The organism is Streptomyces daliensis (assembly GCF_054782395.1).
In genome coordinates, this window is record NZ_BAAGSO010000108.1 from 1 (window position 1) to 53,349 (window position 53,349).

Sequence of the window (53,349 nt, forward strand, 5' to 3'; positions counted from 1 at the left end):
CAGGAGGAGGAATAATCCCCCCGGTCCACAGCATCCTCGCTGTGTATTTCTTCAAAGGAACCCTGCCCCAACCGAACCCGGCCGGAGACGGGGTATCAACATATCTGGCGTTGACTTTTGGCACGCTGTTGAGTTCTCAAGGAACGGACGCTTCCTTTGTACTCACCCTCTCGGGCTTTCCTCCGGGCGCTTCCCTTTCGGTGTCTCCAACCTTACCAGATTCTTTTTCCGGTCCCTTCCGGGCCGATTTCCGAATTCCGGTCAAGGGCTCCCTTCGAAGCGCAGGACGCTCCGGGTTCCCCTTGCGGTGGAGCCGTAAACGTACTGGAGCGGGGCGCCGGGATGCAAATCGAGGCGCCCCGCTCCCTGTTGGTCCCTGCTGGACCTCAGACCTCGACGACCACAGGGAGGATCATCGGGCGCCGGCGGTAGTTGTCGGAGACCCACTTGCCCACCGTGCGACGGACGAGCTGCTGGAGCTGGTGGGTCTCGGCGACGCCGTCCTGGGCCGACTTGGCCAGGGCCTCGTCGATCTTCGGCATCACGTGCGCGAAGTCCGCGTCGTCGATCCCGGAGCCGCGGGACTGGATGTGGGGGCCGCCCGTGATCTTGCCCGTCGTGCTGTCGACCACCACGAAGACGGAGATGATCCCCTCGTCCCCGAGGATGCGGCGGTCCTTGAGGGAGGACTCCGTGACGTCGCCGACCGAGAGGCCGTCCACGTACACGTATCCCGCCTGGACCTTGCCGGTGATCTTGGCCTTGCCGTCGACCAGGTCCACGACGACGCCGTCCTCCGCGATGACCACGCGGTCCCTGGGGACACCCGTCTGGGCGCCCAGCTCCGCGTTGGCGCGCAGGTGGCGCCACTCGCCGTGCACGGGCATCAGGTTCTTCGGCTGGCAGATGTTGTAGAAGTACAGCAGCTCGCCCGCCGAGGCGTGGCCCGAGACGTGGACCTTCGCGTTGCCCTTGTGGATGACGTTGGCGCCCCACCGGGTCAGGCCGTTGATCACGCGGTAGACCGCGTTCTCGTTGCCCGGGATCAGGGACGACGCCAGGATCACGGTGTCACCGGCGACGATGCGGATCTGGTGGTCGCGGTTGGCCATGCGGGACAGGGCCGCCATCGGCTCGCCCTGGGAACCGGTGCAGACGAGGACCACCTCGTCGTCCGGGAGGTCGTCCAGCGCCTTGACGTCGACGACGAGACCCGCGGGGATCTTGAGGTAGCCGAGGTCGCGGGCGATCCCCATGTTGCGGACCATCGAGCGGCCGACGAAGGCCACCCGGCGTCCGTACTCGTGCGCGGCGTCCAGGATCTGCTGGATGCGGTGCACGTGGCTGGCGAAGCTCGCGACGATGATGCGTTTCTGCGCGCTCGCGAAGACCTGGCGCAGCACGTTGGAGATGTCGCGCTCGGGCGGGACGAAGCCGGGGACCTCGGCGTTCGTGGAGTCCACGAGGAGCATGTCGATGCCCTCTTCACCGAGGCGGGAGAAGGCCCGCAGGTCGGTGAGGCGCCCGTCGAGGGGAAGCTGGTCCATCTTGAAGTCGCCGGTGTGCACGACCATGCCCGCCGGGGTGCGGATGGCGACGGCCAGCGCGTCCGGGATGGAGTGGTTGACGGCGACGAACTCGCAGTCGAAGGGGCCGATGCGCTCGGTGTGCCCCTCCTCCACCTCAAGGGTGTAGGGCCTGATCCGGTGCTCCTGGAGCTTGGCCTCGATCAGGGCGAGGGTCAGCTTGGAGCCGATCAGCGGGATGTCGGGCTTTTCGCGCAGCAGGTACGGGACGCCGCCGATGTGGTCCTCGTGCCCGTGCGTCAGGACGATGCCGTCGATGTCGTCGAGGCGGTCCCGGATGGAGCTGAAGTCGGGAAGGATGAGGTCGATGCCGGGCTGCTCCTCCTCTGGGAAGAGGACGCCGCAGTCGACGATCAGCAGCCGGCCGCCGTATTCGAAGACCGTCATGTTGCGGCCGATCTCGCCCAGGCCGCCCAGCGGGGTGACCCGCAGGCCGCCTTCGGGGAGCTTGGGCGGCGGGCCCAGCTCGGGATGCGGATGACTCAAAAGACTCTCCTTTAGCACGCGCGCCACGCGCCCCTGGCCTCCGGCGTGGGGGACCGCGTGGGACACGTGGCGCGCGCGATGTTCGTGTGGCGATTCGTCTTGTCTCGAAAGTGCGTGACGCGTGAGGTCATGCACGAGCGGTGGTTCTCGGTATTCAGTTGTGAAGTCTGTGGGCTAGAGCTGTACCCCGCCGTGCGAGAGATCGTGCTTGAGCTGTTCGGTCTCCTCCGGGGACAGCTCCACCAGCGGCAGGCGCAGCGGCCCGGCGGGGAGCCCCTTCAGGGCGAGGGCTGCCTTGGTGGTGATGACGCCCTGGGTACGGAACATACCCGTGAAGACGGGGAGCAGCTTCTGGTGGATCTCGGTCGCCTTGCTGACGTCGCCCGAGACGTGCGCCTCCAGCAGGGAACGCAGCTCGGGGGTGACGAGGTGGCCGACCACCGAGACGTAGCCGACCGCGCCGACGGACAGTAGGGGGAGGTTCAGCATGTCGTCGCCGCTGTACCAGGCCAGTCCGCTGGTCGCGATGGCCCAGCTCGCGCGGCCGAGGTCGCCCTTGGCGTCCTTGTTCGCGACGATGCGGGGGTGTTCCGCCAACCGGACGATGGTCTCGGTGTTGATCGGGACGCCGGAGCGGCCGGGGATGTCGTAGAGCATGACCGGCAGGTCCGTGGAGTCCGCGATGGCGGTGAAGTGCCGCAGGAGACCCTCCTGCGGGGGCTTGCTGTAGTACGGCGTCACGGCGAGGAGGCCGTGCGCGCCCGCCTTGGCGGCGTCGCGGGCCAGTTCGAGGCTGTGTGCCGTGTCGTTCGTGCCGGCTCCGGCCACGACGTGGGCACGGTCGCCGACCGCTTCCACCACTGCCCTGACCAGTCGCGCTTTCTCCGCGTTGCTGGTCGTCGGGGACTCTCCGGTCGTGCCGTTGACGACGAGGCCGTCGTTGCCGGAGTCCACCAGATGGGCGGCGAGCCGCTGCGCGCCGTCGAGGTCGAGTGCGCCGTCCGCTGTGAACGGCGTGACCATCGCGGTCAGGACCCGCCCGAAGGGCGTCTGCGGTGTGGAGGTCGGAGCCATGGGGTCCACGCTACTCGCAGCTCACCTTCGTGTGCTCCCTCGGGGCGCTTGTGGCCCGCTGATCAGGCCAAAGGAGGCGGGGAGGGAGGGCCCGGCACTGCCTGCTCGGGGGTTCAAGCAGTGCCGGACCCGTTTGTTCAGGCTAGATGAACTTCTTGAAATGGCGCAATACGGACACTACGGAGCGACACGGCCGTTGGCGTTGAACGCGGCGTACGTGAGCGGCATCAGCCGGGCCCACTGCTCCTCCATCAGCTCGCCCACCATCTCGATCTCGCGCTGCGGGAAGGAGGGCACCTTCGCCTGCTCGTGCTGGGTGCGCAGGCCGAGGAAATGCATCAGGGAGCGGGCGTTGCATGTGGCGTACATCGAGGAGTAGAGGCCGACGGGGAGGACGGCGCGGGCGACCTCGCGGGCCACTCCGGCGCCGAGCATCTCCTCGTACGTCTCGTAGGCCCTGCGGTAGGACTCGCGCATGGCCTCGCTCGTCAGCTTGTGCTGTTCGGGTGTGCCCTCGACGAACTCGTACTTCCCCGGACGGCCCTGCTGGACGAGCTTGCGATCGGCCTCCGGGACGTAGAAGACCGGCTGGAGCTGGCGGTAGCGGCCCGACTCCTCGTTGTACGACCAGCCGACGCGGTGGCGGTGGAACTCGCGGAAGACGAAGAGGGGGGCGCTGATGAAGAAGGTCATCGAGTTGTGCTCGAAGGGGCTGCCGTGGCGGTCCCGCATCAGGTAGTTGATCAAGCCCTTGGAGCGCTCGGGGTCCTTGTGCAGTTCGTCCAGTGACTGCTCACCTGAGGTCGAGACCCGCGCCGCCCACAGCACGTCCGTGTCAGCGGCGCTGTGCTTGATCAGCTCGACGGTCATGTCACCGCGGAAGCTGGGCGCGCTCTGGTCGGGGTTGTCGGTCACTGGCGGTCCTCCACATACGTACGTCTGCCAGGGCGCGCCCAGCCTACGGCGCGCCACTGACACTCCCCCGCGACGCGCAGATGGCGCCCGCACTGGCCCAGTTGGTCCACTCTTGTTGCGACAAAAGGGACTCTCCTTGGCCATAAGTGACCCCCGGTGCCAAAGGTCGCCTTGCCACTTGATATTTTTCACACACGTCCGGTGAGCATGGGCACTGTGCCGCAGGCCCGGACGTTCCCCCCATGAGACACATCCAGATCGATTCCCTCAGGAGCCCCTGCCATGTTGCGCCGCGGAGAGACAGTCCCGTTCACCTTCCTCGCGGAGGCGGAACGGTTCCGCAGCAATGTCACCCCGCCTCCCCGGCCCCGCCGCAGCTTCGCCGAGCGAGCGGGCAGCGCCCTGTTCGGCCTCACCGTCATCGCGGGGCTGGTCGGGTCGCTGATGCTGGGAGTGCCGGCGCTCGATCCCGAGCAGCAGAACCCGCAGCGCGTGCCCGCGGCGGCCGAGGGCCGCTGACGCCGCTGACAACCGAAGGACCGGGCCGCCCGGGGTGATCACCTACCCGGGGGTGGCCCGGTCCCCGGGGCCTCGCTAACCTCACCGCTCACAGAACCAGTCGCGAGCGAGGACAAGCCGTGCCCCTGCCCTTCCTGACCGCCGACCGTGAGTCGAGCGCTCCCGCAGCCGCCGCGGACGAGACCCCGCTGCCCTACGAGGACCGTGACCACTGGCGGCGCCCCTACCGGCCTGGACCCTGGCGGGTCGCCGGAGGGGCGTTGCTGCTTCTGCTGGCCTCGTACGTGCTGATATCCGCCGTGCTCATCGGCGTCGCGGGGAACGTGTCGGGGGCCGCGGTCTGCCTGGGCATCGCCGCCCTGGTCATCGCCTTCGCGCTGCGGCTGCTGCGGATCGGCGTATGGGTCAGCGCCCACGGGCTGCGCCAGGTCGGCCTCTTCTACACGGTCACCCTCCCCTGGGCCTCGATCGCCGCCGTACGGACGGCTCAGCAGCCCGTGAAGTGGCTCGGCCTCCCGCGTACGCTCCAGGGCCAGGCCCTCAGCGTCGTGCGGACCCGCGAGGGCGCAGGCGAGGGCAAGGATGACGGCGAGGGCGAGCCCCTGCGCACGCTGCTGACCGACCACAACGCGGACTTCCTCGGCCGCCGCGAGGCGTTCGACCAGGCAGCGGACGTCATAGAGGCGTGGGCCGCCGAACCCCGCTGAGACGGCGCCCGCACGGGACGCCGCCCGTACGACGCACCGGAGGGCCGGGCCATGTCACGTGGCCCGGCCCTCCGTCGTCCAGTCGTCGTCCAGTCGTCGTCCGTCCCCTCAGCCCTCCCGGCGCCGCAGCGCGATCGCGCGCTGCATCGCCTTGCGGGCCCGCGGGGTGTCGCGGGCGTCGTGGTAGGCGACGGCCAGCCGGAACCAGGAGCGCCAGTCCTCGGGGGAGCGCTCCGTCTCGGCGCGGCGCCTGGCGAAGACCTCGTCGGCCGAGTCCCTGTCGATGCGGCCAGCGGGGGTGCGGCGCAGCTCGTCGACGGGCAGGCCGCCCTCGGCCTCCAGCTCGCGGGCCAGCCTGCCCGCGTCCCGCGCGAAGCGCGTGGTGTGCCACAGGAACCAGATCCCGATGACGGGCAGCACGAGCACGGCGGCGCCCAGGACGACCGTGACCGCCGTGCCCTGCTTGATGAGCAGCACGCCGCGGCTGCCGACCAGGACGAAGTAGACGACCAGGACGGCGGCCAGCGTGAAGTAGGTGAGTCTCGCGCGCACGTCAGTCCAGGTCGAGGAAGTGTTCGAGGCCGAACGTCAGCCCCGGTTCGGAGACGACGCGGCGCACGCCCAGCAGCACGCCCGGCATGAAGGAGCCTCGGTGCAGCGAGTCGTGCCGCACGGTCAGCGTCTCGCCCTCGTCCCCGAACAGCACCTCCTGGTGGGCGACGAGGCCGCGCAGCCGCACGGAGTGCACCGGCACCCCGTCGACGTCGGCGCCGCGCGCGCCCTCCAGTGCCGTGCTGGTCGCGTCGGGCTGCGCGCCCAGGCCAGCGGCCTCGCGGGCGCCCGCGATGAGCTGGGCCGTGCGGGCCGCGGTGCCGCTGGGCGCGTCTGCCTTGTTCGGGTGGTGCAGCTCTACGACCTCGACGGACTCGTAGAAGCGCGCGGCCTGCTGCGCGAACCGCATCATCAGGACGGCGCCGATGCCGAAGTTCGGGGCGATCAGCACACCCGTGTCCGGCGAGTCGGCGAGCCAGCCGCGCAGTGCCGTCAGGCGCTCGTCGGACCAGCCCGTGGTGCCGACGACGCCGTGGATGCCGTGGGAGACGCAGAACTCCAGGTTCTCCATCACCGAGTCGGGGGTGGTGAGGTCCACCGCGACCTGGGCGCCCGCCTCGGTCAGCGCGGTCAGCGAGTCGCCGCGGCCCAGGGCCGCCACCAGCTCCAGGTCGTCGGCGGCCTCCACGGCCCGTACGGCCTCGGAGCCCATCCGGCCCCTGGCGCCGAGGACGGCTACGCGCAGCTTGCTCATGGAATCGTTCCTTCGGGGAGGTGCGGGAAAGGTGGGGCGGCGAGGGCGCGCTGCGGCCCGCGCGCTCAGGCGACCGCCTCGTGCAGATGGGCCGCCTGGCGGTCGCTGAGCGCTCCGATCGCGGCGACGGAGGGGCGCTGGCCCAGGACGTCGGCCGCGACGGAGCGGATGTCGTCCGGGGTGACGGCGGAGATCTTCGCCAGCATGTCGTCGACGCTCATCTGCTCGCCCCAGCACAGCTCGCTCTTGCCCAGCCGGTGCATCAGCGCGCCCGTGTCCTCCAGGCCGAGGACCGTCGAGCCCGAGAGCTGGCCGACGGCGCGCCGCAGCTCGTCGTCGGTGATGCCGTGCGCGGCGACCTGGTCCAGCTCCTCGCGGCAGATCTTCAGCACGTCGGGGACCTGGCTGGGGCGGCAGCCCGCGTACACGCCGAAGAGGCCGCAGTCGGCGAATCCGGAGGTGTAGGAGTACGTGCTGTAGGCCAGCCCGCGCTTCTCGCGGATCTCCTGGAAGAGGCGCGAGCTCATGCCGCCGCCGAGAGCCGCGCTCAGCACGCCGAGCGCCCAGCGGCGCTCGTCGTTGCGGGAGACGCCGGGCATGCCCAGGACGATGTGGGCCTGTTCGGTGCTCCGGTCGAGCAGTTCGACGCGGCCCGAAGCGCGTATCGCCCGGCTGCCGGAGCGGGGCCCGACGGGCTCGCCCTCCGTACGGTCCAGGGCTCCCGCGCGCTCGAAGGCCGCGCGGACCTGGCGCACCACGGTGGCGTGGTCCACGTTCCCGGCCGCGGCGACCACGAGGTGCGTCGGGTCGTAGTGCTTCTTGTAGAAGCGCGCGATGCGGTCGCGGGTGAGCGCGTTGACGGTGTCGACGGTGCCCAGGACGGGGCGGCCCAGCGGGGAGTCGCCGAGCATGGTGCTCGCGAACAGGTCGTGGACGCAGTCGCCCGGATCGTCCTCGGTCATCGCGATCTCTTCGAGGATGACGCCGCGCTCGGCGTCCACCTCGGAGGGGTCGATGACGGACCCGGTGAGCATGTCGCACACCACGTCGATGGCCAGCGGCAGATCGGTGTCCAGGACACGGGCGTAGTAGCAGGTGAACTCCTTCGCGGTGAAGGCGTTCATCTCGCCGCCGACGGCGTCCAGCGTCGCCGAGATGTCCAGGGCGCTGCGGCGCTCGGTGCCCTTGAAGAGCAGGTGCTCGAGGTAGTGCGTGGCGCCGTTCAGGGACGGGGACTCGTCGCGGGAGCCGACGTGCGCCCAGATGCCGAAGGTGGCCGAGCGCACCGTCGGCAGGGTCTCGGTGACCACGCGCAGGCCGCCGGGCAAGACGGTCTTGCGGACGGTTCCCACGCCGTTCTCGCCCTTCAGGAGCGTCTTGGTACGGGCGACGGCCCGCCCCTCCGTTGCGGTGGGGCGGGCCGTCGTACGGGGCGTGCGTGTCACTGGTCGGACTCGCCGCCGTCCTTCTCGGCGCTGTCGCCGCTCTCCTCGTCGTCCATGACGGGGATCAGGGAGAGCTTGCCGCGCTGGTCGATCTCGGCGATCTCGACCTGGACCTTCTGGCCGACGCCGAGGACGTCCTCGACGTTCTCGACGCGCTTGCCGCCCGCGAGCTTGCGGATCTGCGAGATGTGCAGCAGACCGTCCTTGCCGGGCAGCAGCGAGACGAAGGCACCGAAGGTGGTGGTCTTCACGACCGTGCCAAGGTAGCGCTCGCCGACCTCGGGCATCGTCGGGTTGGCGATGCCGTTGATCGTGGAGCGCGCTGCCTCGGCGGCCGGGCCGTCGGCGGCACCGATGTAGATGGTGCCGTCGTCCTCAATCGTGATGTCGGCGCCGGTGTCCTCCTGGATCTGGTTGATCATCTTGCCCTTGGGGCCGATGACCTCGCCGATCTTGTCCACGGGGATCTTGACGGTGATGATCCGCGGGGCGTTGGGGGACATCTCGTCCGGGACGTCGATGGCCTCGTTCATCACGTCCAGGATGTGCAGACGCGCGTCGCGGGCCTGCTTGAGGGCCGCGGCGAGAACGGAGGCCGGGATGCCGTCCAGCTTGGTGTCGAGCTGGAGGGCGGTCACGAACTGGCGCGTACCGGCGACCTTGAAGTCCATGTCGCCGTAGGCGTCCTCCGCACCGAGGATGTCGGTGAGGGTGACGTAGTGCGTCTCGCCCTCGATCTCCTTGGAGATGAGGCCCATGGCGATACCGGCGACGGGGGCCTTGAGCGGCACACCGGCGTTCAGCAGCGACATGGTGGAGGCGCAGACCGAGCCCATCGAGGTGGAGCCGTTGGAGCCCAGCGCCTCGGAGACCTGGCGGATGGCGTAGGGGAACTCCTCGCGCGTGGGCAGCACCGGCACGAGCGCGCGCTCGGCGAGTGCTCCGTGGCCGATCTCGCGGCGCTTCGGGGAGCCGACGCGGCCGGTCTCACCGGTGGAGTAGGGCGGGAAGTTGTAGTTGTGCATGTAGCGCTTGCGCGTCACCGGCGAGAGGGTGTCGAGCTGCTGCTCCATGCGGAGCATGTTCAGCGTGGTGACGCCCAGGATCTGGGTCTCGCCGCGCTCGAACAGGGCGGAGCCGTGCACCCGCGGGATCGCCTCGACCTCGGCGGCGAGCGTACGGATGTCCGTGACGCCGCGGCCGTCGATGCGCTTCTTCTCCTTGATGACGCGCTCACGGACCAGTTCCTTGGTCAGCGAGCGGTACGCCGCGGAGATCTCCTTCTCGCGCCCCTCGAACTGCGGGAGCAGCTTCTCGGCGGCCAGGCCCTTGACGCGGTCCAGCTCGGCCTCGCGCTCCTGCTTGCCCGCGATGGTGAGGGCCTGGGCCAGCTCGTCGCGGACGGCGGTGGTGAGCGCCTCCAGGACGTCGTCCTGGTGGTCCAGGAAGACGGGGAACTCACCGGTCGGCTTGGCGGCCTTCGCTGCGAGGTCGGCCTGGGCCTTGCACAGCACCTTGATGAAGGGCTTCGCGGCGTCCAGACCGGCGGCGACGACCTCCTCGGTCGGCGCCTCGGCGCCGCCCTTGACCAGCTCGATGGTCTTCTCGGTGGCCTCGGCCTCGACCATCATCACCGCGACGTCGCCGTCGGGCAGCACACGGCCTGCGACGACCATGTCGAAGACGGCGTCCTCCAGCTCGGTGTGGGTCGGGAAGGCGACCCACTGGCCCTTGATGAGGGCGACGCGGGTGCCGCCGATCGGGCCCGAGAAGGGCAGGCCAGCGAGCTGCGTGGAGCAGGACGCGGCGTTGATCGCGACGACGTCGTAGAGGTGCTCGGGGTTGAGCGCCATGATCGTCTCGACGATCTGGATCTCGTTGCGCAGGCCCTTCTTGAAGGACGGGCGCAGCGGGCGGTCGATGAGACGGCAGGTGAGGATCGCGTCCTCGGAGGGCCTGCCCTCACGGCGGAAGAAGGAGCCGGGGATCTTCCCGGCCGAGTACATCCGCTCCTCGACGTCGACGGTCAGCGGGAAGAAGTCGAGCTGATCCTTCGGCTGCTTGGAAGCGGTGGTGGCCGACAGCACCATGGTGTCGTCGTCCAGATACGCCACGGCGGAGCCTGCGGCCTGCTTGGCGAGGCGGCCCGTCTCGAAGCGGATGGTGCGGGTGCCGAAGGCGCCGTTGTCGATGACGGCCTCGGCGTAGTGGGTCTCGTTCTCCACCAGGAATATCTCCTCGTCTGCGTCCGTCGCCCGTGTGGCGGCGGACCGTCTTGGCGAGGCGCTCCCTGTGCGGGCCGGTCTTCGATCGAAGCACCCGGATCGATGTGTCGTCCGGGGGCCACTACCGAGGACCGGCGACGGGCGGGGCGCCCGGCCTCTCTTCTGTGTATGCCGTTGTATGGCGTTGTGGGACCCAGACTACAAACCTTCCGCGTCCCACGAGGTGTGCCGAGTACGGCGAAGGGAGCGGTCCCCGTCAGCGGGAACCGCTCCCTCCATCCTGTCTCAGCGGGCGCCGGCCGCGCCACGGCGGATGCCGAGGCGGTCGACCAGAGCGCGGAAGCGCTGGATGTCCTTCTTCGCCAGGTACTGCAGCAGGCGGCGGCGCTGGCCGACCAGGAGCAGCAGGCCACGGCGGGAGTGGTGGTCGTGCTTGTGGGTCTTGAGGTGCTCGGTCAGGTCCGAGATGCGACGCGAGAGCAGGGCGACCTGGACCTCGGGAGAGCCGGTGTCACCCTCCTTGGTGGCGAACTCGGACATGATCTGCTTCTTGGTCGCGGCATCGAGAGACGACACTGGTGCTCCTAGGGTTTCCTCGCCGCCGAGCGCCCCTGGTCTGCTTCACAGGGGTCACTTCCGGTACTCGGGGGCCTGACCAGCCTACCAGCGCGCGAAAGGGCGGCCTACCGCGGTGCGCGGCGGGCCGCCCTGCCGGCGGGTCCGAGGCTAGCTGGTCATGGCGCGGGCCGCGCTGTAGACGTCCATCACGGCCAGGCAGAGGGGGAGCAGCGAGAGCAGCACGAACGTCTCGAAGATCTCCAGGAAGCGGCCCCAGAACGGGGTGACGCCCTTGCGCGGGACGATCAGGCCGATGGCGGTGATCAGGGCTGCGGCCCCGGCGGTCGCAGCGGTCAGCCAGATGGTGCGGATGTCGAGCGCGGTCCTGTCGCCCGTGCGCAGCTCCTGGAGCACCTCGACCGGCGGGTTGAGGGAGAGGCCGAGCCCGAGCAGCGTCAGCGCGACGAGGCCGGCGACGAGGGCGCAGCTCACCTGCGAGGTGTAGCGGAAGAGGCGGGCGCGCAGCAGCATCGCGATGCCGGTGGCGAGCGCCAGCAACTGGCCCCAGCCCGAGTCGGCGAAGGCGAGCACGGCGGTGGCGCCGACGACGACGGCCGCGCAGCCGCCGACGAGGCCGACGAGCATCTCGTGGCCGCGGCGGGCCTGGCCCGCGATGCGCTCGGCGTCGACCGGTCCCTGGGTCTCGGGCGTCGCGTCCGGGTCGGTGTCGTAGCTGACGGTGCCGGTGCGCGGGGCCTCGTAGCCGATGGGGAGGCGGGCGAAGCGCGCGGAGAGGCCGGGCAGGAAGGCGATGGCGCCGACCGCGAGGGGTGCGCAGATGGAGGCCGACTCGACGGCCTCGATGTCGGTGACGATGCCCACGAAGGTGATGAGGGTGCCGACGGCGGCGGTGAAGGCCGCCGCGACGAAGGGGCCGTCGCCGCTGGGCGTCGCCGCGATGAGGATGACGGAGACGAGGAGGACGGCCACGCAGGCGAACAGGAACTGGAGCCTGCCGACGCCCTGGTGCTCCTGGAGGGGCAGCAGCCCCGAGCCCGCGATCGCGACGTGCGGCATCGCGCCGAGCCCGAGGGCGATGGCGGAGGCGCGGTCGTCGTAGACCCTGGCCCGTACGGCGGCGAGCGCGACGAGCAGGACGCCCGCGACGGTGGCGAGGATGCCGGGCAGGCTGTGCATGTCGTGCTTGACGGGGTCCGCGAACCACAGGACGAAGGCCATCAGCACCAGCAGCACGCTGCCGCCGATGAGCCCGGCCCCGCGCATCAGGCCGTCGGACCACAGCTTGCGGTCGCGGGTGACGGCGGAGGCGACGGCGTCCGAGACGTCGTCGAAGACGGCGGGCGGCAGCGACTCGGCGAAGGGGCGGAGGCTGAGGACCTCGCCGTCGTGGATGCGCTGCGCGATGAAGGAGCGGGAGCCGTCGAGGACGGTGCCGTCGCGGCGTACGAGGTGGTAGCCGACGGGGGCGCCCTCGGCCGGGGTCTGCCCGGAGAGGCGGAGGATCTCCGGGTAGAGGTCGGCGACCGGGATGTCCTCGGGCAGGGCCACGTCGATGCGGCTGTCGGGCGCGACGATGGTGACCCGGCAGAAGCCGTTGCCTGGCGCGGCGCCGAACGCGGTACCGGTCCGCTGACCGGATCCCGTGGCCGCTGCTGAGGCCGTCGTACTCACCTGTGAATCCCCCTCGTAGGCCGTTCCTGGCGGGCCGGCTGGACACATGGGCGCGGAATGAACACGCGATGCGCACCGGACGCACACGTATTCGCCACCGCGTTCGTCACCTCGCCGGTGCCTCGTCGGCACCTCCTCGGCGTCAACGCCGTGCGGCGGTCTTCATTCGCTGGTGCGCACACATCGCGCGACACCCTACCGCTCCCCGGTCACACGCACTGCCAGTAGGATCACCTCGCGCGGATGGAGTCCGTCGCCACGGGGGCGCCGGAGACGAACTGTCCCGTCCGTACGAGGGAATTGGTGCGCAGTGAGCCAGATCGTCGTCAAACGTCAGCCCCGGGCTCTTCCCCCTGACGTACCCAGCGAAGAGCTGATGCTCGAACCTCCGCCCGAGCTGCCGCGCGGGCAGCAGGAGGGCATGGCGATGCAGCTCCTGCCCATGCTCGGCATGGGCGGTTCCGTCGTCTTCTTCTTCATGCCGAACGCGCACCCCTTCATGCGCATCATGGGCATCGTGATGGTCGCCTCCACGGTGGCCATGGCCATCGCCATGATCATTCGCTATCGCAGGGGCACACAGGGTGAGATGTCGCAAATGCGGCGCGACTACCTCAAGTACCTCGCGCAGACCCGGCGGAAGATCCGCAAGACCGCGCGCAAGCAGCGCGACGCGCAGTTCTATCTGCACCCGGCGCCCGAGCAGCTGTGGTCGCTGGTCGCCGAGGGCAGCCGCGTGTGGGAGCGGCGCGCTGGCGACGACGACTTCGGCCAGGTGCGCATCGGCCTCGGCGCACAGCAGCTCGCGACCCCTCTCATCGCGCCCGAGACGGCCCCCGTGGACGAGCTGGAGCCGCTGACGGCGGGCGCGATGCACCAGTTCCTCAACACGCACGGCACCCTCGAGGGCCTGCCGATGGCGGTCTCGCTGCGCGCCTTCTACCACATGACCGTGAGCGGCGAGCCCGAGGCGGTGCGGGGCTCGGCCCGCGCGCTGGTGGCCTCGCTGGCCTCGCTGCACTCCCCCGACGACCTCGTGATCGCCATCGCCGCGGGCCGCGGCGGCCTCCCGCGCTGGGAGTGGGCGAAGTGGCTGCCGCATGTGCAGGCCCCGGGCACGACGGACGGCGCCGGGACGCGGCGGCTGATCGCGGACCACGCGATGGAGCTGGAGGAGCTGCTGGCGGCGCGCCTGGAGGGGCGGCCCCGGTTCAACGCGGGCGGCCAGCCGCTGCTGGAGCAGCCGCACGTGCTCGTCGTCCTCGACGGTGCCACGGTGCCGCCGGGGTCGATGCTGGCGGCGCCCGAGGGGCTCCAGGGCGTGACCGTCCTGGAGGTCGTCCCCGGTGACATGGAGGCCGCGCGGGGCGGCCTGTCCGCCGTCGTACGCGCGGGTGCGCTGCAACTGGAGTCCGGGCACGGGCTCGTGTACGACGGTGTGCCCGACTTCCTCTCGTACGAGGCGGCCGAGGCGCTGGCCCGGCAGCTCGCGCCGATGCGCATGGGGACGGGCGGCGACGACGACGAGCCGCTGCTGGCGAACCTGGAGTTCACGGACCTGCTGGCGCTGGGCGACGCCGCCTCCGTCGACGTCTCGCGCACCTGGCGCCCCCGCTCGCAGGCGGAGCGGCTGCGGGTGCCGATCGGCGTCGGCGAGGACGGCCAGCCCGTGATGCTGGACCTCAAGGAGGCGGCGCAGGACGGCATGGGCCCGCACGGCCTGTGCGTCGGCGCCACCGGTTCCGGCAAGTCGGAGCTGCTGCGCACGCTCGTGCTCGGCCTGGCCGTCACACACTCCTCCGAGACGCTGAACTTCGTCCTCGCTGACTTCAAGGGCGGCGCGACCTTCGCGGGGATGTCGCAGATGCCGCACGTCGCGGCCGTCATCACCAACCTCGCCGACGACCTGACGCTGGTCGACCGCATGGGCGACTCCATCCGCGGCGAGCTGAACCGCCGCCAGGAGATGCTGCGCGACGCGGGCAACTACGCCAACATCCACGACTACGAGAAGGCGCGCGCGGCGGGCGCCCCGCTCACGCCGATCCCCTCGCTGGTGCTGGTCATCGACGAGTTCTCCGAACTCCTCACCGCCAAGCCCGACTTCATCGACATGTTCATCCAGATCGGCCGCATCGGCCGTTCGCTGGGCGTCCATCTGCTGCTGGCCTCGCAGCGCCTGGAGGAGGGGCGGCTGCGCGGTCTGGAGACGTATCTGTCCTACCGCGTGGGTCTGCGCACCTTCTCCGCCGCCGAGTCGCGCGCGGCGCTGGGCGTCCCCGACGCGTACCACCTGCCGTCGGTCCCCGGTTCCGGCTATCTGAAGTTCGGCACGGACGAGATGACGCGCTTCAAGGCCGCCTACGTCTCCGGTGTCTACCGCTCCGGCGCCGACCGCGAGCTGACGCCGAGCGGGCCGCTGCCCGTCGACCGCCGCCCCGTGCTGTTCACCGCGGCGCCCGTGGCCGTCCAGCACCTCGCGCCCGACCCGGAGACGGCGGGCGTGCCGGGGGCCAGGCGGCCCGAGGACGACGCGCTGGCCGACACCGTGCTCGACGTCATCGTGCGCCGCCTGGAGGGCCAGGGCACCCCGGCCCACCAGGTGTGGCTGCCGCCGCTGGACAGCGCGGCGCCGCTGGACGAGCTGCTGCCGGGGCTCGCGCCCGTCGAGGGGCGCGGCCTGACGCAGCCCGACTATCCGCGCCTTGGCCGTCTCGTGGTCCCGCTGGGCCTGGTCGACAAGCCCTTCGAGCAGCGCCGCGACCCCCTCTACCGCGACTTCTCCGGCGCCGCAGGGCACATGCTCGTCATCGGCGGCCCGCAGTCGGGCAAGTCCACGCTGATGCGCACCCTGGTCTCCGCCTTCGCGCTGACCCACACCCCGTACGAGGTCCAGTTCTACGGTCTGGACTTCGGCGGTGGCGGCATGTCGGCCGTCTCGGAGCTGCCGCACGTGGGCGGTGTGGCCTCCCGTCTCGACCCGGAGCGCGTGCGCCGTACCGTCGCCGAGGTCTACGGCATCCTGACCCGCCGCGAGGAGTACTTCCGCGCCAACGGCATCGACTCCATCGCCACCTACCGGCGCCGCCGCTCGCGCGGTGAGATCACGGACCAGCCGTGGGGCGACGTCTTCCTCCTCGTGGACGGCTGGGCCAACTTCCGCAACGACTACGAGGGCCTGGACCAGGTCATCACCGACATCGCGGCCCGTGGCCTGGGCTACGGCATCCACGTCGTCATCACGGCCTCGCGGAGCCTGGAGGTGCGCGCGGCGCTCAAGGACCACCTCATGAACCGGCTGGAGCTGCGGCTCGGCGACACCATGGACTCGGAGTTCGACCGCAAGGTCGCCGCGAACGTCCCGGCCGGTGTGCCGGGGCGCGGCCAGACCCCGGACAAGCTCCACTTCATGGCGGCCGTGCCCCGTATCGACGGCATCCACTCGGACGACGAGCTGTCCGAGGCCACCACCGCGCTCAACCAGGCCGTGGCCCGGCACTGGACGGGCCCGGCGGCGCCCGCTGTGCGGCTGCTGCCCCGCGAGCTGCCCGCGCACCAGCTGCCGGGCGGCGGCGACCACCCGGAGCGCGGCGTCGCCTTCGCCATCGACGAGAACAACCTGGAGCCGGTCTTCGTCGACTTCGAGACCGACCCCTTCTTCCTCGTCTTCGGCGAGAGCGAGTCGGGCAAGACGGGGCTGCTGCGGCTGCTGGCCAAGCAGATCTCGGAGCGGTACGACGCCAACGACGCGAAGATCGTCGTCGGCGACTACCGGCGCTCCCTGCTGAGCGCGATCCCCGAGTCGCACCTGCTGGAGTACGCGCCGATGTCCAACTCCATGGAGGCGCACATGAGCGCGCTCCAGGACCTGATGAACCGCAGGGCCCCGGCGCAGGACGTCACTCCGCAGCAGCTCCGGGACCGCAGCTGGTGGTCCGGGCCGACGATCTTCGTGATCGTCGACGACTACGAGCTGGTCGCCACCTCCAGCGGCAACCCGCTCTCGGTCCTCGCGGAGAACCTGCCGTTCGCCCGCGACGTGGGCGTCCGCTTCATCATCGCCCGCAGCGCCGCCGGTGCCTCGCGCTCGATGTTCGAGCCGTTCATGCAGCGCATCAAGGAGCTGGGCGCGCAGGGCGTGGTGCTCTCCGGCGACCCGGGCGAGGGCGACCTGCTGGGCAACGTACGGCCCCGGCCGATGCCGCAGGGGCGGGGCTTCTTCGTCTCCCGTAAGCGGGGGACGCCACTCGTCCAGCTCGGGTGGCTGCCCGACCGCTGACGGTCTGACGATCGCCAAAGTGGGGCGCCTCCCCAGGCGCCCCACTGCTAACTTGGCTGCCTTGTGCATCGGTCGCACCGGTTGCGTCGACGGCATCGGCCGCAACAGTCGCATCGGTGGCATTGGTGGCATTGGTGGCATCGGGGCGAAAGCCCCGGCCGGGTCACAGAACGGGGAACGCATGTCATTCGAGAACGAATGGGCGGAGCACAAGACCGCCGCAGGCTCGCAGGGCGACAGCACGAGCATGCGGCTCAACCAGGCGGACGGTGGCGGCGGCCCCGGCCCCGTGGCGCCGGGCACCGGCGTCCTGGCGACGGCTCCGGAGCAGAAGAAGAAGGCCGCCTCCTACATCGAGAAGACCCTCGCGCCCGCAGCCAAGAGCGCGAGCACCATGGCGGACGCCGACTCCGGCGTCGTCGCGGGCGGCGGCATGGTCGGGCCGCTCCTGGACTCGCTGCTCACCCCCTCGCAGAAGCCGCAGTGGCACCCCCCGATGGTGGCCCCCGGCACAGGGCCGGGCGGTGGCGGCGCGGGTGAGTTCAACGACTGGCAGACCAAGACCGGGCTCAACGAGGCGATGACGGCCTGGGAGCGCCAGGTCGGCAATCTGCTGGGCAGGCTGACGTCGTACATGTCGTCGCTGCGCAGCGCCAACAACCTCTACGGGCTCAACGACGGCCTCATCGGCAACCAGTTCCTGCTGCCCGGCGCGAACGGGCAGAACGGGCAGTACGGCCAGAACAACGGCCTCGTCCCGCCCGTCGACGGCACTCCCCCGCTGCTCCTGAATCCCAACGCGCCCACGTCCACCAACACCGTGCCCCGCAGCGGCATAGCGGACTACTGAGGAGTTCGGCCATGCCGCTCACGTATCACGACGTCATGACCACGAAGTTCAGCACGCTCAAGGACGCCGCCGGGTCATGGCGGAAGATGGGCACCCGCTTCGGCGAACTCCAAACGGACTTCGACACCAACGTCCTGAAGGTCATCGGTGACAGCGCCTGGCGCGGCGAAGGCTTCACGGCCGCGTTCAGCCAGTCCGGGATCATCCGCCAGGAATTCATCGCGGCCAAGGCCGAGGCCCAGGCCATCGCCCAGATCCTCGACGAGGCATTCACCCAGTTCGACGCCTTCAAGACGGCCATCGACAAGGTCGTCAAGGAGGCCGAGAGCAAGGGCTACAAGGTCAACGCGCAGACCGGCGAGGTCACCTACGACTGGGACTCGCTGACGCCCGAGGAGAACCGGGCGATGAAGAACGACCCGGAGAACGGGCGCATCATCGCGCAGGCGGAACGGGACTTCACCCAGAACATCAAGACCCTCGTCGGGCAGGTCGACGACGCCGACCACGGCGTGAAGCTGGCCCTGAAGACCGCCACGGTCGACAAGGACGGCAAGGGCGCCACGGACGGCTTCAACAGCGCCGCCGAGGGCGACATGGAGAAGGTCGAGGCGAACCGCGCCAAGGACCTGGCGACGAAGCTGAACTCCGGCGACGACCTGTCCGCGACCGAGACGGCCGAGCTGCGGCGCCTCATGCGGGACAACTCGGACGACAAGGCGTTCTCCCAGACCCTGCTGAACGGCCTGGGCGCCGAGCGCACCCTGGAGCTGGGCAACAAGCTGCGCGGCATGGGCAAGGACGGCGACGAGGTCGAGAAGGGCCTGGCAGAGTCGATCGCGACCGCGACGAGGGTGCCCAAGTCGGTGGCCGAGATGCCCGTCGGCTCCGAGGAGTACAAGACCTGGCTCAACAGCGCCGACGGCAAGTTCAACAAGGACTTCATGGCCGACCTGGAGAAGGTCGGCACCAAGAACTTCGGCAGCAACACCGAGCCCGTCTACGGCTACCAGGCGCTCGTGACCACGATGAAGCAGGGCGGCAAGTACGACGACCAGTTCCTGCACGCCCTGGGCAACGACATCATCGAGGCCGAGAAGAAGAAGCCCGACCTGTGGGACATCTGGAACGGCAAGCCGGTGCAGCGTGGCGTCGAGCACGACCCGCTCGACGGGGTGCTCGGCATCATGAGCAAGGACCCGGAGGCGTCCACCGCCTATCTGGACCCGAAGCAGAGCGACCATCTGAAGTACCTGCTCAAGGACCGTGACTGGCCCGACTACCTCATGAACGGTCCGGGCGCGGCGCCCAAGGAGATGGACGCCATGAGCGACCTCTACAACCAGAAGGGGCTGGGCGCTGCGCTGGAGTCGGCCGCCACGGGGTACGCGCCGGGCACCCAGCACCCGATGGGCGCGCACACCGAGTCGCAGGCCCGCATCATGCACGACACGATCGGGCTGCTGAACGAGTCGGGCCACGCCGAGAAGATGCCCCCGAACCTCCGGGCACCGCTCGCGCACATGCTGACCGACTACACGCCCGACACCCACGAGATCCTGGGCCGCGACAACGTCGACTACCAGAACCACGCGGAGGGCGGCGGCGTCTGGAACGACGGGCCCGGCGGCGCCAGCATGGCGGTGAAGGAAGAGGACCTGGTCAAGGTCATGCGCGGCATCGCGGACGACCCCGCGGCGTACGGGCAGATGTACCGGGCCGAGAAGGAGTACTCCCTCGACCTCTTCTCCAGCATGCCGAACGACAACAAGCACGACGACACGGTGGTCCCCGTCAAGAAGACCTCGTCGGCGATCGGCATGTACGACGGCGTCCTCGCGGACATCACCTTCGACAAGCGGGACACCATCAACCAGTACGCGTTCGACTTCAACCACGCGGTGACGTCCTCGACCGGTGTGGTCATGGACTTCACTCCGGCCAAGTACCTGCCTCCCGTCGACATCGCCAACCGTGCGCTGGACTTCGCGATGTACGACTACACGCTGGACATGCGCAAGGAAGCGGGCATGGAGGCCACGAAGGAGAACGGCCAGAAGTTCGACGCCGGGCAGCACAACATCTCCAACATGATCGCCGCGTGGTCGGAGACCCACACCGACCCCGAGACCGGCAAGCCGCGCGAGGGCAGTGACAACTGGACCACCGCGCTGATCAAGGAAGGCGAGACGGAGTACCGGGGCGGCAGGGACGACGCGCTGAGCTGGCTCCGCTCGGAGTGGTGAGTGCGGTCCGTACGGGCCGCTGAGCCCGTACGGACCCCCTCCCCCGTGACCCCGGGCCCGGGCGGAACAGGCCCGGGGCCCGCATGGATCAGAGAGCACACGGAACAGAGAGCAACAGCATGCGCATGGCACGTCGCACCGTCTCCCGAACCGTCCTCGTCGCCGTGTGCGCGCTCGCGGTCGTCGCCGGGTTCCTCGTCTACCGGTGGTGGAACGACCCGCTCGACGACGCCTGCGGTGGCAGCCTCTCGACGGTCCTCGTCCCCGACGCGCTCGGCGGCGACGAGGCGACGGCGCAGTCGGCCGACGAAGGCGGCGAGGGCGCCATGGCCCGGTGCCGGGTGCGGAACACCGCCTCGCCCGACGAGGACTCCTTCACCCTCGACATCCGCAGGGTGGAGCGGGCGGGCGACGAGGGTGCCCTGCTGCCCGCGCGCACGTCGCTGTACCACGCGACGGACGCCGTCGGGCCGCTCGGGGACGACTGGTCAGGCACGACGAGCCGCCGCGGCTCCCAGCTCCGCGCGGCCGTCACCGTGCCGTGCGGGGACGAGAACAGCGACGCCGACGACCTGCTCGTCAGCGGCCTCCTCGTCCGCGTGGACTCCGTCAGCCCCCGGGAGGCTCGCGCCGCCTTCACCCGCCTTACCGCGGACACGGCGCAGAACGCCGCCGAGAAGTACGGCTGTCCGGCGCCGGACGCGAAGGAGGCGACACGTCTCACGCAGATCCCCGCCGACCCCCTCTCCACGAAGCCGCGCCCACTCGACGGAGCCACCGGCACCTGCGCGGCGCTCCGTCCGCTCGCCGAGCGTGCCAGGGAAGCCGGTGTGCCGAGCGCCCTGGAGGCGCCGACCCACGGGCGGGCGCCCGCCGAGGACTGCTACCTCGCCGAGGACGATTCGGCCGGGTCGCCCGGCTACCGCGTCTCCGCGCTGTACGGCCCGTACGCGCGGATCCTGCGCGCCTCGGACGGCAGCGCGGTGAGCGAGGACGCGGGCACCACGGAGAAGAACCACCTGGCGTGGGCCAGCGCGAAGTGCGAGGGCAGCTCGGAGCGCGCGCTGTTCGTCCTCTGGGGCATCCGCGCCACGGGCGGCGGCACGGTGGCGGAGCACCCCTCCCCCGCGTTCGAGAAGGACGCGCTCACGGCGTTCGCGAAGCGGTCGGCCGAGGCGCACGGCTGCTCGGACCTGCGTCTGCCGTGAGGAGGCGAGGCGGTGCGGGGCCGGGGAGGGTGCGGGGGCCGAGGGGCGGTTCCCGTGCGTCCCCGTACACCCGTACGAGCGACGTGGGCCCGCTCGCGGAAACATCATCAGCCCGCGTGAGTAGGCTCGTTCCACAGCAGTCCGACACCCGTACCCACCACTCCGGAAGGAACTCCGCACATGGGCAGTGAGCAGGAGAAGAACGAGCTGTACGCCATGGACATCTCCGGCGTCACCTGGGAGAGCGCTCCCGGTGGCCCGGAGGACGAGAAGGTCGAGATCGCCCACCTGCCGGGCGGCGGAGTGGCCATGCGCAACTCCAAGGACCCGGAGACGGTGCTGCGTTACACGGCGGCGGAGTGGAACGCGTTCGTCCTGGGCGCGCGGGACGGCGAGTTCGACCTCAAGTAGGCGTGCGCGTCGGCCGACCGCCCGCAGGCAGAGCAAGCGGGCACAGCAAGGGGTGAGCACCTCCCGCGCGTGCTCACCCCGTCGCTAGCCGTGGATCTAGCTGTGGATCTTCAGCCGCCGAACATCTGAGCGGCCTTCTTGTCCGTCGCGCTGTAGTCGCCGCTGGCCACCCTGACCTCGGCGGCGATGCTCAGCAGAACGTTGTGCAGGTGGTCGGCCTTCTGGTCCCAGGTGTGCTGGACGCGGTCGTAGGCCTCCTTGGCCTCGCCCTGCCAGACGTCGGCAACCTGACGGACCCAGCCCTGGATCTCCTCGAGATCACCGCGGAGCTGGTTGCCCTGCTGCTGGATGCTCGCAGCGGCCTGCTCCAGGCTGCCGTAGGTGACGACAAGCTGGTTCGGGTCTCCGGTGGTCATGTGAACTCCTCAATTCATGCTGCGGGTTGAACGGCGGGGACGGAGTGCGGAGTGTCGTCGACGGCAACTCCGCACGGCATCAGTACTGGCTCAGCTTCGAGGCGAGCGAACCCTGGGTGGTGTCCGGGCCGCCCGAGGAGGCGAGACCGCCCTCGACCGAGATGCCCTGCATCCGGCGCCGCACCTCGTCCTCAGTGTTGCCGCTGAGGGTGCGGGTGTCGTGGATCGAGTTCTTGAAGCCGTTGAGCATGTTGCGGAGCGAGGTGATGTCCTCGTTGACCTCGCGCTGCTTACGGTTGAACTCGCCGGCGCCGATGCCCTTCCACTGGCCTTCCAGGTTGTCGATGGACTCGTTCAGCCTCTTCACCTGCTTGGTGATGGAGTCGAACTTCTGCTCCAGACGGTCCTCAAGCTGCTTGAGGTCAACACCGTTTACCTTCTGCTGTCCCATGGCTTCCTTCCCTTGTGCGTGAGCAGAGCCTGCGGCTCATCAACTGATGTGACGTGTTGGTACGTCATCCGCGACGAGCCCGCACGAATGCGAACGCGCCGCCCCCGAGAACGACTACCGCGGCTCCTACACCGAGGATCGTCCAAAGCTGGCTGCTGTCGTCCGACGAGGCGGAGTCTTCCACCTTCACCTTGTCAGCCGCATTGTCTTTCTTGGAATCCGAGGCGCCGCCCGGGGCGGAGGACTCGGACGTGCCGCCCTCACCGGTGAGCGGGTTTTCTCCCGGGTCACCCGGATCGCCCTCGTTCTCCAGAACGGACATACGCGGGCGGACTTCTCCGTATCCCAGATACTTGCTGGGGATCTTGCCGGTCTTGGGCTTCGCTGCCGTGTCGATCATGACCCGCAGCACCTGGTTGGCGGTCCAGTCCGGATGCTTGGACCAGATCAGGGCGGCGGAAGCGGAGGCGATGGCGGACGCCTGGCTGGTTCCCTCGCCACCGTCGCAGTAGCCCTTGAAGTCGCCGTCGCACCACCGCGGAATGTCCTGTCCCGGGGCCACAAGAGTCACGTCCTGGCCGTAATTCGAGAACTTCGCCACCTTGCCGGCTTCGTCCGTGGCTCCTACTCCCACGACTTCCTTGTAAGCGGCGGGATAGTTCCTCTTGTTCTTACCCTGCGCCTCGTTGCCGGTCGAGGCGAACATGAGCTTGCCCTTGCGGGCCGCGTATTTGATGGCAGCCTCGTCATCAGGGGTGAAATAATCACCTCCGAGGGACAGGTTGATAATCTTCGCGTCACTGTCAGCGGCCGCGCGAATCGCCTTGTGACCCGTGGACGACTTATCGGTCCCCTCCATACCCTCAAGCGCCGTACGGAAGGGGATGATTTCGGCTTCCGGGGCCATTCCCTTTATTCCGTCACCACGCCCAGTTCCGGCAATCAATTCCGCCATCGTGGTGCCGTGCCCGAGAGGGTCTTTCGTCTCGCTGCCAGGAGCCCCGGACAAGTCCTTACCCTGAAGTACCTGACCGCGAAGGGAAGCGGTCGAAGAATTCACACCGCTGTCCACGACCGCGACCTTGACGCCCTCGCCCGTGCTGACCTTCCAGATCTTCTCGGCCTGCATCGCGTCCAGGTACCACTGCTGGGAACGGGCGTCCTCAGCGACGGCAGCCGGAGCCGCTCCGGCCAAACACACGGTCCACGCGCCCACCGCGGCCAACGCGGGGACCAGGCGACGCCGCATCACACGCGACGTCACCGTCCGCCCGGCCGGACTCTTCACTGCCGTCATCTCTTCACTCACCTGGGCTACTCGATCACGGGGGGAACGGTACCGCGCCGCCCGTTGGTCCACGTCTCTTCGTCCTCGGTCAGGTAGTCAGGGCGCTCGGCGTCCTCGCGCTCCCGCTCCCGCCCGGACTCCTTCTTCCCGCGCGGTGCCGCCCCGGCCGACTGCCCCTTGCCGCTCTCGCCCCTCACCAGACCGGAACCACCTTGGGTGAACTGACGGCCCTGCGCCGAGGCGCCGGAACGCGGATTGCCGACGACGCCACCGGGGCCAGAACCGAGCTTCCGGCCAGTGCCGCCGCTGGCGCCACGTCCCGTCGTCGAAGACTGCTCACCGCCGACGACCGTTCCCCGAGGAATGCGAGGCCCCTTGGCCGTAGGCCCGGAACGGCTCGGCGTGCCGCCGACGACCGGCCCGGAACGGCCCGCAGGACGCGGGGACGCAGTGGAACCCGGCCGTCCGACAGGCTGTCCGGCACCTGATGTCCCCGCACGCCCCATGGGCGACTGGCCTGTGGGACCAGTCGGCCGCCCCGCAGGAGTCTGTCCCGTGGGACGTCCCACGGGCGACTGCCCGGTGGGGCCGGTGGGTCGGCCCACCGGATTCGCCGGTCCTGTCGGACGGCCCGTCGGGCCCGCGCTCTTGGCCACCGGCCTCGGCGTACCGGAGATCCCGGGCGTCTTGCCAGCCCCACGCGGCGGCATCGCATTCGGCACGCCGGGAACGGGCCCCGTGACCGGCGGCGCCGAAGTCGTCGGCGGCGAAGTCGTCGGCGTGGTCGGGGCATGATCGGCTACCGGAGGCGGCAGAGTCTTGGCGCTGTCGATATCGGTGCTGACCGAGTTGTCCGGGGCGACCGGAGTCACCGATGGCTGATGCGGAGTGGGCGCGTCGGGCCGTACGGCCGGGGTGTCCGAGGAGTCCGGCGCCACGGCTGCCACGTTCCCGCCCGCACCACCGGCAAGGGGCGTGTCGCTTTCGCTTCCGCCGTTTCCCCACCTACCGCTTTCAGGCCGCGGCTGCGGAACCCCCACACTCGGCATCGCCTCGAACACCGGCATCTTCTGCGCCGCCATCGTGTCGTAGGACACCTGGTAGTACGAGCTGAGCTTGTTCATCTGCGCGATGGCCTCTTGTCGGTCCTCCTCGCGCTTCTTGCCCTCCGGCGTCTTCGTGTCGGCCATGCCCGGGTTGCCGTCCACGCGGGCCGGGAAGGGGACGTCGCCGATCGCGGTGCCCTTGCCGTTGTCGCGCGGGGGCATCGAGCTCTGGACCGTGGCCAGGCCGACGCCCGCCGCCTTGATCTGGGTGGCCGCGGTGCCCGCGAAGTCGCCCAGGTCCAGGGTGTTCTGGGCGAGCTTCTTGCCCCACTCGCGGAACGCGTTGCCGGACTCGCCCTCCCACTCGACGGTGCCGATGTGGGTGATCAGTTCGTTGCCCGCCTTCTTGATCTCCCTGGCCGCGTCCCACAGCGCGTCGCCCGCCGCCTCCAGATCGCTCGGCTTCGCGCTCTCGACGAGGTCGACCATGTCGTTGAGGTGGCGGTTCTCGAAGTCCGTCTTGCCGATGGTGCCGGAGCCGAAGAAGCTCGACATGATCCGGCGGACATCGGTCAGAGCCAACTGCGGAGCGACGATCGGCTCCTCCGGCAGCTCTTCCTCGCCACCGGTCGGCGTCTGGCCCTCGCCGCCCTGGTCCCCGTTGCCTTTACCCATGGGACTGTCTCCCTTCCCCCGTCAACGGCCTTCGATCTCGTCGCCTTCGCCCCTCGGCTGCGAATCGGGCTTCCCCTTGCCCTTGTCGTCGCCGGGCTTGCCGTGGTCCTGCGCGTCGCGTTCGCGACGCTGGCGCTCTTCCTCGGCGCGCTCGTGCGTGCGCGTCTGGATCTCCCAGAAGCGACGCCTGACGTCGTCGTCCAGGTTCCCGAAACCGACGTGCGCCCCGTGCACCGCGATACCCACGGCCTCGATCTGATCGCCGAGGGTCTGGGAAAGGGAAGTGAGGGCCTCGTGCACCTCGTTGTACTTCCTGAAGAGGCCGTCGGCCTCTTCAAAGGGAGTCGCACCGCCGCTCAGGGAACTCCTGGGAATCTGCTGGCCCGCGACCGCGTTCTTGGCCGCCGGGGAATTCTCAAGATCCTTCAGAATGCCGTCGATACGTTTCTTGAAAGTCAGCAGCGAGTCCGGGACTTTGATCCCTTTACCCTGCGGCGCGGAACCGCCGCCCCCTTCTGCCGGCCTGCCCACGGCACTCCCCCTCCACCCGTTGCGATCTTCGCACTCTGCGATCTTCGTGGTCTCGCGCTGCTCAATGACGTCTACTGACACTCTAGCCACTGGGTACGACTGTTCCAACTGCAAACCGAAGCCCGTGACTTGCCCCACGGGACGCCTCCGTACGGCAAATCAAAGCGACTCGCGTTGTCAAGCGGCGGTCTGCAACAGGAGAGATTCATCCTGTCGACAGCATCGCCGCGATCGCCTTCCGCGCCCCTTGACCGCCCCGTCGAGTGGGTGAATTGCCCCGCTTCCCCGTGCCCGTGTAAGGGTTCTGTGATGATTACCCGTCCCGCTCGGAGTTGTTGATTCCGGGACTATTTCCCATTCCCCTCGCCCCGGAACCTCACCACTGGCCCTCACCACTGGCCCTCACCGCTGGCCTTCACGCCACGCCCGTACGCCCCGCGGCCCGCCCCGTACGCCGCCGCCAGTCCCGGTAGACGACGGAGCCGCCGCCGACCACCCCGACCAGCACGAGGCCGCCCACGACCACGTATGTGCCGATGCGCTCGTTGCGTTCCTGCTCGGTCTCGCCGAGCTGGAGCCTGGCCGGAGTCGGGGCCTCCGCCTTCGCGACGCCCTCGCGCGCGACCGGCTGGCTGACCGGGTGGTCGTCCTCCGTGAGCGCCCGCACCGGGTCCACGACGCCCCAGCCGACCAGCCGGTCGTGTCCCGCGATCGAGCGCTCGGCGGTCTGCTGGAGCTGGGCGACGACCTGGTCGTTCGTCCAGGTCGGGTGCTTGGAGCGGACGAGCGCCGCGACGCCCGCGACGTACGGCGCCGAGAAACTCGTCCCGTTGTCCGCGCAGTGGCCGCCCGAGGGGACCGTGGAGACCATGTCGACGCCCGGGGCCGCGATGCCCACGAAGTCGCCGGACTGGGAGAAGGGGGCGCGCTCGTTGTTGCGGTCCGAGGAGGCGACGGCCAGGACGCCGGGGTACGAGGCCGGGTAGGTCTCCTTGACCGCGCCGCCCAGCCCGTCGTTGCCCGCCGAGGCGACGATGACGCGGTCCTTCGCGAGCGCCGCGTCGACCGCGCGCCGCAGGTCGGACTCCGGCTTGAGCGCCTGGGCCGTGTCCTGCGAGATGTTGATGATGTCGGCGCCCGCGCTCACGGCGTAGTCGATGGACGTGGCGAGCGTGGCCGCCGTGCCGCTGCCGTTCTCGTCGTTCTGCTGGATCGGGATGATCTTCGCCTCCGGCGCCAGCCCGACGAAGCCGGTGTCCTTCGCCGGGCGCGCGGCGATGATGCCCGCCACCTTGGTGCCGTGGCCGACGCGGTCCGTCGTGCCGTTGGCCTTGCCCAGCTTCGGCTTCTCGCCGAACTTGTCCTTCTTCGGCTTCAGGAACCGCTTGCCCTTGCCTGTGTCGACGGCGTCCGTGAGCTGCTTGTTCTTGATGTCCACGCCCGTGTCGATGACGGCGACGCTGACGCCCTCGCCCTTGCTCTCCGCCCAGAGCTGGTCCAGGAGGACCCGCTGGAGGGACCAGGGCCTGCCCGAGTAGGGCTTCGAGGGGAACTCGCACTGGGTGGTCGTGTCGGCGGCGGCCGGTGACGCCGTCACGACGGCCAGCCCCGGCACGGCGACCGCCGTGACGGCCAGGACCGCCGTCCCCCTGCGGACCCTGCTGAGCCGGCGGCGGATGCGCGCGGTGTACGGCAACGCGGTGTAGGGCAACGCGGTGTACGACGGCGCGGCGTACGGCCGCCCGTTACGCGGCGGCACGGTGTACGGCATGTTCTTCGTCCTCCCCCGGACCTCTCAGGAACCCTGCGGCTGCTTGGCGCTGCCCGTCGACAGGCGCGGGCCCGTCGGCAGGAACTGCGACCAGGCCGCGGGGATCGGCGCGGGCGTCACCTCCGCGTAGCCGAGCCGCGCCGGGGCGCCGCCCTCCTGCTGCTTCCGCGCCTTCTCCTCGGCGGACTCCTTCTTGCCGTCGGAGCCGATCTCGGACTCGTCCTTGTCGGTGTCGTCGTTGGTCTGCATCGCGTAGCGCAGTCCGGTGTCCGTGACGAGGAACAGGCCGCCGTCCTTGGCCGCCGTGCCCTGGATCTGGCGGAAGAGCTGGCCCGACCCTGGGGTGACGTAGGCGCTGGTGGAGCCGGTGGGGAGCGTCGCGGGGAAGCTCTCGCCGGCCCAGGTGCTGAGGGTGGCGCCGCCCTTCTCGCCGACGTCGCGCAGCACGTTGCAGAAGGTGTTCCTGCCGTCCGTGTCGGCGTTCTCCGGGTTGACGCTGGTGCTCTGCTCCCTGGGCCAGTCCTCCGTACCGCCGAACTCCTTCTCGGTCGGCGAGAAGGCGCCGAAGCTGACCTGCGTGGCCTCGCCGTTCTGGCCGAGGTCCAGGAGCTGCTCGCTGCTGAGGAGGAGCTGCGCGGTGAAGTCGGAGACGGGCATCACGCCGCCCCGCACGACGACGTAGTAGTGCATCTGGCCGCTGGAGCGCGCCTTGAGCACGGCGCCGACGCGGTTGGTCTGGTCGTCGAGCTGGCCGCCGGGCACGTTGGCGGGGTCGTTCGGGGTGCCGCCGACCTCCGGGAAGAAGATCGGGTCCCCCGTCTTGAGGGTGGCCAGCCACTGTCCGGAGACGCGCTGCGGCTTCTTGTTGACGCCGACGACGGCGCCCAGCAGCTTCTGGTCGTTCTCTATGGGGTACTTCTTGCCGGCCTTGTCGACCACGTACAGCTTGTCGCCCGGGCCCTCCACGTACATCAGCTCGCCGCCGCGCAGCCGGTTCTTCCCCTCGACCTTGTCCTTCTCGCGGTCCGCGAAGACGAAGGCGGCCTTCTGGACCGCGCGGGTGCTGCCGCCGGGGCGCTCGCAGACGGCCCAGGTCTTCTCGCTCTCCGCCTCCGCCTTGTCGGGCAGCCGGTCGGGCGCGTACGGGATGCCGATGGTGGCGCCGTGCGGCAGCTTGCCGCTGTCGAGGATCTTCTCGTCGACCTTGACGACCTGGCCCTTGCTCGGGTCGAGGAGGAGCTTGGCCGAGGCGAGGTTGAGCACCGGGTGGAGCTGCTTCTTCCCGTTGGTCTTCAGCACGACGTAGCGCGTGGTCGAGTCGCTGCCGATGATGACCTTCTCCTTCGCGGTGTCCCAGCCCTTCGGAGCCGTGGGCTTGAACATCCCCCACGCGCCGAAGCCCGCCAGGATGACCACCGCGATCACCATGCCGGGCACCACGGCGCGCACGGGGCGCGGGGCGCCCTCCTCCGTCCCCGTGGGCGAGGGCTGGAGGAACTGAGCGACCAGGCGCTTCTTCGCGAAGGTGTAGGCGTTGAGTTCGTCCCGCCGTGATGCCATGTGTTAAGTGCCTCTCCCCGCTGACCCGTTCCCGGTGCCGTCGAACACCGCGATCTGATGCCGTGTGCCGGACCGGACCCCTACTATGCCGGTTGACGATCCCTCTCCGCTGCTCCGGTAGGGTGATCGCCCGGCCAGCGCCCCTTGACCAGTGGGGCGAATACGGACATGAGGGGGCTTTGCGGCGATGGGAACTGCAACGCGCGCCCGGGGTGCCGCAGCCGCCTCAGCGGGGGGCCGGAGCGGGAACGGCTCCGGTAGCGGATCGAACGCGGTGCGGCCCCGTACGCCCGCCTCCACGATGCTGCGGACGGAATCGCTGACGAGCCGCGTCGGACCGTTCCAGTTGCAACAACTCGTGCTGATCGAGCTGGCGTTGGCGGTCCTGGTGGTCGCCGCGGCCATCGACAAGCTGATGCTCGCGCCCGCCGTCGTCGTCGCCGTCGCACTGGTGCTGCTGGCGCTGATGCGCCGCCACCAGCGGTCGGTCAGGGACTGGCTGTCCACGCTGCTGGCGCTGCGCGCCCGCAAGCGGCTGGCCGCGGCCCCGCTGCGGGAACGTGTGGACGCGAGCCTCGCGCCCGCCGTGGAGGCGGTGCCCGGGCTGCGGACGTACGCGTTCCTCGACCGCGACCGGCGCACCATCGGAATGCTCGGCGACGGCAGCTTCCTGACCGCCGTGGTGCGGGTGGAGGCCGGGGTGAGCGCGCTGCGGCCCGCGTTCGGCGCGCGGGCGCTGCCGCTGGGGCTGCTGCACGAGGCGCTGGACGTGGACGGGATCGCGCTGGAGTCGGTGCAGATCGTGCAGCACGTGCAGCCGGCGCCCGCGCCGCACCTGCCCGAGCAGTCGGTAGCGCGGCGCAGCTACGGCCCGCTCCAGGAGCAGACGGGGTCGCCCGCGCTGCGGCTGACCTGGGTGGCGCTCAAGCTGGACCCAGAGTTGTGCTCCGAGGCGGTCAAGGCGCGCGGCGGCGGGCTGGAGGGCGCGCAGCGCTGTCTCGTACGGGCCGCCGACCAGCTCGCGAGCCGCGTCACGGGCGCGGGCTTCCGCGCGACGGTGCTGAACGAGGACGAGCTGATCTCGGCCGTGGCGACGTCGGCCTGTGTGAACCCGATGGCGACGGCGCGCGCGAGCCAGCCGGACGCCCCGCCCACGCGCCGCACCCAGGAGACCCCGCGCGCCTGGCGCTGCGACGACCGCTGGCACACGACCTACGCGGTGGGCCGCTGGCCGGAGCTGGGCCGTGCGGCGACGCCGCTGCCGCGGCTGGTGTCGCGGCTGACGTCGATGCCGACGCTGACGACCACCTTCAGCCTGACCGTGGGCCGCGGCGCGCGGCGCCAGTCGCTCTCCGTCAGCGGCCATGTGCGGGTCACGGGGCGCACGGACGCCGAACTGAGCGGTGCGCGGCGCCAGTTGGAGCGCGACGCGCGCTCCGCGAAGGTCGGCCTCGTACGACTCGACCGCGAGCAGCTTCCCGGCGCGCTCGCGACGCTGCCGCTGGGAGGAACCCGCTGATGGCGAACGGTATGAGTCTGATGCAGGGCCTGCGGGGCCCGCGCCGCGCGGGCCACTCGCTGCCCGCCGACCACCTGAGCGCGCTCTCGCTGCCCATCGGGGACGACGGTGTGGTCGTCGGCAACGACGCGGAGGGACGCCCGCAGGTGGTGGGCTTCCACCACCCCGTCCCCTACGACGTGGTCCTCATCGGCGGTCTGTGGACGGCCCAGGTGCTGGCGTTGCGCACGGCGGGCACGGGTGCGCGGGTGGTCGTCGAGACGGGCCGCGCGCAGGTGTGGACGAACCTGGTGCAGGCCGCGGGCGCGGGCCAGGAGTGCATCACGCTGCACGACGTGGGCCAGGTGCCGCCGATGGGCCCGACGGTGGGCAGCCCGGTGCTGGTCGTGCGCGACTGCGGGATGCGCCCGCCGCGCGGCCGGGTCGCGTCCTCGGCGTGGCAGTCGGTGCTGACGCTGCTGCCGTATCTGAGCCCGGTGGCGCCGCGTCTGGTGCGCAACTCGGCGCTCGTCGGCGTCCAGCGCGTCTCGCCGGACGAGGCCCGCCAGATCGGCCGGATCATGCAGTTGCCGCAGCGGGACGTCGAGGCGCTGTCCACGCTCGGCGACGGCGTGACGCTGTGGTGCACGCGGCGCGACCGGCAGTACGCGCTGACGCAGCCGACGGACGCGGAGTCGGGGCTGCTGGGGACGGCGCGCAGGCTCGACTGAGCGGGACGGGGGGCCGTGAGGCCGTCCCGTACGGAATGGGAGGAGGGGCCCCGCGGTGTCGCGGGGCCCCTCCTCGTATGTGCCGCGGTGTGCCGCCGCGCGGCGGTCACTCGTAAGCGGTGATGATCATCTCCTCGCTGCCGCCCAGCGATTCGCTGACGATGAAGAACTGGCCCCGGTCGAGGTAGACGGGCAGCGGGGTGCCCGGCGCGTAGGTGCGGCGCTCGGTGTCGCTGTCGCTGTCGGGGTGCCGCTGGTAGACGGACCTGGCGCCGGTGTCGGGATCGAAGCGGATGAGCTGGCCGCCGCTCTCGGCGGTGGCCTCGGCATAGACGATGACGTTGCCGCCGTCGACGTCCACCGGGATGCCGGAGCGCTTGGGCCCCGTGGTCTTCGACCACTCGACGCGGCCGGTGGCGAGGCTGTAGGCCACGATCTTGTTCTCCGCCCACTCGGCGTCGCCGCCGCTGCGCGCGTCCTCGGTCGGGAGGTACACCATGTCGTTGGTGATCACGGTGTCGGAGCAGCCGTCGCCGCCGTAGCCGCAGCCGGGCACGTGCTTGAGGTTCGGCACCCCGTCCTTGGACCTGGGGCCGCTCTTGAGCAGCGGGATACCGGCGCGGCGCTTGCCGCTGTCGCTGAGCGAGACGAACTCGGTGACCACGTACTCCTTGCCCGTCGCCAGCCCCAGCACCAGGGGCGAGGTGGAGGCGAACACCTCGACGCGCTTGTTCGCCGGGACCCGCCAGCTCCACTTGGTGGCGCCGTCGGCCGGGGACAGCTCCCGCACCCGCGAGGTGGAGCCGGTACCGGTGCCGGAACCGTCCGTGCGCTGGAGGGTGGTGAGCAGCCGTCCTTCGCCGCCCACCAGGTGGCCCCAGGCCCAGCCCTTCGGCAGGTTCCTGGTCCAGCGCCGCTCGCCGTCGGCGGCGTTCAGCGCGGTGAGGCGGCCGTCGAGGGCGACGTAGAGCGTGTCCTTGACCCGCGTGTGGGTGGACCAGGTGACCGGCTCGCCGTCCGCGTACTCGTCGGGCAGCGTCCTGGTCCACACGCGCCGGTGCTCGGAGAGGTCGATGAGCGTGAGCTTGTCGCAGACCTTGCCGCTCTTGTACGTCACCGCGAGGGTGCCGCCGCTCGGCGGCACGCGGTCGCCGCAGATGTCGCCCGGCAGGGTCACCTCGCCGAGGACCTTCCCGTCGTCGCGCGCGTACGTCTTGACCTGCTTGATCTCGGCCTTGATGACGGCCTTCTCCGTGAACCAGGTGCCCCTGGCGTCCGAGGCGACGTGGTCCTTGATCTTGCCCTTGGGCGCGGGGGCCTGCCAGGCCATGGCGCTCGTCTTCTTGTGGCTGTGCTCGGGCGGGGCGCTCTGCTCGACGCGGTCCTCACCGCTCCCGCCCCCGCTGCCGCCGCCAGGGCCGACCGTGAACCAGAGCCCGCCGCCGCCCAGGCCGAGGGCCAGCACCAGCACGCCCGCGAGCAGCGCCGTCCGCCGCCCCTTGCGCCCGCCGCCGCCCGACGGGTCCGGGGGCATCGTCGGCGGACCCGGCGGAACGGGCGGAACCGGCTGGCCCTGGTGGGGGAAGGGCGGCGGGTACGGCGGGGGCTGCTGGCCCGCGTACGGGTTGGGCCGGCCAGGCTGGCCGGGCGGCTGGCTGTACGGGTTGGGCCCCTGCGGTCCTGGCTGCCACGGGGGCGGGTTGTAGGGGCCGTGGCTCGGCGGCTGCGACATCCGTCTCTCGTTCTCCGTAAGGTCCGGTCCGGTGTCCGGTGCTCCGGACGGTGCGTGGCGCGTGCAGGGGGCGGGTGCGCGGGTGGCCCGCCCGAGGGAGGCGGGCGGTCCGTGCGGGGCAAGTCAGCGGAAGGCCGCGAGCAGGGACTTCTCCTCCTCGGCGCTGTCCCTCCCGTAGATCTCCTCGGCCGCGAGGAAGAACATCCCCTGGTGCAGCAGCGGCACCGCGTCGTCGGCCATGTCGCTCTCGCGCTCGCTCGTGGCCACCGGATGGCGTTCGTACACCGAGCGCTCGCCCGTCTCCCCGTCGAAGCGCAGCAGGGCCCCGCCCTTCTCCTGCGTGGCCTTCTCGTAGGCGATCAGATCGCCGTCGAGCGTGGCGACGGGGGCGAGTTCGCGCTTGTCCTCGGGCTCGCCCGACCACTTGACCTCGCCGGTCTCCAGGTCGTAGGCGATCACCTCGTTGACGGTCGCGCTGCCGTCGCCGTGGGAGGAGTGCGTCTCGCCGGGGACGTAGACGGCGCCGTCGCCGACGACCACGTCGGTGCACAGGGCCGTCGGGTTGGAGCACAGGTACGCGTTCTGGCGCTGCATCTCCATCTTCACCGGCTCGCGTCCCTCGTCCCCGAGCCGCATCAGGAACTCGGCGCCGTCCGAGGACTCCGTCTGCATGCCGACGACGGCCGGTGAGGTGGCGACGATCTTGGCGATGTCGAGGCCGCGCGGCGCCTTCCACTTCCAGGCGCGCTCGCCCGTCTCCGGGTCAAAGCCCCACACCTGCGCGGCGTTCGCGCCGCCGCACTGTACGCGGGCGACGAGCGCTTCGCCGCCGCGCACGCCGACGGGGTGGCAGCCGTCGGCGGTGCCTCCGTCGTCGTAGACCTTCTTACGGTCGCTGATGCGGTAGACGGCCGAGCCGCTCACCGAGGAGATCGCGACGGTGTTGCGGGTGACGGCCAGCTCGCCCGCCTCGAAGCGGTCGGGGTCGAACGGGTCGCTGAGCCGGCGGGTCCACAGTTCGCGGCCCTTGTCCAGGTCGAGCAGGGTGAGTTCGGTGCAGCCAGGCCCGTGCTGCACCGCCGCCCTGCCCGCCGCCGACTCCAGCGACGTCCCGCACAGCGTGCCGTCCAGAGGGAAGCTCCAGTCGCGCTCGCCGTCCGCCAGGCCGAGGGCCACGACGCGCTCGGCCTGTGCCTTCACCGCGTGCGCGTCCGTGAACCAGGTGCCCGGCGTGGCCAGCACGCCCTCGTCCGGGGCCTCGACGTCCTCGCTCCAGGCCAGCTCGGTCCTGGTCCTGTGCGGGGGACGTTCCGCCGCCTCGTCGTCCCCGGTGGACGAGGGCCCGAACAGGGCCCAGCCGCCCGCGCCGAGACCCGCGACGACGAGGAGGGCGGCGAGGACCAGGGCGACCGTACGGCGCCGTCCACGGGCGGGGCCCGTGCTTCCGCCCGGCCCGGGGCTCCCGGTGGGCGGGGGCCCGAACTCCGGTGGCGGCGACGGGGGTGGTCCGAACTCCCCCGGCGCGATGGGATGATGCGACGGATGCGCGCTGGGGGATCCCTCCCAAAGGTGCGGGGGCCGGGGAGGCATGGCGGGCCGGGGAGGCGGCTGCGACATCCGTTAACGCCTTTCTGCGAAGCTGGTGGCGCCTGCGGATTCGTCCGGCATCGGCTCCGGGCTCAGTATGCCGACACACATTGATCACAAGACATCGCATACGACACATCAGCCACAGACCGCATGGGGGGCCGAGACTGAATCGAGACATTCGGCTGGTTCAGTCGGATGCGGCGGTTCCGTCCTCTTCTCCGTACCTCTCCTCCGCGCGGGACCAGACTCCCGTGGCCGGTGTGACGGCGATTAGGCTTGAGCAGCGCGCAGCAGCAAAATTCGGGGCGTATGACCACAGCAGCAGGAGGCATTGTGAGCAGCGATCGGGACGAAGTCCGCGTCAGCGGGATGACGCCCAATACCGATCGGCTCGATGCGGAAGCTGAGGCCGAGACCGAGTCCACGGGCCAGTTCACCATCGACTACACACCGCCTGCCTGGTACACGCAGAACGCGAACAGCACCAGCGGCGCCAACACCGCCAACACTGCCAATACCGCCAACACCTCCTACGACACGGGCTCTTCGGCCTCCGCCGGCTCCGCTGTTCCGTCCGGCGGTGGGGACAGCGGCGCGGACTTCTCGCTGGCCGGGCCCGGCGCGACGGACGGCCCCGGCAGTGGCCAGGAACACGGCCGCGCCGACGACGGCACGACCGGCGACGGTACGGACGAGCGCCCCTCGTCCACGGAGGCGCCGGGCGCGGGCGCCGCTTCCGACGACAGCGCCCCGGCCTCCTCGGGCGCCTCCGCTTCGGGGTACGGCGACGGCGGCGCGGATGCCGCGGGCGTCACGGGTTTCGCGGGCACCACGGGTTTCGCGGGCGCCACGGGTGCGCCGGAGCCCTCCGTCCCGGGTCACGGGGACGAGGCGGGCTCCGACCCGGCTTCGGGTGACGCCGGTACGTCCGAGGACGCGTCCGACTCCGCCCCGGCCGACGGCACTTCGCCGGGCGACGGGGAGGGAGAGGGCGCGGCCGACATCGAGGACGGCGCCACGATGCGGTTCTCCGCGGCTTCGCTGCGCCGGGAGATCGCCGAGCTGGCGGCGGAACGCGAGAAGGAGCGCGACGGGGCGGAGCCCGAGGGCGCGGACAGCGGTGCCGGGGCCTCGCAGGGCGCGCAGGCGTCCAGCGCGCCCGGTTCCTCCGACGCGTCGGACGCCTCGGGTGCGGCCGGTGCGGCCGGTGCCGCGGACGCGAACGCGGGCTCCGGGGGCCTCGCGAAGGAGGACGACGCCTCCCCCGCCGGGCCCGCGGCCGACCCCCGCGCGGCCGACGCACCCCGCGACGCCGCGCCGCAGCAGGGCCAGTCGCCCGCCGCACCCCAGCAGGCGGGCCCCTGGGCCCCGGCGGCCGGTGCCGAGAGTGCGCAGGGTGCGCAGGGCCAGGCGCCCGGACTGCCGCCGCTGCCCCCGGACTTCCAGCCCGCCTCCTCTCCTCCGCCCGGCACCCCGTGGCCGAGCAACACGGGCACCCCGCAGGGCGGCGTGCCCGGGCAGGGCGGTTACGGCTACCCGCAGCAGGGCCAGCAGCCCAACGCGGCGGCACAGCAGCCGGGTTCACCCGCGCCCGCACCGTCGGCACCGGCCCCCGCGCAGCCGCAGGCCCCGCAGGCCCCGCAGGCCGGTTACGGCTACCCCCAGCAGGGCCAGCAGCCCTACCCCGGCCAGCCCCAGCACCCGGGCCAGCCCCAGCCGAGCCCGCAGCCCCCGCAGCCCGGCTACGGCTACGGCTACCCCCAGGGGGCTCAGCAGCCCGCGCAGCAGCCGCCCGCCACCACGGCGAACCCCGCAGCGCAGCCGCAGACCCCGCAGCCCCCGCAAGCCGGGTACGGCTACCCCCAGCAGGGCCAGCAGCCCAACGCGGCGGCACAGCAGCCCTACCCCGGCCAGCCCCAGCAACCGGGCCAGCCCCAGCCCCAGCCGCAACAGCCGCAGCCGAGCCACCCGGGCCAGCCCGGACAGCCGGGCCCGTGGGACGCCCAGGCGCAGGCACAGGCACAGCCGCCGCAGGATCCGCGCCGTCAGCACCAGGGCGGGTCGCCGCTCGGCTACACGGCGGCCGTCGAGCTGTCCTCGGACCGCCTGGTCAACAACAAGCGCAAGCCGCGCCCGCAGAACCCGGCGAAGCCGTCGCGGTTCCGGCTCGGCGGCAAGAAGGAGGAGGCCGAGCGGCAGCGCAAGCTCGAACTCATCCGGACGCCCGTGCTGTCCTGCTACCGCATCGCGGTCATCAGCCTCAAGGGCGGCGTCGGCAAGACCACGACGACCACGGCGCTCGGCTCGACGCTGGCGACCGAGCGGCAGGACAAGGTCATCGCGATCGACGCCAACCCGGACGCGGGCACCCTCGGCCGCCGAGTGCGCCGTGAGACGGGTGCGACGATCCGCGACCTCGTGACGGCGATCCCGTACCTGAACAGCTACATGGACATCCGCAGGTTCACCTCGCAGGCCGCCTCCGGTCTGGAGATCCTGGCCAACGACGTGGACCCGGCCGTCTCGACCACCTTCAACGACGATGACTACCGCCGCGTCATCGACATCCTCGGCAAGCAGTACCCGATCATCCTCACCGACTCGGGTACGGGCCTGCTCTACTCCGCGATGCGCGGAGTGCTCGATCTCGCCGACCAGTTGATCATCATCTCGACGCCCTCCGTCGACGGCGCGAGCAGCGCGAGCACCACGCTCGACTGGCTGTCGGCGCACGGGTACGGCGATCTCGTGCAGCGCAGCATCACGGTCATCTCCGGGGTGCGCGAGACCGGCAAGATGATCAAGGTCGAGGACATCGTGTCCCACTTCGAGACGCGCTGCCGAGGCGTGGTGACCATCCCGTTCGACGAGCACCTCTCCGCGGGTGCCGAACTGGACCTGGACATGATGCGGCCCAAGACCCGGGAGGCGTACTTCAACCTCTGCGCGCTCATCGCCGAGGACTTCGCGCGCGCCCAGCAGGAGCAGGGGCTCTGGATGGCCGACGGCAACCCGCCGCCGCAGCTGGCCCCGCCGATGCCGGGCCAGCAGCAGGCCGGTTACGGCTACGGCTACCCGGCCCAGGGTCAGGTCCCGGGTCAGGGCCAGGTCCCGGGTCAGGGCCAGGTCCCCGGCCAGGCGCCGCCTCCGCAGCAGCCCTACGGGGGCCAGCCGTCGCCTCAGCAGCCGTATCCGCCGCAACAGCAGGGCGGCTGGCCCCAGCAGCCGCCACAACAGCAGTAGCGCACGGAACGCAGGAACGCACCGCGCACATGACAGTGGGCCGGTGAGGGCGGATTCGCCCTCACCGGCCCACTGCTACATGTGCTGCCCTACGGCCGGGGCTCGGCGGCGGCGGAGACCAGCACCCGTGCCCGCTCCACGTCCAGCGCCATGCGCTCCAGCAGCGCGTCGAGCGTCTCGAACTTCTCCTGGCCCCTGATGTAGTCCAGGAACTCCACCGCCACGTGCAGCCCGTACAGATCGAGCCCGACGCGGTCGATGGCGTACGCCTCCACCGTGCGCTCGGTCCCGTTGAACTGCGGGTTGGTGCCGACCGAGATCGCCGCGGGCATCGCCTCGCCCTCGACGGTCAGCCAGCCCGCGTACACCCCGTCGGCCGGGATGGCGGTGTGCGGCAGGGTCTCGACGTTGGCCGTGGGGTAGCCGAGTTCGCGGCCGCGCTGGGCCCCTCGCACGACGACGCCCTCGACGCGGTGCGGGCGCCCCAGGACCTCCGCCGCTCCCGCCACCTCGCCCTCGGCCACCAGCCGACGGGTGAGGGTCGAGGAGAAGGGCTCGCCGCCGCCCGCGCTGCCGCGCTCGTAGAGGTCGACGACGACCACGTCGTAGTCGTAGGTGTCGCCCAGTTCGGCCAGGAAGCCGACATTGCCCGCGGCCTTGTGGCCGAAGCGGAAGTTGGGGCCCTCGACGACGCTGCGCGCGTGCAGCTTGTCCACCAGCACCTTCACCACGAAGTCGGCGGGCGAGAGCTTCGAGAACTCCTGCGTGAACGGCAGTACCAGCACCGCGTCCACGCCCAGCTCACCCATGAGTTCGGCACGCCTGGGGTGCGGTGCCAGCAGGGGTGGATGGCTGCCGGGCCGTACGACCTCGCTCGGGTGCGGGTCGAAGGTCACCACCACGGCCGGAACGCCCAGCTCACGGGCGCGCTCCACCGTCCTGCCGATGATGAGCTGGTGCCCGCGGTGCACCCCGTCGTACGAGCCGATGGTGACGACGCTGCGCCCCCAGCCCTCCGGGATGTCCTCCAAGCCACGCCAGCGCTGCACGTCTGCTCCTCGCCGATGCCGATGTTTTCGCCGGTCCAAGGGTGCCATGCCGCACAGACGTGCCCGGCATCGGACCCACCGAGGCCGCGCGTCCCCGTACGGGCCGGAACAGGCCGGTACAGGGCCCCTACGGGGACGGTCACCCCGCGCCCGTGCCCGGGGGCGTGCCCGTCGTACCGCGTCCGCGCTCGGCCAGGGACTCGCACGTCCGGCGCGCCCCGGGCCCCACCACCGCGCTCCACTCTCCCGGCGCGGCCTCGTGCCAGGCCAGGAGCCGCGCGGCGAACCCCGGCACCTCGCGCGCCAGCCCGGCCAGGGCGCGGTCGAAACGGGCCGCGCCCTCCGCCGTACGGCCCATCAGGAGCCCGAGCCGACGCACCAGTACGGCCTCCCCGTACGGCTCCGCCATCGGATCCCCGACCCCGGCCCCGCGCCCGTCGGCACCCGCCGCCCGCCGCGCGGCGGCGCCCCGTACCACCGCGCACAGCGCGTCGCCCAGCACGGACGCCTCACGCTCCCCCGCACACAGCTCCTCCAGCAGCTCGTCGCGCAGCGGCCCCTCGCCCCCGCCGAGGGCACGGGCGAGCGCGGCCCGTAGCGCGGGACGGCCCGTGGCCAGCAGCCCGGTTACGAGGGAACGCAGCACGGCGCGGGCCGAGGGGCCATGGGTGAGTCTGCGCCGTACGAACGCCTCCACCGCCTCGCCCGCCGTCCCCGGCCGCAACTCGGCGTGCTCGCGTACGAGCGCGGCGGCGGGCCGCGCGACGGCCGGGATACGTGCCTGCGCCAGCGCCCGTAGCACCTCCGCCGCGTCGTCCGCTTCCGGCACCCGCAGCCGCGCCCTGAACGCGGCGAGCACGGGCTCGGGGTGGGTGCCGAGCGCGCTTCCCAGCGCGGAGGCCAGCTCGGGCGCGCCACTGGCGGCGAAGTGCGTCAGCGCGGCGTCGAGGTACCGGCTGCGGCTGTGCGGGTCCCTGACGAGCACCGCGAGCGCGGCGGCGCGCGCGTCCACTCCCCCGGGGACCTCGTGGCCCGGCAGCAGCGCGAGGGCGGCGCGGCGCAGGAGCGCGCGATCGGCCGGGGTGCGGGCGTGGCGGGCGACGCGGGGCGCGTGCCGCGCGGCGGTGTCCCGGCGCTGGGCACACGTGTCGTGCGCCCAGCGGTCCAGGGCGCGGCAGAACGCGGTGGGCTCGTCGTGCGCCAGCTCCCTCAGCAGCTCGTCGGCCCTCGGGTGCGCGGCGTCGGCCAGCGTCTCGACGAGGTCGTCGACGTCCCCCGTGCGGTGGGTGTGCAGCAGCGCCTGCGCGGCCGAGGCGACGGTCGGGGCCACCTCGGCCACCTCGCCGCCGCCCACGTCGGCGCGCCGCCGCAGCGGACGGCCGTCGTCGAACCAGCCGCACAGCAGCCGCCGCACCTCCCGTGGCTCGGCGACGAGCAGCGCGCCCACCGCGTCCAGGTACCGCTCGCCGTCCTGCCCGTAGGGCGCGTCGGCGGGGAGCAGGAGCCGCAGCAGTTCGAGCCGGTCGGCCGTCGGCAGGGGCAGCCGTCGCCAGAACGGCGGCCCGAATCCACCGTGCCCGAGGCTGCCGTCACCGTCACCGTCGCCGCCGCCGTCGCCGCCGCCGTCGCCGTCGGCCGAGTCCACCGTGGCCACGACCCTCGTGGCGAGCGCCCGCAGCACCTTGGCGTACGGACGCGCTTCGGGCACCCGCAGCAGCGTCTCCCCGAGCAGATGCGCCGCCCACCAGGCGGCCCCGGAGTCCGGAGCCGAGAAGTCCGCCAGGGGCAGCAGCCGCCGGGACAGCGCCTCGGGCCCCTCGGCGCCCCCGCACAGCAGCAGGGCCTGGACGACGGGGCCGATCCGGTGACGGGGCACCGGCACGGCCGCGGCCCGCGCGTCGCGCCGGTGGACGAGGGCTTCCAGCGCGACGTCGAGTTCCAGATGCCGCCCCTGCGCCCAGTCGGCGAACTCCTCGTCCGCGAAGCGGTAACCGTCGCCCGCCGGTACGAGCACGCCCTCCGCGAGCACGGCCGAGGCCCAGCCGCCGCCCCAGGGGAAGACCTCCTCGAACGCCGACCGCTCCAGCGCGCCCTGCCCGGGGCCCAGACAGCGCCGTGCCGCCTCGTGGATCCGGCCCGCGACGCGCGCCGCCAGCCGCCGTACCGCTCCGCCGCGCGGTACGGGCCGCTCCGCCGCCGCGAGCCGCACCGCGACGCGCAGCGCGACGAGGGCGAGGTGCGCGTCGAAGACCTCGCTCCTGACGGGCGGCACCGGGGCTGCCCCGCACGCCGCACCCTCCTGGGAGCGCCCGTGCCCTTCGCCGAGCGCGGCCCGTACCCCGGCCAGCATCCGCAGCGTCAGAGGGTGCGCCGCGTCCCGTGCGCCGAGGGCGCCGTCCGGGATGCCGTAGTGGGCACGGGCGCGGGCCGCCTGGCCCGGCAGCAGATCGCCGAGGCGCACGCAGGGCCGCAGTGCGGCGGCCTCCCCGGAGCCGCCGCCACCGCCACCGCTCCCGGCTCCGTACAGCACCTCGGCCGGGAACAGGGGCCTCGCCAGCTCCCAGTGCTCGGGGCGGCAGGCGACCGCCATCCGCGCGCCGGAGGCGCGCAGCCAGCCCGTCGTGCCCGCCGTCCAGCGGCGCAGCCCGTGCGCCAGGCGCGGCGGCATCTCCTCGGGCCCGTCGAGGACGACCAGCAGCGGACGCCCGGCGTCCCTGGCCAGCCGCGCCACGACGTCCGGGTTCGTCTCCCGGGGATCGCCGACGTGCCCTCCCTCACGGCCGCGCGCACACGCACCGCCCGACACGATGCCCGGGTTCGCCTCCCCGGGATCGCCAACGTGCCCTCCCTCACGGCCACCGTCACGCCCGCCGCCATGCCCGCGCGCACACGCACCGCCCGACGCACCGCCCTGCGCATCCCCCGCCGCACCGCCCGACGCGTCCCCCGTCACCCCGTCCGACGCCCTGCCCGACGCGGCGACGATCCGCCCCGCCTCCTCCAGCGCCCGCGCCACCGCCTCCCGGACGCTGCCGTCCCCGTCCCGCAGGTCGGCGCCGCGCAGCCACACCGTGGGCGCGGGCGCGACCCCGCGGGCGCGCCGCGCGGCGAGCGCTGCCAGCTCCGTCGTACGTCCCGTCCCCGGCTCGCCGACCAGCGCGACGACCGAAGCGCCGCTCTCCCCGAACTCCCGGAGCGCCCCGGCCGTCTCAGGGCGTGCCACAGGCTGCCCCGCGCGCTCGACGGCGGGCCCGACCGAGGTGGCCGTGAGCTGGAGCGCGCCCGCCAGATTGAGGTCGGGGCCGAAGCCGGGGACGGTCGCGCCGTTGCGGGCCAGCAGCGTGCCCACGGGCCCCTCGGGCTCCAGCAGCCCTGCCGCCCGCAGCGGTACGGCGAACGCCGCCGTGCGGCGCGGCGCGTGCAGGGCCGTGCCGAGGACGGCGAGCACCGCGCCGGTCTCCGCGTCCACGACGGGCGCGCCCGAGACCCGCCTGCTGAGCCGCACCTCCACGGCGGCGGCCTCCGGCAAGGCCAGCTCCAGGACGTCCTCCAGCGGGTGGAAGCGGTCCGTCGAGGTGTACGTGGCCGGGGCGAGGCCCGTCAGCCGCGCGTCCCGCCACTCGCCCGTCCACACCCGCACCGGCAGGCCCGCCACGCGCGCCCGTTCCGCGCCGATCACCTCGGGCGCGACGCCCAGGCCCGCCGTACGCACCAGCGCGAGGTCCCATTCGGGCAGCGGGGTGATCGCGTCGGCCTCGGCCAGGCAACTGGGGGCCGCGGCGTCCCCGGAACGGCCGGGCCGCTCCGTGGGGGCGTGGACGACCACGCGCCTCAGCCCGTCCACCGCCTCGTGGCTGGTGACCAGGGTGCCGAGGTCGTCGGCGAGGAAGCCGGTGCCGCGTGTGCGTCCCGCGAGATCGCAGATCCGCACCAGCGTGGGCGCTCCACGCGCTCCGTGCGCCCCACGCACCGTCGCCATCGTCCGAACCTCCCCGCGGCCCCGCCCCGTGGCCCGTCCCGCTCCCCGACCGTAGAGCGGAGTTGATCAGCGGGAACAGGCCGACCGGCGAACGCGCCCCCGTCCACGCCCGCGACTCACTCCGAGCGCCTGCCTGATGGGGTGAATCCCTGTCTCCGAGTGGATATAGAGACAAAAGAACCGAGGAGGGGACTGTGGGGCGGCGCCGCGCCGCATGCCGCGAGACACCGGTCATGGGCACGGCGCCGCCCCACAGCGACACCGCACACCACGCACCGCCACCCCGAGCAGGCCGCACAGGCCGCACAGGCCCGCTCAGACGAAGACGGCGAGGCTCTTGGCCCTGCCCTTGTGCTCCTCCACGAGGGCGAGGAAGCGCTCCTCGGGCCCGAAGACCGCGATGGGCCCGCCCTGCCGCGCCACGGGCGCGGGCAGCCTGAGCTGCGCGCCGTTGCCCAGCAGCCTGGCCTGCTCCTCGTCCACGTCCCAGCGCGGGAACGCGGTGGCGGCGGCCTCGGCGAGCGGCAGCAGCGACAGCGTCCCGCCCCCGTCCACCTCGCCCTGCAACCGCTCCAGCGTGCGGGCCTGGTCCAGCTTGTACGGGCCGACCCGCGTGCGCCGCAGCGCCGTCAGATGGCCGCCCGTGCCGAGCCCGTCGCCCAGATCGCGGGCCAGCGCCCGTACGTAGGTGCCGGAGGAGCAGACGACGGAGACCAGCAGATCGGTCACCGGCGTGCCGTCCTCCGCCGTCTCCTCGCGTACGTCGTACACCTGGAAGGAGGAGACGGTCACCGGGCGGGGCGGCAGCTCGACCTCCTCGCCCTCGCGCACCCGCGCGTACGAGCGCTTGCCGTCGACCTTCACCGCGCTGACCTTCGACGGCACCTGCTGGATGTCGCCGGTCAGCTTGGCGATGCCCTCGGCGATCGCCTCGCGGGACAGCCCGGCCGCGCCGGCGGAGGCCGTCAGCTCGCCCTCGGCGTCCTCGGTGACCGTGGACTGGCCCAGCCGGACCGTCGCCACGTACTCCTTCTCCGTCAGCGCGAGGTGCCCGAGCAGGCGGGTCGCCTTCTCCACTCCGAGGACGAGCACCCCCGTCGCCATCGGGTCCAGCGTCCCGGCGTGGCCGACCCTGCGCGTGCGGGCGATGCCCCGCACCTTGGCGACCACGTCGTGCGACGTGAAACCGGCGGGCTTGTCGACGACGACAAGCCCGCCGGGTCCGTTGTCCTTCTTGCGTGCCACGGGTCAGGCGTCCCCGTCCTGCTGCTTCGCGTCCTTGGCCGAGCCCGCGACACCGGTCGCCTCGTCCGTCCCGTCGGCGCCGTCGGCGTCGTTCTCCTCGTCCTCGGCGGGCTTGCGGTACGGGTCCGCGCCGCCCGCGTAGTCCGCGCCGGAGGACGCCTTGCGGACCTCCTCGTCCGACGCCTTGGCGCGGGCGAGCAGATCATCGATGGTCTTGGCGTTCTCGGGCAGCGCGTCCGCCACGAAGGTGAGGCTGGGGGTGTGCTTGACCCCCGCCGCCGCACCCACGGCGGAACGGAGCACGCCCTTGGCGCTCTCCAGGCCCGCCGCCGCCGCTGCGCGGTCCTCCTCGTCGCCGTAGACCGTGTAGAAGACCGTCGCTTCCCGGAGATCGCCGGTGACCCGGGTGTCCGTGACGGTCACATGCGTGCCGAGGCGCGGATCCTTGATCCCCCGGTGCAGCTTCTCCGCGACCACCTCACGGATGAGGTCCGCCAGCCTCTTGGCCCGTGCGTTGTCGGCCACTGGTCCGTCTCCTTGCTATTCGTCTTCATCTCCGTGGAACCGCCGCCGCACCGACAGCAGCTCCACCTCGGGCCGGGCGGCGACCAGGCGCTCGCACCGGTCCAGTACGTCCCTCACGTGTTCCACGTCTCCGGAAACCGACGCCACTCCAATCGTGGAACGCCGGTAGAGATCCTGCTCCCCGACCTCTGCCGCGCTCACCGCGTACTTGCGGTGCAGCTCGGCGACGATCGGGCGGACGACGGAGCGCTTCTGCTTCAGCGAATGTACGTCGCCCAGCAGCAGGTCAAAGGAAAGAGTCCCCACATACACCCGGCGATCGTACGCGCAACGGCCGGGGCCGATCGACGGAGTTTTCTGCTCCGCCGACCGGCCCCGGAACCGTGTCAGCCGCGCTGTGTCAGCCGCACCGCGTGTCAGCCGCGCGGCTTCTCGCGCATCTCGTACGTCGCGATGACGTCATCGATCTTGATGTCGTTGAAGTTGCCGAGGTTGATACCGCCCTCGAAGCCTTCGCGGATCTCGGTGACGTCGTCCTTGAAGCGGCGCAGGCCCTCGATGTTGAGGTTCTCCGCGACGACCTTGCCGTCGCGCAGCAGCCTGGCCTTGGTGTTCCGCTTGACCTCGCCGGAGCGGATGAGGACACCCGCGATGTTGCCGAGCTTGGAGGAGCGGAAGACCTCGCGGATCTCCGCCGTGCCCAGCTCGATCTCCTCGTACACCGGCTTGAGCATGCCCTTGAGGGCCGCCTCGATCTCCTCGATGACCTGGTAGATCACCGAGTAGTAGCGAACGTCCACACCCTCGCGCTCGGCCATCTGCGTCGCACGCCCCTCGGCGCGGACGTTGAAGCCGATGACGATGGCGTCGGAACCCGTCGCGAGGTCGATGTCGGTCTCGGTGACCGCACCCACACCGCGGTGCAGGATGCGCAGGTCCACCTCTTCGCCGACGTCGAGCTGGAGCAGCGAGGACTCCAGGGCCTCGACCGAACCGGACGCGTCGCCCTTGATGATGAGGTTGAGCTGCTGCACCTCGCCCGCCTTGAGCACCTTGTCCAGGTCCTCCAGGGAGACCCTGCGGGTGCGCTTGGCGAAGGCGGCGTTGCGCTCGCGGGCCGCGCGCTTCTCGGCGATCTGACGGGCCGTACGGTCCTCGTCGACCACCAGGAAGTTGTCGCCCGCGCCCGGGACGTTGGTGAGACCCAGCACCAGGACGGGGGTCGCGGGACCCGCTTCCTTGATGTTCTCGCCCTTGTCGTCGAGCATCGCGCGGACCCTGCCGTAGGCGTCGCCCACGACCATGGTGTCGCCGACCCGCAGCGTGCCGCGCTGGACCAGCACGGTGGCCACGGCGCCGCGCCCGCGGTCGAGGTGTGCCTCGATCGCGATGCCCTGCGCGTCCTGGTCGGGGTTGGCCCGCAGGTCGAGCGAGGCGTCCGCGGTGAGGACCACGGCCTCCAGCAGCTCCTCGATGTTCGTGCCCTGGCGCGCGGAGATGTCGACGAACATGGTGTCGCCGCCGTACTCCTCGGCCACCAGGCCGTACTCGGTGAGCTGACCGCGCACCTTCGTCGGGTCGGCACCCTCGACGTCGATCTTGTTGACCGCGACCACGATCGGCACCTCGGCCGCCTTGGCGTGGTTCAGCGCCTCGACGGTCTGCGGCATGACGCCGTCGTTGGCCGCCACCACGAGGATCGCGATGTCGGTCGACTTGGCACCACGGGCACGCATGGCGGTGAACGCCTCGTGACCGGGGGTGTCGATGAAGGTGATCTTGCGCTCTTCATCGTTGACCGTCGTACCGGCCTGGTAGGCACCGATGTGCTGGGTGATGCCGCCGGCCTCACCCTCGATGACGTTCGTCTTGCGGATCGCGTCCAGCAGTCGCGTCTTACCGTGGTCGACGTGACCCATGACGGTCACCACCGGCGGACGCGGGGCCAGCATCTGCTCGCCGCCCTCGTCCTCGCCGAACTCGATGTCGAAGGACTCGAGAAGCTCGCGGTCCTCCTCCTCCGGGCTGACGATCTGGACGACGTAGTTCATCTCCTCGCCGAGGAGGTGCAGCGTCTCGTCCGAGACCGACTGGGTGGCGGTGACCATCTCGCCCAGGTTGAACATGACCTGGACCAGCGACGCCGGGTTGGCGTTGATCTTCTCCGCGAAGTCGGTGAGCGAGGCACCGCGCGACAGCCGGACGACCTCGCCCTTGCCGCGCGGAAGCATCACGCCGCCGACCGACGGCGCCTGCATCTGCTCGTACTCCTGGCGCCTCTGCCGCTTCGACTTGCGGCCACGGCGGGCCGGACCGCCGGGACGGCCGAACGCGCCCTGTGTGCCGCCACGGCCACCGGGGCCGCCGGGACGACCGGCGAAACCGGGACGGCCACCGCCGCCCGGACGGCCGCCGCCGCCACCGAAGCCGCCACCGCCGCCACCGGGACGACCGCCGCCGCCGGGACCAGCGGGACGCCCTGCGAAGCCGCCGCCGCCCGGACGGCCCGCACCGCCGCCGCCACCGGGGCGGCCCGCACCGCCACCGGGGCCGCCACGGCCCGGACCCGGACGCGGGCCCGCAGCGGGACGCTGCGGCATCATGCCCGGGTTCGGACGGTTACCGCCGCCGCCAGGACGGGGACCGCCCTGGCCCTGGCCGCCGCCCTGCGGACGGGGCATGTTGCCCGGAGTCGCACGGCCGCCGCCCGGCGCCTGCGGACGCGGGCCGCCGCCGGCGCTGGGGCCCGCCTGGCCCGGACCGGGCTTGGGAGCACCCTGGCCCTGGCCGGGCTTCGGCGCGCCGCCGCCGGGACGGGGCGCCTGGGGGCGCGCCATGCCGGTGGAGCCGCCGGACGTGAAGGGGTTGTTGCCCGGACGGGGACCGGAGGGACGGCCACCGGGCTTGGGGCCCTGGCCCTGACCCTGGCCCGGCCTCGGACCCTGTCCACGGCCGCCCTGACCCTGACCCTGGCCGCCCTGGCCCTGGCCACCGGGACGCGGCGCGCCCTGGCCACCGGGCTTGGGGCCCTGCCCCTGGCCCTGGCCCTGACCCGGCCTCGGGGCACCCTGACGCGGGGCCTCGGGGGCGGCGGGGGGCGCCGGAGGCGCGGTGAACTCGGGCTTGGCGGGACCCGGCTTCGGGCCCGCGGGGCGGGCGTTCGGCTTCGGGGCCGCCGGGGTGACGGCGTCACCCGGGGTGGCCGCCGCACCGGCGCCGCCCTCGGCACCGGACTCGTCGGCGCCTGTCTCGGTCTTGGAGGCCGGGGCCTCGGGGCCCGGCTTCGGGGCACCCGGCTTGGGCGCGCCCGGCTTCGGGGCCGCCGCTCCCGGCTTGGGGGCCGCGCCGCCACCCGGCTTGGGTGCGGCGGGCTTGGCGGCACCCGGCTTGGGTGCCGCGGGCTTCGCTGCGGACTTCTTGGCGCCGTTGGCGCCACTGCCCGAGTCGAAGGCGTCTGTCAGTTTCCGTACTACCGGCGCCTCGATGGTCGAGGATGCCGAACGGACGAATTCCCCAAGTTCTTGGAGCTTGGCCATGACGACCTTGCTCTCGACTCCAAGCTCCTTGGCGAGCTCGTATACCCGGACCTTAGCCACTTCGCTCCTTACGGCCCGGGGGATCGTCCGCCGGACCTTCGCTACTTGTGCATGGGCGTACTCATCGCGTACTCATCGAGTGCTCATCGCAATCTCGACCTACTTCCGACTCGCGAGGTACCTCTCCCGCACGGGGATTCCGTACGGGCTGTCTTACGGTGTCTCCTGCTCGATCTGCCGCACGCGCTGGAACAGCTCCGCGGTGTCGAACGGCCCCGGACCCCGGAAGGCCCGGTTGAACGCCCGGCGGCGGACGGCCTGCTCAAGGCAGACCGGTGTGGGATGCAGATAAGCACCCCGGCCGGGCAGCGTACCGCGAAGATCGGGGACGCAGCGCCCCTCGACCCACACCACACGCAGCAGATCGCGCTTGTCCGAGCGTTCCCGGCAGCCCACACAGGTGCGCTCAGGGCAGACTCGGTCGCGCGTCCGGCCAGACACTGGTTAAGTCTACCTCCCCGCACCACCCATCCCCTTGGGGGGTAAAGGCGGTGACGTGTGTTTCAGCCCTGTTCCGCGGCGCGACCGTGGGCCTGACCGGCCTCGGGGGAGGCGGCGTCGGCCGTGTCGGGACGGATGTCGATGCGCCAACCGGTCAGCCGGGCGGCCAGGCGGGCGTTCTGCCCCTCCTTGCCGATGGCCAGGGAAAGCTGGTAATCGGGCACGGTCACGCGGGCCGACCTGGCGGCCAGGTCCACGATCTCGACCTGGCTGACGCGGGCCGGCGACAGGGCGTTGGCGACCAGGTCAGCGGGGTCCTCGGACCAGTCGACGATGTCGATCTTCTCGCCGTGCAGCTCGGCCATCACGTTGCGGACCCGGCCGCCCATCGGGCCGATGCAGGCGCCCTTGGCGTTCAGACCCGAGCGCGTGGAGCGTACCGCGATCTTCGTACGGTGACCGGCCTCGCGCGCGATGGCGGCGATCTCGACCGACCCGTCGGCGATCTCCGGCACCTCCAGCTCGAACAGCTTCTTGACCAGATTCGGGTGGGTCCGCGAGAGCGTCACCGACGGGCCGCGCACCCCCTTGGCCACGCGGACCACGTAGGTACGCAGGCGGGTGCCGTGTGTGTAGTCCTCGCCGGGCACCTGCTCCTGCGGCGGGAGGATCGCCTCCAGCTTGCCGATGTCCACCAGCACGCTCTTGGGGTCCTTGCCCTGCTGCACCATGCCCGCGACGATGTCGCCCTCGCGGCCCTGGTACTCGCCGAAGGTGACCTCCTCCTCGGCGTCCCGCAGCCGCTGGAGGATCACCTGCTTGGCTGTCGTCGCGGCGATACGGCCGAAACCGGTCGGGGTGTCGTCGAACTCGCGCGGCTCGGCACCCTCCTCCAGGTCGCCCGCGTCCTCCTTCGCCCAGACCGTCACATGCCCGGTCTTGCGGTCCAGCTCCACCCGCGCGTCACGGCGGCTGCCCTCGGTGCGGTGGTACGCGATGAGGAGGGCCGACTCAATCGCCTCGACCAGCAGATCGAGGGAGATCTCCTTCTCCCTCACCAGCCCGCGCAGAGCACTCATGTCGATGTCCACGGTTACGCCTCCTCCTTGCTCTCGTCGTCGTCATCGGCCGCGGACTCGTCCGGCGCCTTCTCAGCGAGCTCAGCGTGCCCGGCGGCCTTGCGGTTGAACTCGATCTCCACGCGCGCCTTGGCGATCTCGCCGAAGGCGAGGCGGCGCCGCGTGGGCTTCCGTCCCTTGACACCCGGGACCTCAAGGTCAAGACCCTCGTCGTCCAGACCGGTGATACGCGCTGTCAGCTCGCCGCCCCCGGCCTCCTCGGTGAGGTGCGCCTTGATCAGCCTGCCCAGGGCGCGGCGGTAGTGCCGCTGCTCCGTGAGGGGGCGGTCGGCGCCGGGCGAGGTCACTTCCAGCACGTACGGCGAGCCACCCATGGCGTCCGTCTCGTCCAGCAGTTCGGAGAGCGCGCGGCTCAGCTCCGCGCAGGTGTCGAGCTGCACCCCGTCGTCCGAATCGACGACCACGCGCAGGACACGGCGCTTTCCGGCGGGGGTCACGTCGATCTCTTCGAGATCCAGCCCCTTCTCGCTGACAAGCGGTTCCAGCAGTCCGCGCAGCCTCTCGCTCTGGGTGGTGCTCATCCGGGTGACTCCTCGGCCGCGTGTGCTGTTGTAGGGGGACCTCGTTGGGTACGGCGTGTCGGACCCAGCCTATCGTCTGCGGCGGACCACGCCGACCAGACGGGCGATGTGCGGTGGATGTGTGCGGCGTCCGGGTATGCGTCGTGCACCGCGGGGTGGCCCGTCCGGGAGCGGAAACCCGCACGGGTACGCTCACGTGGCGGTGATCACCGCCACGCCACGATCCGACGTCCGGCCGCCGACACCCTGGCGATGCGATGCCCGAGTTCAGGAGTGCCCATGCCGCTCACACCGTCACCGGTCACCGCGGGACCCCGCCGCAGGTCGCTGCTGGCCGGGGCGCTGGGCGCGGGCGGAGCCCTCGGCCTCGTCGCCGGGTGCTCGGACGACGACGGCGGCAGCGACGACTCGGAACGCGCCGACGACGCGGCGGCACGGAAGCTGCGCGCGCATGCCACCCGCGAGAGCCAGGCGCTGCTGGCCCGCTACGACGGGACGGTGGCGGCCCACGCCGGCCTCGCGGGGCTGCTGCGCCCGCTGCGCGCCCAGACAGCGCGGCACACCGAGGTGCTGGGCGGCAAGGACGCGGCGCGCGCCTCCCGTACGAACAGGTCGGCCGTCCCCTCCGACGCGAAGCAGGCGCTCACGGCGCTGGCCGAAGCGGAGCGGCGCACGGCGGACGCGCGGACCAAGGCGCTCATGGACGCGCCGCCCGCACTGGCCCGGCTGCTGGCCTCCCTCGCGGCGGCGGGCGCGGCAGCCGCGTACCTCCTCGCCGAGGGCGAGCCGCGCGGCGCCGGGGACAGCGGCGGCGGAGAGGACGACGGGAAGGACAGGGGCGCATGAAGGAGCTGGACGCCGTACGGGCCGCGCTGGCCGCCGAGCACGCCGCCGTCTACGGCTACGGAGTCGTCGGCGGCCGGATCGGCGACGACCGCAGGGACGAGGCGCGCGAGGCGTACGACGCGCACCGCGCCCGCCGGGACACACTGCGCCGCGCCGTACGCGACCTCGGCGGCGAGCCCGAGCCCGCTGCCGCCGCCTACTCGCTGCCCTTCGCCGTGCCCGACAGCGCCGCGGCGGCACGGCTCGCCGCCGAGCTGGAGGACCGGATGGCGGGGGTGTACGCCGATCTCGTCGGCGCGAGCGAGGGCGCGCGGCGGCGCGACGCGGCCGGGGCGCTGCGGGAGGCGGTGGTCCGGTCGGTGCGGTGGAAGGGAAGCGGCGTAGCCTTCCCTGGGCTCACCGAACGCGCCGGTTCCGAGTCCCCGGCGCCCAGCGGGTCGGGGTCGCCCGGGACGCGCCCGAACTCCTTCTGACCCCTTCTGGCCGTCCCCGTCCCCGTCCCTGTCCCCGCCCCGCCCCTCCGTTCGGAAAGGTTCCCTCGACCGAATGGCTTCCGCTTCGCCCCACGAACCTCCGCAGCGGCTGACGCGCTCCCTGGCCTCCCTCGGGAACCGCGCCGGTGAGCACGTCGCGCGCGACGCCGACGACTGGCTCGGCGCGCTGCCGGGGCTGCTGGAGCGGACGCTGGAGCGCTGGGAGCTGACGGCCGAGCGGGTGGTCTCGCCCGGCGGACGCAGCAGCCTCGTCGCGCTGGTCCGACGGTCCGACGGCACGCCCGCGGCGCTCAAGCTCCTCGCCCCCGACACCGTCTCGCCGCGCGAGCGTACGGAGCGTGAGACGGCCGCGCTGGAGCGCTGGAACGGCTGGGGGGCTGTACGGGTGCTGGGGGCGGCGCCGGAGGACGGGGCGCTGCTGCTGGAGCGGCTGCACGGTGAGGTCTCGTTGCGGTCGCTGCCCGAGGCGAAGGCCATGCTGGAGGCGGTGTCCGCGGTGCGGCGGCTGTGGGTCGAGCCGTCGTCTTCGTCCTCGCCTGCGTCCGGGGTCGCGCTGGAGACCGTCGCCGAGCACACGGAGGCCGAGGTCGCGTTCCTGCGCGAGTGCGCGCCCGGAGAGGCCGCGCCGCTGGTGGACGAGGCGCTGGAGCTGCGCGCCTCGCTGCTGGAGGCGCCGCCCGAACACGTACTGCTGCACGGCGACTTCCGGCAGGGCTCGGTGCTCGGTGCGGACGCTGAGCGGGCGCCGTGGCTGGCGGTGGGGCCCGAGCCGCTGGTGGGCGAGCGCGCTTACGACCTGGCGCGGCTCGTGCGGGACCGGCTCCACGATCTGGTCGCCTCGCCCGGGGCGGGGGCGGCGACGCGGCGCCGTATCAACAAGCTCGCGGACTCGCTCGACGTCGACCGCGAGCGGTTGCGGGGGTGGACGCTGTACCGGGCCGTCGAGTCCGGCGTCCGCCACGCGGCGGGCGGCGCCCGCGAGGACGCCGAACTCCTCCTGGAGTTCGCCGGCTGGCTCTGACGGCCCCTTCGCGGGGCGCGGAAGGAAACGCGGGGTTCCCCCTTCACCGGGCTGCACCCCTTCACGGGGTGCGGGGTGAAGCCTTCACGGGGGTTCTCTCTCACGCAGGGGTGCGCTGTGCCGGCGGGCCTTGGGGTTTTGCGGCGCGGCTGTGGGTGAGGGGTTCCTCCGCTTCACGGGGGTGTTGCGCGGGACGGTTGGCCAGTGTGGTGGGTGCCGTAGGGTCCCGCGCTGATTTTTGTGCCCCTGTCCGGGGGTGCCGTCGTGTGGCTTGGCGCCGTTCCTCGGGTGCGGGCCGGTGGCTTCGGTGCGGCGTGTGGTTGCGGTGCGTCGCGGCTGGCGCCGCGTGGTTCTTGGCTTGTGCCGGTGGTTGTGTGGGGTTGGTGTGTGGTGGGGGTCGGTGCCGTGCCGGGGTGTCTCCTCGGGCGGCGACAAGTGCGGGTCGGCTTTTCGG

Annotated in this window: 40 protein-coding genes; 13 read left to right on the forward strand and 27 right to left on the reverse strand. The window is 71.7% G+C overall.

The genetic code is table 11. The annotated features are described in order from the left end of the window. Positions 1-386: 386 nt before the first annotated feature. From ACYVOO_RS30405 to thyX, 3 genes are all read right to left on the reverse strand, one after another. Positions 387-2,072: a ribonuclease J gene (locus ACYVOO_RS30405; RefSeq protein WP_453351283.1), complete on the reverse strand. Its 1,686-nt coding sequence runs from the start codon at positions 2,070-2,072 to the stop codon at positions 387-389. Between the two features lie 174 nt (positions 2,073-2,246). Next, the gene (gene dapA / locus ACYVOO_RS30410; protein WP_461018939.1) at positions 2,247-3,146 is read right to left on the reverse strand and encodes a 4-hydroxy-tetrahydrodipicolinate synthase; all 900 of its coding nucleotides are present in this window, start codon (positions 3,144-3,146) and stop codon (positions 2,247-2,249) included. 177 nt (positions 3,147-3,323) lie between these two features. Continuing rightward, positions 3,324-4,061, reverse strand: coding sequence for an FAD-dependent thymidylate synthase (gene thyX, locus ACYVOO_RS30415; RefSeq protein WP_453351281.1), 738 nt, complete (start codon positions 4,059-4,061; stop codon positions 3,324-3,326). Between the two features lie 282 nt (positions 4,062-4,343). Here thyX and ACYVOO_RS30420 point away from each other — a divergent pair, with 282 nt between their 5' ends. Further along, positions 4,344-4,580 (forward strand): hypothetical protein, encoded by a 237-nt coding sequence (locus ACYVOO_RS30420; RefSeq protein WP_461018940.1) that lies wholly within the window; start codon positions 4,344-4,346, stop codon positions 4,578-4,580. Between the two features lie 119 nt (positions 4,581-4,699). Further along, positions 4,700-5,287 carry a hypothetical protein gene (locus tag ACYVOO_RS30425; RefSeq protein ID WP_461018941.1) on the forward strand — a complete coding sequence of 196 codons (588 nt, stop codon included), beginning with the start codon at positions 4,700-4,702 and terminating at the stop codon, positions 5,285-5,287. A gap of 108 nt (positions 5,288-5,395) precedes the next feature. On the opposite strand, the gene ACYVOO_RS30430 is transcribed toward ACYVOO_RS30425, so the two are convergent. From ACYVOO_RS30430 to eccD, 6 genes are all read right to left on the reverse strand, one after another. Then, positions 5,396-5,839 carry a hypothetical protein gene (locus tag ACYVOO_RS30430; protein WP_461018942.1) on the reverse strand — a complete coding sequence of 148 codons (444 nt, stop codon included), beginning with the start codon at positions 5,837-5,839 and terminating at the stop codon, positions 5,396-5,398. Position 5,840: 1 nt separating this feature from the next. Next, a complete protein-coding gene (dapB, locus tag ACYVOO_RS30435) occupies positions 5,841-6,593 on the reverse strand; it encodes a 4-hydroxy-tetrahydrodipicolinate reductase (protein ID WP_461018943.1) in 753 nt (250 codons plus the stop codon). 65 nt (positions 6,594-6,658) lie between these two features. Beyond that, positions 6,659-8,038, reverse strand: a complete 1,380-nt coding sequence (locus tag ACYVOO_RS30440) for a M16 family metallopeptidase (RefSeq protein WP_461018944.1) — start codon at positions 8,036-8,038, stop codon at positions 6,659-6,661. Next, positions 8,035-10,263, reverse strand: coding sequence for a polyribonucleotide nucleotidyltransferase (locus tag ACYVOO_RS30445; RefSeq protein WP_461018945.1), 2,229 nt, complete (start codon positions 10,261-10,263; stop codon positions 8,035-8,037). The genes ACYVOO_RS30440 and ACYVOO_RS30445 overlap by 4 nt, the downstream gene beginning before the upstream one ends. A gap of 285 nt (positions 10,264-10,548) precedes the next feature. Further along, positions 10,549-10,839: a 30S ribosomal protein S15 gene (rpsO, locus tag ACYVOO_RS30450; RefSeq protein ID WP_453349944.1), complete on the reverse strand. Its 291-nt coding sequence runs from the start codon at positions 10,837-10,839 to the stop codon at positions 10,549-10,551. Between the two features lie 150 nt (positions 10,840-10,989). Continuing rightward, positions 10,990-12,513, reverse strand: coding sequence for a type VII secretion integral membrane protein EccD (gene eccD, locus ACYVOO_RS30455; RefSeq protein WP_461018946.1), 1,524 nt, complete (start codon positions 12,511-12,513; stop codon positions 10,990-10,992). Positions 12,514-12,823: 310 nt separating this feature from the next. Between eccD and eccCa the strand changes: the two genes are divergently transcribed. The 5 genes from eccCa (at position 12,824) to ACYVOO_RS30480 (ending at position 21,507) form a co-directional block, all read left to right on the forward strand. Further along, positions 12,824-16,792, forward strand: coding sequence for a type VII secretion protein EccCa (eccCa, locus tag ACYVOO_RS30460; protein WP_461018947.1), 3,969 nt, complete (start codon positions 12,824-12,826; stop codon positions 16,790-16,792). 181 nt (positions 16,793-16,973) lie between these two features. Continuing rightward, positions 16,974-17,642 carry a hypothetical protein gene (locus ACYVOO_RS30465; RefSeq protein ID WP_461018948.1) on the forward strand — a complete coding sequence of 223 codons (669 nt, stop codon included), beginning with the start codon at positions 16,974-16,976 and terminating at the stop codon, positions 17,640-17,642. 11 nt (positions 17,643-17,653) lie between these two features. Then, positions 17,654-19,888 carry a hypothetical protein gene (locus tag ACYVOO_RS30470; protein ID WP_461018949.1) on the forward strand — a complete coding sequence of 745 codons (2,235 nt, stop codon included), beginning with the start codon at positions 17,654-17,656 and terminating at the stop codon, positions 19,886-19,888. Positions 19,889-20,007: 119 nt separating this feature from the next. Further along, entirely contained in the window at positions 20,008-21,096 is a 1,089-nt protein-coding gene (locus ACYVOO_RS30475) for a hypothetical protein (protein ID WP_461018950.1), read from the forward strand. A gap of 180 nt (positions 21,097-21,276) precedes the next feature. Then, entirely contained in the window at positions 21,277-21,507 is a 231-nt protein-coding gene (locus ACYVOO_RS30480) for a DUF397 domain-containing protein (RefSeq protein ID WP_453349938.1), read from the forward strand. A 110-nt stretch (positions 21,508-21,617) separates the two neighbouring features. Here the strand turns inward: ACYVOO_RS30480 and ACYVOO_RS30485 are convergent, their stop codons facing one another. The 7 genes from ACYVOO_RS30485 to eccB form a co-directional block, all read right to left on the reverse strand. Next, positions 21,618-21,923: a WXG100 family type VII secretion target gene (locus ACYVOO_RS30485; RefSeq protein ID WP_453349937.1), complete on the reverse strand. Its 306-nt coding sequence runs from the start codon at positions 21,921-21,923 to the stop codon at positions 21,618-21,620. Positions 21,924-22,002: 79 nt separating this feature from the next. Then, entirely contained in the window at positions 22,003-22,374 is a 372-nt protein-coding gene (locus ACYVOO_RS30490) for a WXG100 family type VII secretion target (protein ID WP_453349936.1), read from the reverse strand. A gap of 64 nt (positions 22,375-22,438) precedes the next feature. Beyond that, the gene (locus ACYVOO_RS30495) at positions 22,439-23,671 is read right to left on the reverse strand and encodes a S8 family serine peptidase (protein WP_461018971.1); all 1,233 of its coding nucleotides are present in this window, start codon (positions 23,669-23,671) and stop codon (positions 22,439-22,441) included. A gap of 17 nt (positions 23,672-23,688) precedes the next feature. Then, complete coding sequence (locus tag ACYVOO_RS30500; RefSeq protein WP_461018951.1) at positions 23,689-25,383, reverse strand: WXG100 family type VII secretion target; 1,695 nt, start codon at positions 25,381-25,383, stop codon at positions 23,689-23,691. 21 nt (positions 25,384-25,404) lie between these two features. Then, on the reverse strand, positions 25,405-25,914 hold the full coding sequence (locus tag ACYVOO_RS30505; protein ID WP_461018952.1) for a hypothetical protein: 510 nt from the start codon (positions 25,912-25,914) through the stop codon (positions 25,405-25,407). 415 nt (positions 25,915-26,329) lie between these two features. Beyond that, a complete protein-coding gene (mycP, locus tag ACYVOO_RS30510) occupies positions 26,330-27,685 on the reverse strand; it encodes a type VII secretion-associated serine protease mycosin (RefSeq protein ID WP_461018953.1) in 1,356 nt (451 codons plus the stop codon). 24 nt (positions 27,686-27,709) lie between these two features. Continuing rightward, positions 27,710-29,245 carry a type VII secretion protein EccB gene (gene eccB / locus ACYVOO_RS30515; RefSeq protein ID WP_461018954.1) on the reverse strand — a complete coding sequence of 512 codons (1,536 nt, stop codon included), beginning with the start codon at positions 29,243-29,245 and terminating at the stop codon, positions 27,710-27,712. Between the two features lie 187 nt (positions 29,246-29,432). Here eccB and eccE point away from each other — a divergent pair, with 187 nt between their 5' ends. Both eccE and ACYVOO_RS30525 read left to right on the forward strand, forming a co-directional pair. Continuing rightward, the gene (gene eccE / locus ACYVOO_RS30520; protein ID WP_461018955.1) at positions 29,433-30,764 is read left to right on the forward strand and encodes a type VII secretion protein EccE; all 1,332 of its coding nucleotides are present in this window, start codon (positions 29,433-29,435) and stop codon (positions 30,762-30,764) included. Further along, positions 30,764-31,474: a hypothetical protein gene (locus tag ACYVOO_RS30525; RefSeq protein ID WP_461018956.1), complete on the forward strand. Its 711-nt coding sequence runs from the start codon at positions 30,764-30,766 to the stop codon at positions 31,472-31,474. Before eccE ends, ACYVOO_RS30525 begins: the two co-directional genes overlap by 1 nt. A 106-nt stretch (positions 31,475-31,580) precedes the next feature. Here ACYVOO_RS30525 and ACYVOO_RS30530 read toward each other — a convergent pair whose 3' ends face one another. Both ACYVOO_RS30530 and ACYVOO_RS30535 read right to left on the reverse strand, forming a co-directional pair. After that, a complete protein-coding gene (locus ACYVOO_RS30530) occupies positions 31,581-33,206 on the reverse strand; it encodes an outer membrane protein assembly factor BamB family protein (RefSeq protein WP_461018957.1) in 1,626 nt (541 codons plus the stop codon). A 123-nt stretch (positions 33,207-33,329) separates the two neighbouring features. After that, positions 33,330-34,823, reverse strand: coding sequence for an outer membrane protein assembly factor BamB family protein (locus tag ACYVOO_RS30535; RefSeq protein ID WP_461018958.1), 1,494 nt, complete (start codon positions 34,821-34,823; stop codon positions 33,330-33,332). A 306-nt stretch (positions 34,824-35,129) separates the two neighbouring features. Between ACYVOO_RS30535 and ACYVOO_RS30540 the strand changes: the two genes are divergently transcribed. Further along, complete coding sequence (locus ACYVOO_RS30540) at positions 35,130-38,039, forward strand: SCO5717 family growth-regulating ATPase (protein WP_461018959.1); 2,910 nt, start codon at positions 35,130-35,132, stop codon at positions 38,037-38,039. An 89-nt stretch (positions 38,040-38,128) separates the two neighbouring features. Here ACYVOO_RS30540 and ACYVOO_RS30545 read toward each other — a convergent pair whose 3' ends face one another. The 9 genes from ACYVOO_RS30545 to rimP form a co-directional block, all read right to left on the reverse strand. Continuing rightward, on the reverse strand, positions 38,129-39,088 hold the full coding sequence (locus ACYVOO_RS30545; protein WP_461018960.1) for a bifunctional riboflavin kinase/FAD synthetase: 960 nt from the start codon (positions 39,086-39,088) through the stop codon (positions 38,129-38,131). Positions 39,089-39,227: 139 nt separating this feature from the next. Continuing rightward, positions 39,228-43,067: a trypsin-like peptidase domain-containing protein gene (locus ACYVOO_RS30550; RefSeq protein ID WP_461018961.1), complete on the reverse strand. Its 3,840-nt coding sequence runs from the start codon at positions 43,065-43,067 to the stop codon at positions 39,228-39,230. 315 nt (positions 43,068-43,382) lie between these two features. Continuing rightward, positions 43,383-44,312: a tRNA pseudouridine(55) synthase TruB gene (truB, locus tag ACYVOO_RS30555; RefSeq protein ID WP_453349923.1), complete on the reverse strand. Its 930-nt coding sequence runs from the start codon at positions 44,310-44,312 to the stop codon at positions 43,383-43,385. A gap of 3 nt (positions 44,313-44,315) precedes the next feature. Continuing rightward, on the reverse strand, positions 44,316-44,837 hold the full coding sequence (gene rbfA / locus ACYVOO_RS30560; protein ID WP_461018962.1) for a 30S ribosome-binding factor RbfA: 522 nt from the start codon (positions 44,835-44,837) through the stop codon (positions 44,316-44,318). 15 nt (positions 44,838-44,852) lie between these two features. Then, positions 44,853-45,149: a DUF503 domain-containing protein gene (locus ACYVOO_RS30565; protein WP_453349921.1), complete on the reverse strand. Its 297-nt coding sequence runs from the start codon at positions 45,147-45,149 to the stop codon at positions 44,853-44,855. Positions 45,150-45,253: 104 nt separating this feature from the next. Further along, positions 45,254-48,433: a translation initiation factor IF-2 gene (gene infB, locus ACYVOO_RS30570; protein ID WP_461018963.1), complete on the reverse strand. Its 3,180-nt coding sequence runs from the start codon at positions 48,431-48,433 to the stop codon at positions 45,254-45,256. Positions 48,434-48,586: 153 nt separating this feature from the next. Beyond that, positions 48,587-48,874: a YlxR family protein gene (locus ACYVOO_RS30575; RefSeq protein ID WP_453349919.1), complete on the reverse strand. Its 288-nt coding sequence runs from the start codon at positions 48,872-48,874 to the stop codon at positions 48,587-48,589. Between the two features lie 62 nt (positions 48,875-48,936). Continuing rightward, complete coding sequence (gene nusA, locus ACYVOO_RS30580; protein ID WP_453349918.1) at positions 48,937-49,965, reverse strand: transcription termination factor NusA; 1,029 nt, start codon at positions 49,963-49,965, stop codon at positions 48,937-48,939. 2 nt (positions 49,966-49,967) lie between these two features. Beyond that, on the reverse strand, positions 49,968-50,534 hold the full coding sequence (gene rimP, locus ACYVOO_RS30585) for a ribosome maturation factor RimP (protein WP_461018964.1): 567 nt from the start codon (positions 50,532-50,534) through the stop codon (positions 49,968-49,970). A gap of 279 nt (positions 50,535-50,813) precedes the next feature. Here rimP and ACYVOO_RS30590 point away from each other — a divergent pair, with 279 nt between their 5' ends. The 3 genes from ACYVOO_RS30590 (at position 50,814) to ACYVOO_RS30600 (ending at position 52,895) form a co-directional block, all read left to right on the forward strand. After that, complete coding sequence (locus tag ACYVOO_RS30590) at positions 50,814-51,380, forward strand: hypothetical protein (RefSeq protein WP_461018965.1); 567 nt, start codon at positions 50,814-50,816, stop codon at positions 51,378-51,380. Then, complete coding sequence (locus tag ACYVOO_RS30595) at positions 51,377-51,853, forward strand: ferritin-like domain-containing protein (RefSeq protein WP_461018966.1); 477 nt, start codon at positions 51,377-51,379, stop codon at positions 51,851-51,853. The genes ACYVOO_RS30590 and ACYVOO_RS30595 overlap by 4 nt, the downstream gene beginning before the upstream one ends. A 73-nt stretch (positions 51,854-51,926) precedes the next feature. Then, a complete protein-coding gene (locus ACYVOO_RS30600) occupies positions 51,927-52,895 on the forward strand; it encodes an aminoglycoside phosphotransferase family protein (protein ID WP_461018967.1) in 969 nt (322 codons plus the stop codon). The last annotated feature ends 454 nt before the right edge of the window (positions 52,896-53,349 follow it).

Bases quoted from the DNA above. Each gene is read 5' to 3' on its own strand.
- dapA (WP_461018939.1), bottom strand. From the start codon at position 3,146: ATGGCTCCGACCTCCACACCGCAGACGCCCTTCGGGCGGGTCCTGACC.
- ACYVOO_RS30420 (WP_461018940.1), top strand. From the start codon at position 4,344: ATGTTGCGCCGCGGAGAGACAGTCCCGTTCACCTTCCTCGCGGAGGCG.
- dapB (WP_461018943.1), bottom strand. From the start codon at position 6,593: ATGAGCAAGCTGCGCGTAGCCGTCCTCGGCGCCAGGGGCCGGATGGGC.
- ACYVOO_RS30465 (WP_461018948.1), top strand. From the start codon at position 16,974: ATGTCATTCGAGAACGAATGGGCGGAGCACAAGACCGCCGCAGGCTCG.
- ACYVOO_RS30470 (WP_461018949.1), top strand. From the start codon at position 17,654: ATGCCGCTCACGTATCACGACGTCATGACCACGAAGTTCAGCACGCTC.
- ACYVOO_RS30475 (WP_461018950.1), top strand. From the start codon at position 20,008: ATGCGCATGGCACGTCGCACCGTCTCCCGAACCGTCCTCGTCGCCGTG.
- ACYVOO_RS30480 (WP_453349938.1), top strand. From the start codon at position 21,277: ATGGGCAGTGAGCAGGAGAAGAACGAGCTGTACGCCATGGACATCTCC.
- ACYVOO_RS30485 (WP_453349937.1), bottom strand. From the start codon at position 21,923: ATGACCACCGGAGACCCGAACCAGCTTGTCGTCACCTACGGCAGCCTG.
- ACYVOO_RS30490 (WP_453349936.1), bottom strand. From the start codon at position 22,374: ATGGGACAGCAGAAGGTAAACGGTGTTGACCTCAAGCAGCTTGAGGAC.
- ACYVOO_RS30495 (WP_461018971.1), bottom strand. From the start codon at position 23,671: ATGACGGCAGTGAAGAGTCCGGCCGGGCGGACGGTGACGTCGCGTGTG.
- ACYVOO_RS30500 (WP_461018951.1), bottom strand. From the start codon at position 25,383: ATGGGTAAAGGCAACGGGGACCAGGGCGGCGAGGGCCAGACGCCGACC.
- mycP (WP_461018953.1), bottom strand. From the start codon at position 27,685: ATGCCGTACACCGTGCCGCCGCGTAACGGGCGGCCGTACGCCGCGCCG.
- eccB (WP_461018954.1), bottom strand. From the start codon at position 29,245: ATGGCATCACGGCGGGACGAACTCAACGCCTACACCTTCGCGAAGAAG.
- eccE (WP_461018955.1), top strand. From the start codon at position 29,433: ATGGGAACTGCAACGCGCGCCCGGGGTGCCGCAGCCGCCTCAGCGGGG.
- ACYVOO_RS30525 (WP_461018956.1), top strand. From the start codon at position 30,764: ATGGCGAACGGTATGAGTCTGATGCAGGGCCTGCGGGGCCCGCGCCGC.
- ACYVOO_RS30530 (WP_461018957.1), bottom strand. From the start codon at position 33,206: ATGTCGCAGCCGCCGAGCCACGGCCCCTACAACCCGCCCCCGTGGCAG.
- ACYVOO_RS30535 (WP_461018958.1), bottom strand. From the start codon at position 34,823: ATGTCGCAGCCGCCTCCCCGGCCCGCCATGCCTCCCCGGCCCCCGCAC.
- ACYVOO_RS30550 (WP_461018961.1), bottom strand. From the start codon at position 43,067: ATGGCGACGGTGCGTGGGGCGCACGGAGCGCGTGGAGCGCCCACGCTG.
- rimP (WP_461018964.1), bottom strand. From the start codon at position 50,534: ATGAGCACCACCCAGAGCGAGAGGCTGCGCGGACTGCTGGAACCGCTT.
- ACYVOO_RS30590 (WP_461018965.1), top strand. From the start codon at position 50,814: ATGCCGCTCACACCGTCACCGGTCACCGCGGGACCCCGCCGCAGGTCG.
- ACYVOO_RS30595 (WP_461018966.1), top strand. From the start codon at position 51,377: ATGAAGGAGCTGGACGCCGTACGGGCCGCGCTGGCCGCCGAGCACGCC.
- ACYVOO_RS30600 (WP_461018967.1), top strand. From the start codon at position 51,927: ATGGCTTCCGCTTCGCCCCACGAACCTCCGCAGCGGCTGACGCGCTCC.